The sequence below is a fragment of the Sphingomonas sp. AC449 genome, assembly GCF_979253475.1.
The window spans coordinates 57,672-114,383 of the sequence record NZ_CEEDCZ010000010.1 but is presented as its reverse complement, the minus strand read 5'-3'; the positions used below and the strand labels follow the sequence as shown (position 1 = coordinate 114,383).

Annotated in this window: 53 protein-coding genes (2 of these 53 running past the window's edge); 30 read left to right on the top strand and 23 right to left on the bottom strand. The window is 63.5% G+C overall.

Translation table 11 applies throughout. From position 1 onward, the window contains the following. Positions 1-331, top strand: partial view of an SgcJ/EcaC family oxidoreductase gene (locus AC0CH3_RS15170; protein WP_162235496.1) — the 3' portion only. Its footprint begins 113 nt before the window's first position; 331 of the gene's 444 nt are visible here — the last part of the coding sequence; its start codon lies beyond the left edge, outside the window; it ends in the stop codon at positions 329-331. 240 nt (positions 332-571) lie between these two features. Here AC0CH3_RS15170 and AC0CH3_RS15165 read toward each other — a convergent pair whose 3' ends face one another. Together AC0CH3_RS15165 and AC0CH3_RS15160 are read right to left on the bottom strand one after the other, a co-directional pair. Beyond that, positions 572-1,033, bottom strand: a complete 462-nt coding sequence (locus tag AC0CH3_RS15165; protein ID WP_354304283.1) for a VOC family protein — start codon at positions 1,031-1,033, stop codon at positions 572-574. Between the two features lie 388 nt (positions 1,034-1,421). After that, the gene (locus tag AC0CH3_RS15160; RefSeq protein WP_056024513.1) at positions 1,422-2,309 is read right to left on the bottom strand and encodes a LysR family transcriptional regulator; all 888 of its coding nucleotides are present in this window, start codon (positions 2,307-2,309) and stop codon (positions 1,422-1,424) included. A gap of 95 nt (positions 2,310-2,404) precedes the next feature. Here AC0CH3_RS15160 and AC0CH3_RS15155 point away from each other — a divergent pair, with 95 nt between their 5' ends. The 4 genes from AC0CH3_RS15155 (at position 2,405) to AC0CH3_RS15140 (ending at position 6,391) form a co-directional block, all read left to right on the top strand. Then, positions 2,405-3,508 carry an aldo/keto reductase gene (locus AC0CH3_RS15155; RefSeq protein WP_056024510.1) on the top strand — a complete coding sequence of 368 codons (1,104 nt, stop codon included), beginning with the start codon at positions 2,405-2,407 and terminating at the stop codon, positions 3,506-3,508. 131 nt (positions 3,509-3,639) lie between these two features. Then, complete coding sequence (locus AC0CH3_RS15150) at positions 3,640-3,837, top strand: NAD(P)-binding protein (protein ID WP_082446246.1); 198 nt, start codon at positions 3,640-3,642, stop codon at positions 3,835-3,837. Next, on the top strand, positions 3,788-3,970 hold the full coding sequence (locus tag AC0CH3_RS15145) for a hypothetical protein (RefSeq protein WP_056024507.1): 183 nt from the start codon (positions 3,788-3,790) through the stop codon (positions 3,968-3,970). The genes AC0CH3_RS15150 and AC0CH3_RS15145 overlap by 50 nt, the downstream gene beginning before the upstream one ends. 249 nt (positions 3,971-4,219) lie before the next feature. Next, positions 4,220-6,391 carry a TonB-dependent siderophore receptor gene (locus tag AC0CH3_RS15140; protein WP_465238033.1) on the top strand — a complete coding sequence of 724 codons (2,172 nt, stop codon included), beginning with the start codon at positions 4,220-4,222 and terminating at the stop codon, positions 6,389-6,391. 311 nt (positions 6,392-6,702) lie between these two features. On the opposite strand, the gene AC0CH3_RS15135 is transcribed toward AC0CH3_RS15140, so the two are convergent. Then, on the bottom strand, positions 6,703-7,176 hold the full coding sequence (locus AC0CH3_RS15135) for an Lrp/AsnC family transcriptional regulator (RefSeq protein ID WP_056024501.1): 474 nt from the start codon (positions 7,174-7,176) through the stop codon (positions 6,703-6,705). Positions 7,177-7,281: 105 nt separating this feature from the next. Between AC0CH3_RS15135 and AC0CH3_RS15130 the strand changes: the two genes are divergently transcribed. Beyond that, positions 7,282-8,172, top strand: a complete 891-nt coding sequence (locus tag AC0CH3_RS15130) for an EamA family transporter (protein WP_056024498.1) — start codon at positions 7,282-7,284, stop codon at positions 8,170-8,172. 98 nt (positions 8,173-8,270) lie between these two features. Further along, positions 8,271-8,618: a lysozyme inhibitor LprI family protein gene (locus AC0CH3_RS15125; RefSeq protein ID WP_082446244.1), complete on the top strand. Its 348-nt coding sequence runs from the start codon at positions 8,271-8,273 to the stop codon at positions 8,616-8,618. Positions 8,619-8,711: 93 nt separating this feature from the next. On the opposite strand, the gene AC0CH3_RS15120 is transcribed toward AC0CH3_RS15125, so the two are convergent. From AC0CH3_RS15120 to AC0CH3_RS15095, 6 genes are all read right to left on the bottom strand, one after another. After that, positions 8,712-9,071, bottom strand: a complete 360-nt coding sequence (locus tag AC0CH3_RS15120) for a DUF3325 domain-containing protein (RefSeq protein ID WP_056024496.1) — start codon at positions 9,069-9,071, stop codon at positions 8,712-8,714. Next, on the bottom strand, positions 9,068-10,663 hold the full coding sequence (locus AC0CH3_RS15115; protein WP_465238032.1) for a PepSY-associated TM helix domain-containing protein: 1,596 nt from the start codon (positions 10,661-10,663) through the stop codon (positions 9,068-9,070). Before AC0CH3_RS15115 ends, AC0CH3_RS15120 begins: the two co-directional genes overlap by 4 nt. Further along, positions 10,660-10,974, bottom strand: coding sequence for a hypothetical protein (locus AC0CH3_RS15110; RefSeq protein ID WP_056024489.1), 315 nt, complete (start codon positions 10,972-10,974; stop codon positions 10,660-10,662). The genes AC0CH3_RS15115 and AC0CH3_RS15110 overlap by 4 nt, the downstream gene beginning before the upstream one ends. Next, a complete protein-coding gene (locus tag AC0CH3_RS15105; protein ID WP_354304289.1) occupies positions 10,971-13,127 on the bottom strand; it encodes a TonB-dependent siderophore receptor in 2,157 nt (718 codons plus the stop codon). Before AC0CH3_RS15105 ends, AC0CH3_RS15110 begins: the two co-directional genes overlap by 4 nt. 458 nt (positions 13,128-13,585) lie before the next feature. Continuing rightward, complete coding sequence (locus tag AC0CH3_RS15100; RefSeq protein WP_082446243.1) at positions 13,586-14,122, bottom strand: J domain-containing protein; 537 nt, start codon at positions 14,120-14,122, stop codon at positions 13,586-13,588. Between the two features lie 284 nt (positions 14,123-14,406). After that, positions 14,407-14,982 (bottom strand): TetR/AcrR family transcriptional regulator, encoded by a 576-nt coding sequence (locus AC0CH3_RS15095; RefSeq protein ID WP_056024484.1) that lies wholly within the window; start codon positions 14,980-14,982, stop codon positions 14,407-14,409. A 117-nt stretch (positions 14,983-15,099) separates the two neighbouring features. Between AC0CH3_RS15095 and AC0CH3_RS15090 the strand changes: the two genes are divergently transcribed. Together AC0CH3_RS15090 and AC0CH3_RS15085 are read left to right on the top strand one after the other, a co-directional pair. Continuing rightward, complete coding sequence (locus AC0CH3_RS15090; RefSeq protein ID WP_056024480.1) at positions 15,100-15,798, top strand: glutathione S-transferase family protein; 699 nt, start codon at positions 15,100-15,102, stop codon at positions 15,796-15,798. Positions 15,799-15,849: 51 nt separating this feature from the next. Then, positions 15,850-16,248, top strand: a complete 399-nt coding sequence (locus tag AC0CH3_RS15085) for a VOC family protein (RefSeq protein WP_056024477.1) — start codon at positions 15,850-15,852, stop codon at positions 16,246-16,248. Between the two features lie 550 nt (positions 16,249-16,798). Here AC0CH3_RS15085 and AC0CH3_RS15080 read toward each other — a convergent pair. After that, positions 16,799-17,209 (bottom strand): (R)-mandelonitrile lyase, encoded by a 411-nt coding sequence (locus tag AC0CH3_RS15080; RefSeq protein ID WP_056024474.1) that lies wholly within the window; start codon positions 17,207-17,209, stop codon positions 16,799-16,801. Positions 17,210-17,346: 137 nt separating this feature from the next. Next, complete coding sequence (locus tag AC0CH3_RS15075; protein WP_056024824.1) at positions 17,347-18,093, bottom strand: SDR family oxidoreductase; 747 nt, start codon at positions 18,091-18,093, stop codon at positions 17,347-17,349. Positions 18,094-18,380: 287 nt separating this feature from the next. Here AC0CH3_RS15075 and AC0CH3_RS15070 point away from each other — a divergent pair, with 287 nt between their 5' ends. Continuing rightward, the gene (locus AC0CH3_RS15070; RefSeq protein WP_354304294.1) at positions 18,381-19,463 is read left to right on the top strand and encodes a glycoside hydrolase family 43 protein; all 1,083 of its coding nucleotides are present in this window, start codon (positions 18,381-18,383) and stop codon (positions 19,461-19,463) included. Here AC0CH3_RS15070 and AC0CH3_RS15065 read toward each other — a convergent pair. Beyond that, positions 19,460-19,945, bottom strand: coding sequence for a PaaI family thioesterase (locus AC0CH3_RS15065; protein WP_056024468.1), 486 nt, complete (start codon positions 19,943-19,945; stop codon positions 19,460-19,462). The two genes, AC0CH3_RS15070 and AC0CH3_RS15065, sit on opposite strands and share 4 nt — an antisense overlap. 124 nt (positions 19,946-20,069) lie before the next feature. After that, on the bottom strand, positions 20,070-20,852 hold the full coding sequence (locus tag AC0CH3_RS15060) for a glucose 1-dehydrogenase (RefSeq protein WP_056024464.1): 783 nt from the start codon (positions 20,850-20,852) through the stop codon (positions 20,070-20,072). Positions 20,853-21,031: 179 nt separating this feature from the next. Here AC0CH3_RS15060 and AC0CH3_RS15055 point away from each other — a divergent pair, with 179 nt between their 5' ends. The 8 genes from AC0CH3_RS15055 to paoC (AC0CH3_RS15020) all read left to right on the top strand — a co-directional run bounded on the left by AC0CH3_RS15055 (position 21,032) and on the right by paoC (AC0CH3_RS15020) (position 30,932). Then, on the top strand, positions 21,032-21,727 hold the full coding sequence (locus AC0CH3_RS15055; protein ID WP_354304296.1) for a RibD family protein: 696 nt from the start codon (positions 21,032-21,034) through the stop codon (positions 21,725-21,727). A 210-nt stretch (positions 21,728-21,937) separates the two neighbouring features. Further along, entirely contained in the window at positions 21,938-23,170 is a 1,233-nt protein-coding gene (locus tag AC0CH3_RS15050; RefSeq protein WP_056024459.1) for an MFS transporter, read from the top strand. Beyond that, positions 23,167-24,285 carry an XdhC family protein gene (locus AC0CH3_RS15045; protein ID WP_056024456.1) on the top strand — a complete coding sequence of 373 codons (1,119 nt, stop codon included), beginning with the start codon at positions 23,167-23,169 and terminating at the stop codon, positions 24,283-24,285. Before AC0CH3_RS15050 ends, AC0CH3_RS15045 begins: the two co-directional genes overlap by 4 nt. Then, positions 24,269-24,907: an aldehyde dehydrogenase iron-sulfur subunit PaoA gene (gene paoA / locus AC0CH3_RS15040; RefSeq protein ID WP_056405795.1), complete on the top strand. Its 639-nt coding sequence runs from the start codon at positions 24,269-24,271 to the stop codon at positions 24,905-24,907. The genes AC0CH3_RS15045 and paoA overlap by 17 nt, the downstream gene beginning before the upstream one ends. Further along, positions 24,904-25,854, top strand: a complete 951-nt coding sequence (locus AC0CH3_RS15035; protein WP_056024453.1) for an FAD binding domain-containing protein — start codon at positions 24,904-24,906, stop codon at positions 25,852-25,854. Before paoA ends, AC0CH3_RS15035 begins: the two co-directional genes overlap by 4 nt. A gap of 4 nt (positions 25,855-25,858) precedes the next feature. After that, positions 25,859-28,066, top strand: coding sequence for an aldehyde oxidoreductase molybdenum-binding subunit PaoC (paoC, locus tag AC0CH3_RS15030; protein ID WP_354304301.1), 2,208 nt, complete (start codon positions 25,859-25,861; stop codon positions 28,064-28,066). 50 nt (positions 28,067-28,116) lie between these two features. Beyond that, the gene (locus AC0CH3_RS15025) at positions 28,117-28,725 is read left to right on the top strand and encodes a cysteine hydrolase family protein (protein ID WP_056024818.1); all 609 of its coding nucleotides are present in this window, start codon (positions 28,117-28,119) and stop codon (positions 28,723-28,725) included. Then, positions 28,722-30,932 carry an aldehyde oxidoreductase molybdenum-binding subunit PaoC gene (paoC, locus tag AC0CH3_RS15020; RefSeq protein ID WP_056024446.1) on the top strand — a complete coding sequence of 737 codons (2,211 nt, stop codon included), beginning with the start codon at positions 28,722-28,724 and terminating at the stop codon, positions 30,930-30,932. Before AC0CH3_RS15025 ends, paoC (AC0CH3_RS15020) begins: the two co-directional genes overlap by 4 nt. An 87-nt stretch (positions 30,933-31,019) precedes the next feature. Here the strand turns inward: paoC (AC0CH3_RS15020) and AC0CH3_RS15015 are convergent, their stop codons facing one another. Then, positions 31,020-32,216: an MFS transporter gene (locus AC0CH3_RS15015; RefSeq protein ID WP_200916367.1), complete on the bottom strand. Its 1,197-nt coding sequence runs from the start codon at positions 32,214-32,216 to the stop codon at positions 31,020-31,022. Positions 32,217-32,434: 218 nt separating this feature from the next. Beyond that, a complete protein-coding gene (locus tag AC0CH3_RS15010; RefSeq protein ID WP_261362621.1) occupies positions 32,435-32,569 on the bottom strand; it encodes a hypothetical protein in 135 nt (44 codons plus the stop codon). 158 nt (positions 32,570-32,727) lie between these two features. Between AC0CH3_RS15010 and AC0CH3_RS15005 the strand changes: the two genes are divergently transcribed. Next, positions 32,728-33,099, top strand: a complete 372-nt coding sequence (locus tag AC0CH3_RS15005) for a cyclophilin-like fold protein (protein WP_056024445.1) — start codon at positions 32,728-32,730, stop codon at positions 33,097-33,099. A gap of 84 nt (positions 33,100-33,183) precedes the next feature. Next, positions 33,184-34,092, top strand: a complete 909-nt coding sequence (locus tag AC0CH3_RS15000) for a LysR family transcriptional regulator (RefSeq protein ID WP_465238031.1) — start codon at positions 33,184-33,186, stop codon at positions 34,090-34,092. Positions 34,093-34,355: 263 nt separating this feature from the next. Here the strand turns inward: AC0CH3_RS15000 and AC0CH3_RS14995 are convergent, their stop codons facing one another. The 5 genes from AC0CH3_RS14995 to AC0CH3_RS14975 all read right to left on the bottom strand — a co-directional run bounded on the left by AC0CH3_RS14995 (position 34,356) and on the right by AC0CH3_RS14975 (position 38,452). Continuing rightward, complete coding sequence (locus AC0CH3_RS14995; RefSeq protein ID WP_354304305.1) at positions 34,356-35,306, bottom strand: hypothetical protein; 951 nt, start codon at positions 35,304-35,306, stop codon at positions 34,356-34,358. 232 nt (positions 35,307-35,538) lie between these two features. Then, positions 35,539-35,919, bottom strand: coding sequence for a low molecular weight protein tyrosine phosphatase family protein (locus AC0CH3_RS14990; protein WP_354304307.1), 381 nt, complete (start codon positions 35,917-35,919; stop codon positions 35,539-35,541). An 8-nt stretch (positions 35,920-35,927) separates the two neighbouring features. Then, the gene (locus AC0CH3_RS14985) at positions 35,928-36,698 is read right to left on the bottom strand and encodes a phytanoyl-CoA dioxygenase family protein (protein ID WP_354304309.1); all 771 of its coding nucleotides are present in this window, start codon (positions 36,696-36,698) and stop codon (positions 35,928-35,930) included. Positions 36,699-36,794: 96 nt separating this feature from the next. Beyond that, a complete protein-coding gene (locus tag AC0CH3_RS14980) occupies positions 36,795-37,520 on the bottom strand; it encodes an ABC transporter permease (RefSeq protein ID WP_465238030.1) in 726 nt (241 codons plus the stop codon). Further along, entirely contained in the window at positions 37,517-38,452 is a 936-nt protein-coding gene (locus tag AC0CH3_RS14975) for an ABC transporter ATP-binding protein (protein WP_354304313.1), read from the bottom strand. Before AC0CH3_RS14975 ends, AC0CH3_RS14980 begins: the two co-directional genes overlap by 4 nt. 85 nt (positions 38,453-38,537) lie before the next feature. Here AC0CH3_RS14975 and AC0CH3_RS14970 point away from each other — a divergent pair, with 85 nt between their 5' ends. Then, entirely contained in the window at positions 38,538-39,005 is a 468-nt protein-coding gene (locus AC0CH3_RS14970; RefSeq protein WP_354304315.1) for a DUF2975 domain-containing protein, read from the top strand. After that, positions 39,005-39,247, top strand: coding sequence for a helix-turn-helix domain-containing protein (locus AC0CH3_RS14965; RefSeq protein WP_354304317.1), 243 nt, complete (start codon positions 39,005-39,007; stop codon positions 39,245-39,247). Before AC0CH3_RS14970 ends, AC0CH3_RS14965 begins: the two co-directional genes overlap by 1 nt. 172 nt (positions 39,248-39,419) lie before the next feature. Here the strand turns inward: AC0CH3_RS14965 and AC0CH3_RS14960 are convergent, their stop codons facing one another. Beyond that, positions 39,420-40,307: a LysR family transcriptional regulator gene (locus AC0CH3_RS14960; protein ID WP_056024010.1), complete on the bottom strand. Its 888-nt coding sequence runs from the start codon at positions 40,305-40,307 to the stop codon at positions 39,420-39,422. A gap of 97 nt (positions 40,308-40,404) precedes the next feature. Here AC0CH3_RS14960 and AC0CH3_RS14955 point away from each other — a divergent pair, with 97 nt between their 5' ends. The 7 genes from AC0CH3_RS14955 (at position 40,405) to AC0CH3_RS14925 (ending at position 53,863) form a co-directional block, all read left to right on the top strand. Next, positions 40,405-41,508 (top strand): aldo/keto reductase, encoded by a 1,104-nt coding sequence (locus AC0CH3_RS14955; protein ID WP_354304319.1) that lies wholly within the window; start codon positions 40,405-40,407, stop codon positions 41,506-41,508. A 347-nt stretch (positions 41,509-41,855) separates the two neighbouring features. After that, positions 41,856-44,765 carry a TonB-dependent receptor domain-containing protein gene (locus AC0CH3_RS14950; protein ID WP_082446178.1) on the top strand — a complete coding sequence of 970 codons (2,910 nt, stop codon included), beginning with the start codon at positions 41,856-41,858 and terminating at the stop codon, positions 44,763-44,765. A 354-nt stretch (positions 44,766-45,119) separates the two neighbouring features. Further along, the gene (locus AC0CH3_RS14945) at positions 45,120-46,799 is read left to right on the top strand and encodes a DUF885 family protein (protein WP_056024013.1); all 1,680 of its coding nucleotides are present in this window, start codon (positions 45,120-45,122) and stop codon (positions 46,797-46,799) included. Between the two features lie 463 nt (positions 46,800-47,262). After that, entirely contained in the window at positions 47,263-47,967 is a 705-nt protein-coding gene (locus tag AC0CH3_RS14940; protein ID WP_235518150.1) for an RNA polymerase sigma factor, read from the top strand. Continuing rightward, positions 47,951-48,877 (top strand): FecR family protein, encoded by a 927-nt coding sequence (locus AC0CH3_RS14935; protein ID WP_082446180.1) that lies wholly within the window; start codon positions 47,951-47,953, stop codon positions 48,875-48,877. Before AC0CH3_RS14940 ends, AC0CH3_RS14935 begins: the two co-directional genes overlap by 17 nt. Positions 48,878-48,970: 93 nt before the next feature. Then, positions 48,971-51,763 carry a TonB-dependent siderophore receptor gene (locus tag AC0CH3_RS14930; protein ID WP_056024019.1) on the top strand — a complete coding sequence of 931 codons (2,793 nt, stop codon included), beginning with the start codon at positions 48,971-48,973 and terminating at the stop codon, positions 51,761-51,763. Positions 51,764-51,841: 78 nt separating this feature from the next. Further along, the gene (locus AC0CH3_RS14925; protein WP_056024022.1) at positions 51,842-53,863 is read left to right on the top strand and encodes a hypothetical protein; all 2,022 of its coding nucleotides are present in this window, start codon (positions 51,842-51,844) and stop codon (positions 53,861-53,863) included. Here the strand turns inward: AC0CH3_RS14925 and AC0CH3_RS14920 are convergent. Further along, positions 53,860-54,531, bottom strand: a complete 672-nt coding sequence (locus AC0CH3_RS14920) for a DUF6445 family protein (RefSeq protein ID WP_056024025.1) — start codon at positions 54,529-54,531, stop codon at positions 53,860-53,862. The genes AC0CH3_RS14925 and AC0CH3_RS14920 overlap by 4 nt on opposite strands. Beyond that, positions 54,528-56,036: a tryptophan halogenase family protein gene (locus tag AC0CH3_RS14915; RefSeq protein ID WP_056024028.1), complete on the bottom strand. Its 1,509-nt coding sequence runs from the start codon at positions 56,034-56,036 to the stop codon at positions 54,528-54,530. Before AC0CH3_RS14915 ends, AC0CH3_RS14920 begins: the two co-directional genes overlap by 4 nt. A 322-nt stretch (positions 56,037-56,358) precedes the next feature. On the opposite strand from AC0CH3_RS14915, the gene AC0CH3_RS14910 reads away from it, so the two are divergent. Further along, positions 56,359-56,712, top strand: the beginning of a protein-coding gene (locus tag AC0CH3_RS14910; protein ID WP_056024031.1) for a hypothetical protein. It continues 1,266 nt past the right edge of the window; only the first 354 of its 1,620 coding nucleotides appear in the window; the start codon lies at positions 56,359-56,361; the stop codon falls past the right edge of the window.

Sequence of the window (56,712 nt, the reverse complement as noted above, 5' to 3'; positions counted from 1 at the left end):
GGTGAACATCGTGGGCATGCATTGGCAGGGCAAGGCGCAGGTCGACCGAGCTTACCGTGCTTACTTCGACATCATGTTCAAGGGTGTCCCTCTGACACTCGAAGCAGTTGAATCCGTTGTCGCCCTGCCCGGAGGAGCTTTGGTTGCCGTGCTTCGATGGGCAGTTGGTGCATTCAGAACGCCCTTTGGCGAGCAGATGCCGCCAAGCCGCGATCGCATGTCACTCGTTCTGATCCCACGAGCCGATGAACTCGTGATCGCGCATGGTTCTAACGTTCAGATCAACGAGCAAGCGCGAAACTCTGACCCTATTCGCCAAAGGCAGCGATAGCTGACGCAGGATCGGAAACGCAGAGGTCCTGCTAATAGATGAGCTCGGGAGCTCTGCCCGACCTCCTTCGTCGGTTTCGGCGGCCAAGACCCACTTGCGGTCATTCGCGGCCTCTTTCTGGCTCCCCAATCTCTGCCATCCATTCAGGATTGCGGCAGAGAAGGTGCTGAGCCTTGGCCCTGCCCGCTGCCTCGCCAGCTTTCAAAAGGATGATGAGGCGGCAAAGCTTTTACCGACCCATTAACTGGCTGTCGGCTGCATAAGCTCTATCGTGATATGATCGGGGCCTGAAACGTAGGCCACCAACGTTCCCTTCCGTGGACCACCCGGGACCGGCAGCGGATTGCCTTTCGCCTTCCATCCTGCTGCTTCGACGCGGGCAATGGCGACGTGAATATCCTTTACGGTCAGAGCCAGGTGGGCCGCTCCGATCGATCCCGCGCCGCTGGGCACCGTCCCGTTCTGGAGCCCGTTTGAATATTCCAACAGTTCGACCACGTGACCGTCTTGTGCCTTGACGATCGCCGTTTTCACACTCGGATCATCGACACCTGTCACCTGATGCAGGAAGTCGCCCCCCATCTCCGATTGCCGCTCAAGTGTGAAACCGAGCGCTCCCGTCCAGAACCGAACGGCTTCGTCCAAAGACGACACAGCGAAGCCTGTGTGGTCCACGGCAATTACGTTTGCGGCGTCCGTCATTACTGCCCTCTCACTGGTATGCCGGCCGTGCTTACCACGCGACCGTTCACCATAGTAAACCGCTTTCCCAAAACCCTTCCCCGCATAAACTTTCCCAATATGGGCTGGTGGACACGGAGAAACGGAAAGTCTTCGAGCCTCTTAAAGCAGCGGGTTCCCGGATGTGAAAGACCTTGGGAGCAGACGAGCTTGGTCATGCCGCGATCAGGCAACCAGCGGCCGCGGAGACCCAATTACAGGCGTTCGGACCGGCCGTCCCGTTTCCCAGCTTCAGACACTCGTTCATGCCCTTAGGTCTTTGAAAGTTGACGGCGACGTCGCTCACCAAAGCGCCTCGTGGTCATCCAGACCATCAACTGCTCTCAATCTTGTCAAAGCACATTTGCAATCACATGCGCATTGCCGCCACGAAGGCCTGAAAGGCGGCAGTCGGTTGACGTCGGCTCGGATAATAGAGGTGATTCGGGGGCAAGGTGGGTGCCCAGTCGGCCAGCACTTCGACCAGAGTACCGGCGGCCAGTTGCAGCGCGGCATGTGGCAGCGGCAGGCAAGTCACCCCCAGCCCTGCCACTGCAGCGTCGCGCATCACGTCGATATCGTTGGTGATGAAGTCGCTGCGGACTGACCGTTCCACCTTTCGGCCATCCCGCTCGAATTCCCAGCGGTGTACGACGCCAGAGGACGTGTATCGGTAACACAGACAACGATGAGCGGCGATACCGTCGGGATCGACGGGAGCGGGATGATCGGCGAGGTAGGCCGGCGCGGCGACGAAGACGAGCGGCACCGGCGCGCTGATACGGACCGATATCATGTCGGCCTGCAGGGTCTGGGCATGCCGGACCCCGCAATCAAATCGGTCCGCGACGATGTCGACGAACCCGTCGTCGACCACCAGTTCGACGGCGAGGTCGGGATAGGCGCGCGCAAAGTCGGCCAGCCGCGGCAGAATGGCGTAGATCGCCGCGACCCGGTGCGCGCTGACCCGGATCCGCCCCGCCGGCCGTTCGCGGGCATTGTCGAGATCGGCCAGCGCGCCCGCGACCGAGGCGATCGCCGGCCTCAACCGCACCAGCAGTTCCTCGCCTGCGGGCGTCGGCGCCAGCGACCGGGTGGTACGGTCGAGCAGCCGGACGCCCAGTTTCGTCTCAAGCGACCGCATCGCATGGCTCAAGGCGGAGGCGGACAATCCAAGACGCGTTGCCGCTCGTGCGAAGCTGCCAGCCTCGACGATAGTTTCGAACACCGCGAGACCGGACCAGAGATCACGATCCATTCCTGAACATCCTTCAGCAACCCATGCGCCGCAGACGATCTAATCCTCGGGCGGTCCGGCGTCCATCTGGAGGTGACACAACGCAGGATACCACCATGACCCTCGACACCTATCTCCCGCTTGGCCGCTCCGGCCTTCTCGTCAGCCCGCTGGCGCTCGGCACGATGACCTTCGGTACGCCGCGATGGGGTCTGGACGAGAGCGGCAGCCGTGCGGTGTTCGATCGCTACACTGATCTCGGTGGAAATTTCATCGACACCGCAGACGTTTATGCAGGCGGGCGATCGGAAGAGATGGTCGGCAGTTTCGTCGCCGCACAATCGTCGCGCGATCGGCTGGTGATCGCGACGAAATCGGGGTTTGCGACCGGTCATGGCTATCATGCAGGCGGCAATGGCGCGCGCCACATTCTAGCGTCCGTCGAAGGATCGCTCCGCCGCCTCCGGACGGACTTCATCGACCTGTACTGGGTGCATGTCTGGGACGGCGTCACCCCCGCCGAGGAACTGCTGCGGACGATGACCGCGCTCGTTGCAGCGGGCAAGATCCGCTATTGGGGCATATCCAATACCCCGGCCTGGTACGTCGCCGAACTTGCGACGCTGGCGCGAGTCCAGGGGGATCCGGCGCCGATCGGTCTGCAATATTTCTATTCGCTGGTCGAACGCGGGGTCGAAGCCGAGCATCTGCCGCTCGCGCGATCGGCGGGCATGGGTTTCGTGCCCTGGAGCCCCCTCGCCTATGGCATGCTCACCGGCAAATATGACCGCGCGACCGTCGAGGCGGGTCCGAAGCGCGCGGGCGGCGTCCCCAACCAGGCCGGGCAGGACGACACGGCGCGGCCCGTCGACGACAAGCGTCTCGATGGCGACAATCCGTTCGGCGACACGTTGTTCACCGAGCGCAACTGGCAGATCGTCGACGAACTGAAGCGCATCGCAGCAGAGATTAACGAGACGCCGGCGCGCGTCGCGCTGTCCTGGGTGGTCGGGCAGCCCGGGGTCGCATCAACGCTGCTGGGCGTGAGCCGGGCGGAGCAGGTAACCGACAATGTCGCCGCACTCAGCCTCACCCTGCCACCCGAGCACCGTGCGGCTCTCGATGCGGCGAGCGGTGGCAACCTGCCGTTTCTTTACGGCCTGTTCGCCCCTGCCGTGCGCAATCAAGTCGTCTTCGGCGGCGGAGACGTTCGAAGCTGAAACTTCATCCTCGAGCCGGCAGCCAGAGACTAAAGTCTGCGCCTGGGCCGGCTCCAATCGACGAGCCTGGCGTTTGGGGCCCTTCGGTCAGCTGCAAGTTCAGTCGCTGCACGCCGGCACGGACGGATATCATGCGGATCGGAATCATCGATGCGGGGATGGCAGGCCTGTCCTACGCCCAAGCGCTCCGTCATCAGGACCACAATGCCATTGTGTTCGATAAAAGCCGCGGGCCCGGTGGCCGTATGTCTACCCGTTGCATCGACACGCCGCTGGGTGATGTTGCGTTCGATCAAGGCGCGCAAGGGCTGGACGGCGCGCGCGCCTGACGAGGATTTCGCGGGGGCCGCCGAAGAATGGAACAAGTGGTTCGACGCCGATCCTTCAGCACGGCAAGGCGCCAAGATGCCAGTGCGGATCGCTGGAATGAAAGTGCCGATTGCGATGATCGCTGAAGCCTAACATGACTCGCCGAACTGCTACGCTGCGCTCAGCATTCGCACATTAGACCCAGTTCCGGACATTTAGCACCGATCTGGAGCCTGCTTAAACCAGTCGTCCGTTCATTTCCCCCGCAGGATCGGTCGATCGTCTAGGCACGACTAGGGTTACTCCTGCCCTCGAGTACGCCATGCCGCAATTAATGATAATGACTTTCATTAGTGCTTATTTGATCTCACGAGACCGCAAGACATCTCTGGGGGGATACGAATGACTGCCTTACTCGCCGTTCTCATGGCCACGGCCAATCTTGACGCTTCGCCCGTTACGCTGCCAGATCCCGGGGCCGAGGCCGCGCTTCAGGCCCGCCAAGCCGCGGATGAGATTGTCGTAACTGGCGCACGTACTGAAGGCAGCAGCGACTATACGATCCCCGGGCAAACGACCGCAACGCGGCTCAACCTTACGCTCCGAGAGACGCCGCAGTCGGTCAGCGTTGTCACGCGCGCGCAGATCGAGGATTTCCAGCTTAATGACGTCAATACGTTGCTTGGCACGGTTCCCGGCGTGAACGTGCAAGCTGGCGAGACCGACCGAGTGTATTTCTCCGCACGCGGCTTCGACATCCAGACGTTCCAGGTTGACGGCATCGGCGTTCCGTTCCCGTTCGGCATCCAGACCGGTTCGATCGATACCGCCTTCTACGATCACATCGAGGTCGTCCGCGGTGCCCCCGGCCTGCTCTCGTCGACCGGCAACCCGTCCGCCGTCGTGAACTTCATCCGCAAGCGTCCTACCAAGGATCTGCAGGTGCGCGCGAGCGGGCAATATGGCTCGTTCGACCAGTATCGCGGCGAGGCCGATGTCAGTGTGCCGATCACCAAGGACGGCAGCATCCGGGCGCTTGCAGTCGGGGCGTACCAGGACGGCGACAGCTATCTCGACCGCTATGGTCTTCGTCGCTGGGTCGGCTACGGTATCGTCGAGGCGGACCTTGGTACCAGCACGACGGTCAGCGCGGGCTATGGTCATCAGGACCATAAAAGCCGCGGCGCGATGTGGGGTGCGATCCCGCTCACCTACAGCGACGGGACGCCGTTGAACTTCGCGCGCTCGTCGAACGTCGCGCCCGACTGGTCGAGCTGGAACGTGATTGACCGCCAGATCTTCGGCGACATCACGCACCGGTTCGGCAATGGCTGGGTTGCGCGTGCGAGCGCGATCCGCCGTGCAACCGACGAGAACAACACGCTGTTCTATGTCTACGGCAACCCGCTGCGAAACGACGCCGACGGCATCGGCATAGATCCGGCAACCGGGCTCCAGGTCGGGATCCAGAGCTATCCGGGCAAGTTCCCCGCAACCACGCGCAACCTCACGATGGAGGCGTACATCGCCGGCCCAGTGACGTTCCTGGGGCGTGAGCACGAGATCAACATTGGCGTGAACCGCAGCGCGCAAGACTATGTCCAGCAGTCGAGCTACGACAACAGCACGATCGGGACCTACCTGCCCTATCCCGACCTGTTCGCGGGAAATTTCTCGCTGCCCAATTTTCCCACGACGTTTTCGAGCGACCCTGCGTCGAGCCAGAATACCCACACACGGCGCGAGACTGCCTATGGTCTCATCCGGTTCAATCCCGGCGACGCGGTGAAGGTGATGTTCGGTGGCAACGTGACGCATGCCAAGAGCACGGGCTTTTCCTACGGCGGCAACACCGATTTTGACGCGACGCGGTTCCTGCCGTTCGCCGGCGCTACGGTCGACGTGACGAGCAACCTCAGCCTCTACGGCAGCTACGCGACGATCTTCAATCCGCAGAACCAGCTGCTCGACATCAACAACCGCATCATCGATCCGATCGCGGGCGAGAACCTCGAACTCGGGATCAAGGGCGACTGGTTCGCCGGTCGGCTGAACGCGACGGTCGCGGTATTCAAGACGCGGCAGGACAATACCGCCGAAGCGGCGGGCATCGTGACCGAGAACAACGTCACCCGCACCTATTATGTCGGGATCGATGCGCGGTCGGAAGGCGTGGAGATCGATGTCGGCGGGCAGCTCGCGCCGGGCCTTCAGATGACGGGCGGATATACGGTAATGCGGATCGAGGACCCGGAGGGCAATCCGGTGCGGCGTTATGTCGCGCGCAACACCGGGCGGCTCAATCTCAGCTATACGCTCCCGATGCTGCCCGCCCTCAAGCTGGGCGCCAGCGCGCAGTATCAGAGCCGGATCATCTCGCCGACCGGGCTGGGCCGGCAGGGAAATTATGCGCTACTCGACCTGCTGGCAGCGTACGGCATCACGCCGAACATTTCGGCTGCAGTAAACCTACGCAACGTCACCAACACCAAATACCTGACTGCAACCAATTTCGACGGCGGTTATTATGGCGCACCGCGTTCGGTGCTGGGTACCATCAGCGTGAGATATTGAGGAGCAGGCGTGGGGTGGACGTGCCACGTGGGCCTAGGCTTGAACATCTCACGCATGCAGCGCTACGCAATCAGTGATTCAACCGAGATGAGCACGTGACTGCATCCATCGGCCCAGAGCGCGACTTCAGCGTGTTGCCCTCGTTCATTACTATGCGCCTCGCGGTTGACCCAGAAACGGTCGCTCAGCAGTCTCAGTGCCCCGATCGAAAGCGGCCTCTTGTTCAGCTTGCCGATCAGTCCAGATGGCGAAAAGCTGCACGGCCTTGTGGATGTGACTCCAAGCCCCGGACTGGGTGATCAGCGCGCCGCCTATGCGACGGGAACGGGGCTCGCATCCTTGACCTGGCGGATGACGACCAGCGTCTTGAAGCTGCGCACGCGATCGTCCGCAGCGAACAATTCGCGTACCAGTTCATCGTAGCTCTCCATGTCGCGCGCCAGCATGCGGACGACAAAGTCGTGATCGCCAGTGACGTTCCAGGCCTCGATCACTCCGGGAACGTCCTTCAGCATCCGCACCATCTCGTCGACCGTGCGCGCGTTCTCGCGTTCCATCGTGACCAGCACGAGCATCGACAGCGGCCAACCAAGGGTGCGAGGGTGGACGACCGCCACCTCTCGGTTGATCGCCCCGGTGTCACGCAGGCGCCGTATGCGTCGATAGCAGGCCGGCGCGGACAGCCCGATCTCGTCGGCGAGGACGGGAATAGGTGTCTGCGCGTCGACCTGCAGGCGTTCCAGCAGCTTCCGGTCGAACGCGTCGAGGGCGATAGCCTTGCTCATCGTGAGCCGTGTAGCCGATAAACTTTATCGGTTCAGCGCGAAATCGAACCACGCTGATCGCGCTCGGTGGGTACATTCCTGGCAGTAGCCCCAACGAGAACAGACATGACCCTTGTACTACGCACACCGCATACGTCCTCGACTACCGACTATCCGGCGCTTGGCGCTCTCGTCCTGTCGCTCGTGTCCGTCACCTGTGGCGCGTCGTTCGCCAAGCGCCTGTTCCCGATCGTCGGTGCCGACGGCGCGACCGCGATCCGCCTGATCGTTGGTGCGCTGGTCCTGTCGATCATCCTGCGGCCTTGGCGCCTGCGCCTCGACGCCGGCTGGCGGCCGCTGGTCGGCTACGGCGTCGTGCTCGGGGCGATGAACCTCAGCTTTTACAACGCGCTCACATACATTCCGCTCGGTGTCGCCATCGCGATTGAGTTCACCGGCCCACTCGCGGTCGCCGTTTTCACCTCGCGACGTTGGATCGACTTCGTCTGGATCGGCTTGGCCGTGACCGGCCTGACACTGCTGCTGCCCCTGTGGAGCGGTTCGGCTTCGCTGGACTGGCGCGGGATCATGCTCGCGCTATTCGCCGGTGCGTGCTGGGCTCTGTACATTCTGATCGGCAAGCGCGCGAGCGAGGCGCACGGCCCGGCCGCGGCCGCTGGTGGCATGATCGTCGCAGCTCTGGTCGCGGCACCGGTCGGTATCGCGGAAGCCGGTACCGCTTTGCTTCGTCCGGAGGTGCTCGCCCTGGGGCTTGTCGTCGGCATCCTGTCGAGCGCCATCCCCTATGGCATGGAGATGATCGCGCTCCGGCGGCTGCCGTCGAATACGTTCGGCACGCTGATGAGCGCCGAACCAGCGGTTGGTGCGCTGATGGGCCTGGCGCTGCTCGGCGAGGTGCTGAGCACCGGACAGTGGCTGGCGATCGGGCTGATCGTATGCTCCTCAATCGGCGCGGCGATGACCGCTCGTCGCGGCACCGTTCCGCTCCAAATCTGACCAGCGTTGCTGGCGGGCATCGGCTGACGCGACAGGACGACCGCTAACGTCGCAACCGAAGGCGGTGCCCGACGTTCATCGGACAACGGAGATCACCGATGCTCGTCCTCGTATTTGCCCTCGCCGCCTCCAGCCCGCTCGATCGCTGCCTAAACGCAGGTGAGGCGGCAAAGGGCGTAACATCCGCGATGTCGGCCTGTTTCGTCGCAGACTACAAACGGGCAGATGCTCAACTGAACGCGACGTATACCAGGACGATGAGGCGTCTACCTGCTGCCCGTCGGGTTACCCTCAGAACGTCGCAACCAGCGTGGATCCGGGAGCGTGATGTGGCCTGTCCGCTTGACGATCGCGACGGTGCCGGCACGATTGAGACGTTGAACCATCCTGCCTGTTTGACGAAGCAGACCACCCGCCGGATCGGTTGGCTAATGCACTATCGCTGACATCGTCGACGCTCGCCCGATGGCTAGCTCCGACGACCCACGAGCCGACATTCGTAGGCTCTTGTCGGCTACCCAATATCGGCCAATCATTCATCAGATCGATGCGCCGCACCTGCAGGCCAATCCGTTACACAGGCGGCTGGAAGCGCTCACCGATGGGCTAGGGATTTCCGGATCGCGCATCGCACGAGCTGGAACGAAGTTGAGCGCGAGGAAGGCGATCCCGGCGCCGGCCATGATCGCGCCTGCCCATAGGATCGGCCCGAAGATCCATCCTCGGGCAAGAAGCGCGGGCGCGACGCTTACAACCAGCGAAAGCCAGCCGCCGGTCCGCAACATTTTACACCGCGCTGCCTGCGGACATGCCCCGAACCGACGGCGATGATGCGCCTCGGTCGCCAGGCCAAGCAGGAAGAACGCGGCGGTGGCGAGCAGGAGTGACAGGATGCTCATTCGGCGGGCTCCGGAACCCTGGAGGCGGTGGCGGTTCTAGCCCTGCGAACGCGCTTTGCAACGGGGCGATGGTGCGCGACGCGGCGGGCAAGTAGCAGAAACGCTATTCCAAAGACCGAGATCGCCGCATCGATGCTGGCGATCATCATGTCGCCTATCGCCAGCGACGCGAACAGCCCGCGATCGGTCGCGACGACGTCGTACACCGGCAACGCGACGAGCAGCACGCCGGTCAACGCGAACAGCGCCGGCCACACACGCGCCGGCCTGACGACGAACGCCGTCACCGCGACGATTGCCCAGGCGATGAGCAATACGTTGATCTCCCAGTCCGCACGCTCGCCAAGTGTTACCGGCAGCAGGCGGTTGGCCCAGAAGAAGCACGCGATCCCGAGCGGGAAGCCGCCGATCACCGCGACGTTGAGCCGCTCGACGAGGCGGAACCCGAAATGCGGCCGGGTCGGGTCGGGCAGGCGCTCGCGACGCTTGACCGTCCACAGCACGAGACCGCTCGCGACCATCAGCGTGCCGGCGATCCCGCACAGGAAATACAGCCAGCGGCCGCCGTTGCCTGCGAACCGTCCGGCGTGGAGCCCGACCATCGCGCCCGCGGTCTCGGCGGCGGCGCCGGGTGGCGGCGAACGCCAGACGAGACGCCCGGTCACGCCGTCATAGGTCAGTCGCGGCGTCCGCGACGACAGCATCGAATGGGCGCTCTGGCTGATCGTGATCCGTGCGGCGGCGTCGCCGGGATCGCTGACCTTGATGAAACTGGCGGGCGCACCGAGCCGGCGTTCGGCGTCGGTGGCGATCCGTCGCAGGTCGATCAACGGCGCGGGACGGCCGGTCCGCTCGACCACATTGGCGGTCGGGAACAGCGCGGCGAACACGGTATTCTGATCGGTATAATTGGCGACGACCGCCCATGGCATCAGCAGCGTCATCAACGTGACCAGCCCGGTATAGGTGATCATCAGGTGGAACGGCAGCGCCAGCACCGCGGTCGCGTTATGCCCGTCGAGCCAGGAGCGCTGGCCCTTGGCACGGCGCAACGTGAAGAAATCCTTGAAGATCTTCTTGTGCGTGACGATCCCGCTGACGATCGCGACCAGCATCATCATCGTCGCGAACCCGACCAGCCACCGCGCCCAGATCACCGGCATGTAATGGAGATCGAAGTGGAAGCGGTAAAAGAAATCCCCGCCCCGCGTCTCGCGCGCCTGCGCGACCTGTCCGTCGGCGCCGATCAGCGCCTGCGTGTCGCCGCGCCCTCGCCTGCCCCGCCTGCCATGCTCTTCGCCGGGCTTCGGCTGCGGCACCCAGAAGACCTGCGCACCGGGCGATCGTTCCGTCGCTACCGGGATGATCCAGCTCTTCGCATCGGGCGCTTTGCGAGCAAGGAACGCTTGCGACCCTGCCAGCACGCGCATCGGCTGTTCGACGCGCGCGATCTCGGGCCGCATCCAGCGGTTGAGCCCCTCGCGCCAGAACGCGATCGTGCCTGCGACGAACACGAGGAACAGGATCCAGCCGAGCAGCAGCCCGGACCACGTATGCAGGAACGCCTGCGACTGTCGAAAGCCCTTTCTCATAGCCGCCCCGTCGCGTCGATCGAGACCCATGCGATCGCCGCGGCGATCCCGGCGGCGATGGCCAGCGTCCAGATCGCCCGCCAGCCGCTACGCGCCGCGAACGCCCACATCGCCGCGAGCGCGCACACGGCGAGCGCGATCAGCGAGGCGGTGACGCTCGCCTCGGCACGATCACCGGGCAGCAGCCGCGCGATCGCCATCGCCCAGAGGCTCGCGGTCGCATAGCCGAGTGGCACCGCGGCAACGACGCGCAGCGCGATGTCGCCACGTCGCGCCCAGCGTACACGGGCATGCGCGTCGCTCGCCGTCATTCGAATGTATACCGAAGCGTCGCGAACGCGGTGCGCGGGCTGCCATAGTAATTGCCGCGACCGGTGGCGGCGATGCGCGCGTAATAGCTCTTGTCGAGTACGTTCGCGACGTTGACCGAGACGCCCACCCGGTCGTTGAACTTGTAGCCCGCACGCAGGTCGAGCACCGCATAGCTGGGCTGGCGTACGATGGTGGACCGGGTCCGCAGCGTGCCGTCGGCGTTGAATACCGCTGCGTTGCCGCCGAAGGTCGAGCTGAACCACGTCACGCTACCGCCGAGGCTTGCGCCGGCCAGCGGCCCGTCGACCGGCGCGTAATTGGTGAACGCCTTGATCATATGCTTAGGCACGATCGGCACCAGTGGCAGCCCCTCGAACGCGGTGGTCTGGTCCTCCAGATACTTGGTCTTGGTGTAGATGTAGCCGCCATTGATCCGCCAGCCGGGCAGGATCTCGCCGGTCGCCTCGGCCTCGATACCGCGCGAGCGGACCTTGCCGGTCTGCAGCACGACGGTCTGGATGTCGGGATCGTTGAACAACCGGTTGGTCTGCGTGATCTGATACGCCGCCGCCGACAGCAGCAGGCGATCGTTCATCAGCGAGAGCTTCGTCCCCGCCTCATATTGCGCACCGACCAGCGGCTCGATCTGCTGCCCGTCGGGACGTGCCCGGCCGACCGGTGCCGCCTGCGGCGTGAAGCTGTCAGCATAGCTCGCATAGAGATTGAGCTGCGACGTTACGTCCCAGACAATACCCGCATAGGGCGTGAAGCGGTTGTCGATCCCGTAGCGGGTCGACGGCGGCAAGACACCGCTTGGTGTCAGCAACGTGGTCGTCGTGGTATCCCACCACGTCACGCGGCCGCCACCGATCAGCGTCAGGCCGGCAAGCAGGCTCAGCCGCATCTGCCCGTAGATGCCGTATTGCTCGACGTCGGTCGAAGAACCGCCATAGACCTGCAGCGCGCAATTGGCGGGCGCGGGCGTGATCGCGGTGCTGGAATTGGGACAGGTCGCCCCCGTCCCCTGCACCGGATAATAGGGCGACGCGCCATACGGGTTCAGCGGCGGCTCGAACGGCGAGACCGGATTATACACGTCGATCCGCGCATAATTGGACAGCCGGGTGAAATAGGACGTGCCCGAACTCGCCTGGTAATCGGTGCCGAGGATCAGCGTCTGGTCGCGCCCGAACAGCGGGAAGCTGCCGATGCCGTTGAAGTCGAACGAGCGCGTCTGCTGCTTGCTGTCGCCGCGATAAGCGATGTGGCTGGTCGAGCCGTTGGTCGCGGTGACCGGCTGGTTGCCGATATAGCTGTAGATGTCGACGCGATCGACGTCGGTGAACAGCCCGGTCGCGCGCAACGTCCAGCGGTCGCTGATCTTGTGCGCCAGTTCGGCGAACCCGGTCCAGGTCTCGGCGTTGAACCGGTTCCAGTCGGCGCCGAGATAGGTCGACCGCTTCACGTCCAGCAACTTGCCGTCGCTGCCGTCCGCGCCGCCGATGATGCCGGGCAGTCCCGACTGCACCGCCGGACGGAAGCGGTCGTAATAGCCGCCGACCGTCAGCGTGGTGCGCTCGCCGATCTCGAGCGAACCGACCGCGAACCCGCCGATGCGGTTGCGGTGGGCGGTGACGAAGAACTGGTCCTGGTCCTGCGCCATCGCGCCGACGCGCAACCCCGCCTTCGATCCGATCGGCGTCGAGACGTCGAGTTCGAAGCGTAGATTGTCGTAGCTGCCGGCGCCGGCGCTCGCCTGCATCCTGAACGCGTCGAGCGGCCGCTTGCGCACCATGTTGATGCTGCCCGCCGGATTGCCCGATCCGCTGAACAGACCTGCCGGGCCGCGCAACACTTCCAGCCGATCGTAGAAGAATAGGTCCGGCACGGCGGACGGGAAGTTGAACGCAAAGCTCGGGACGCCGTCCATCAGGTAATTGGTGATCGCGAACCCGCGCGAGAAGAACGACGGGTCCTCGCTGCCGACGCCATTGACGGTGATGCCATTGGTCGCGGTCAGAGCGTCTTCCAGCGTGAACAGGTTCTGCGCCTCGATCTGATCGCGATCGATCACGGTAATGGTGTTCGGCGTGTCCTTGAGCGGCGTCAGGGTCTTTCCGACCGCACGACCATAGCTTTTGCCGATGACCATGATCTCGTCGGACTTCTCCGCATCGTCCGATCCGGTGGACGTTTCTACGGTCCTTGGCTCCTCAGCCGGAGCTGGCAAAGGTGCCCCGACAGACGCTGCGCTCGCCAGCAATATACTCGAAAAACTCATACTGAACCCCCGTTATCGGAAGGCCTCTATGTCATGTGCTGTTGCGAGTCACTAGCAATATAACAGCTTTGTCATGATCGTTGAGACGGGCGCGCGCAGGCGCACGTTTAACCTATTGGGATTCGCAAAAAATATTATGTCGTACGAGGCTTATGGTTCGCCGGCCGCGCCTGTTAATTTTCAGCGCGCGATGGAAAGCAATTCGACCCATAATCAGACGTCCCCGCCCCCTTCCCAGCTCCCCAACTTCGGCCGCTCGTTCATCTCCGCGTTACGACGGCTTTTGGCGCCTGACCCTGCGAACTTGAATGTCCCGACCGGGCGTTAGTTTAAGAAGCAGGCTGTCCAAGTCCGAGTTTTGTGCCCGATGAGCTGCGGACGTCTTTTGCGGAGGGCTCACGCATGGGATTAGCGGCGACGCTACGTCGAGCCGTAGGTGCCAATCCGGATTCCTCATTCCACAGAACCAGGATTGTAGCGATCGGTGCGGCGGTGAGGATCAGCAGGAAAAGGCCCATCAGCCATTCGTTGGGCTGTAGCGGCTGCGAGAAGCTACCGCCGGGCTGCATCGACGGGCTAGGTCGCATCGGGCGCCTGCCGGCTTTCCTGGGGTGAAACGGGCGGTCCTCGGTCGCTCGGTGGGCAGACGGCCTGATCTGCGACCGATCATAGGCGGCACGTGCTTCCTTCTTTCCCAAAACGGAATACGCCTCGTTGATCTCTTTCGCACGAGCAGAGACATCCACACCATGGTTGGCATCGGGGTGATATTGACGGAGCAGCGCTTTCCACGCGGCGTGGATAGTGTCGCGACTTGCCGTCGAGGGAACACCTAGAACTGAATAATAGTCGGGTGGGAGAGCCATTTAACCGTTACTTGCGGCTAAAACGCGAGAAAGGAAAGTCCGCCTAGCGCGTGATCTTAACCGGGCCTTCTCGGTGAGGCAAAGGGCGGCTTTAGGCGCTAACAGTCAGATGGCTACCATTCCCATCCACAACTCCGTGCTTTTGACGACACCACGCCGCCCCGCCCCGCCCCCGGCGCTGACCCAGAAACGGTCATTAAGCCCTCACCCCGCCAGTCCCCATACCGGTCATTGGTTCATGTCTGTCGAGCGTGCAGCTACGCGAATTCGGACACCACAAGGAGCTAGCTGGGAAGCGGCCCGGCCGCGCGGTAGCTTTCGACCAGGGCATCGAATACGGCGATGTCGGATCTGCTGCGGGCAATGATCTGTGCGCCGGCAACTGCCGCGTAGATTGCGCGCGCTCTTGCCTCGACGCTTTCCGGCGATCCAATCGCTGCGGCGGCAAGCTGTTTACTGAGCCACGCCACGTTGACGTCGGCGAAAGCCTGTACCTGTTTGAGAACCGGCTCAGGCAGCTCGTCACGCTCGGCCGCCATGAAGCTGCTGAGGCACATCCGATTGTTACGCTCCAGAGACGCCCGGAAGATGCTCGGGTATCGTCGTAACGCGTCCCTCGCGTCCTTCGCGTCGGTGGATATCGCCTCGAGATCGCGGGCGATATCCACTTGGTAGCGACGGGCCACCGCCTCACCGAGCAACGCCTTGTTGGCGAAATAATAGTTGATGCTGGCCGCCTTGATGCCGACCGTTGCGGCAAGGTCGCGGAAGTTGATGCCGCCGTAGCCGCGCGTCATCGCCGCCTCGCGTGCGGCCAGCAGGATCGCCTCCCGCGTATTCTCCTTCGTCGTTGCCGCCATCGTCACGCCTCCACCTGTCATATGCCAGACAGGGATTGACGAGGCAAGTTTTACGCCGCAGATACATACCTGTCATCTGACAGGCAGGTGATATGATCGATGAAAGCGAGACCTCCCATGGCCGATACGCTGGCGCTCTTCACCTCCCCTTCTGCTTTCCCTAATCCACAGCGGCTGCGCATTTTCATGCACGAGAAGGGCATCGCCGACCGGTTTGCCGAAACTGTGTACGACATGTCGCCTGTGGGTGAACAGCGCGGGTGGCGACACCTGAAGATGAACCCGTGGGGCGAAACGCCGACGCTGGTGCTGGCGGACGGGTCGTTCCTGAGCGAGACGTCGGCTATCGCGCGCTACCTCGACGACAGCTTCGAAGGCCGCAAGGTCATGGGCGAGACGCCGATCGAGCGCGGCCTCGACCAGATGTGGGACAACCGGGTCTGGGTCCACATCCTCTATCCGATCGTCACCGCCTTCCACGTCCTGCACCAGGGCCTCGGGCCCAAGTTGGAACTGACGCACAACGCCGCATGGGGTGAGCATTCGCGCAAAGTGGCGCTTGCGCATGCAGCACTGGTCGACCGGCATTTTGCCGACGGGCGGACGTGGCTGCTCGGCGGAGACAAACCGACCTTCTCGGACATCACGCTAGCCACCGCGATCGCGTTTTCCAAATACCCGGTGAACGCCACCCCGCTGGACGAGCGTTTTGAGCATATCGACGCGTTCTGGCGGCGGTGGCAGACCCGGCCGGCCTTCATGGCTGCCTACGCCGACGGGCAGAGCGGTGTTTCGGAACTGGATGACCGCTCGTAGCGTCCTCATCACCCGTATCTATTGAATAACGCCTTGAGCAGGAGAACAAGCATGCTGTTTCATACTATGGTCGGATCAAACGACATCGAACGATCGAAGCGATTCTACGATACGGTGCTTGGCACACTCGGTGTAGGTGAACCGATGCGGAATATCGCCGATAGCGGCCACACCCGGCTCATCTACAATAATGGCAACGGAACGAACTTCATCGTTAGCCAGCCAATCAACGATGAACCTGCGACCGTCGCGAACGGCAGTACCGTCGCCTTTTCATGCAACTCACCTGAGCAAGTAAAGCAGCTTCACGATGCCGCAGTTGCCAATGGGGGCACCTCGATCGAGGCCCCGCCTGGCCCACGCGAGACTGCGTCGATGGGGACGATCGAGCTCGCCTATTTTCGCGACCCCGATGGCAATAAGCTTTGTGGGATCCATTTCCCCAAGTGATATTGGCGCCGCATGTCAACTTTAAGGTGCCGCCCGTCGTAGCGTGGACGGGCGGCAGGCTCGTCACGAAGGACGGGCGGTAGACGGTACCGCTTTGAAGACCCATAGCCGGTCATTCGCGGTTCGTTTTCGGCTTCCCAACTTCAGACATTTGTTCATCGAAATATTTGTGGTCGGCTTCCGGGCTGCCGACGCGGGAGCGAACTTATAAGACGCGATCGCTCGCCATCGACCGCGTGCCAAGCCTCAGTTTAGGATGGCGCCGCTGTTCGCCCGCGTGAAGGCTTCGTCCGGATCAGGCGTCGCGCCTCTGTCCTGAGGGCGATCGCCGTATCCCGGTCGCTTGGCGAGATCGTTCCCATCGACCCGAAATATCGACCTTGTAGACCGGTTCGCTCCAGTCGTTCGCACGACCTCGTCAAACGCGATCGATACTGCGTCATCGCCATAGCCGAGGATGCCGGTCACCCTCTCCGTGATCGCGTCAGCAAGCCGGCTTCTGATCGTCCGACTTGCCCGGCCATAGCTTGACGATGACGTGCGGTACCACTCAGCCCTTCGCCAACGGCGCGAGATATTGCTCGTCGCTCACCTTTTCCATCCAGGTTACGGGTGTGCCATTCACAGATTCCTGGATGGCGATGTGAGTCATGGCGTCATGCGCGGTCGCGCCATGCCAGTGCTTGTGTTCAGGGGGGCACCAGAGCTGGTCGCCCGCATGGAATTCGAGCTTCGGTCCGCCCTCGACCTGCGTCCAGCCGACACCTTCGGTGACGATGAGCGTCTGCCCGGCCGGGTGGGTATGCCAGGCGGTGCGTGCGCCCGGCTCGAAATGGACCACGGCACCGCCGACGCGCGACGGCTCGGGCCGCTGGAATTGTCCGGTGATCGTGACCTTGCCGGTGAAATACGCGTCGGGGCCGGGGACCGTCTTCAGGTCTGCCTTGCGGGATATATCCATCTTGCTCTTTCCTTGCTGTGCGTGTGCGACGCCGTTGGACGCCAGGAGAATTGCCGAAATTGTCAGAACTCTGATCATCATCGTCCTCGATAAACAGTGCGCAACGCTGCGGTGGCCCTCTGCTGTGAAGCCAAAAATCATAATTGCTGCGCAGTCGGGCGGAAGATGATCTCGTTGACGTCGACATCATCGGGCTGACTGATCGCAAACGCCACCATCCTGGCAAAGCTGTCGGCTGAGATACCGACCTTGCCGACATAATCGCTGTTTGCGGAGCGGACGCCCTCGTCCGAGATCTGCTCGAGCAACTCGGTCTTCACCGCGCCGGGGCACAGGATAGTGGTCCGGATGTTGTAGTCCTTCACTTCCTGACGGAAGCCTTCGCAGATGGCGCGGACCGCGAACTTCGTGCCGGAATAGACCGCCGATGCTGGGAAGACGACGTGGCCGGCAACGGAAGAGGTCGTGATCACCTGGCCCGATTTCTGCGCCTTCATATGCGGCAGCGCGGCCGCGATTCCGTACAGCACGCCCTTGATGTTGACGTCGACCATGCGGTCCCATTCATCCACCTTGAGGCTTTCCAAAGCCGACAGGGGCATAATCCCGGCATTGTTGATGAGGACGTCGATCCCGCCAAAGCGCTGTACGGCGGTGTCGACGAGGTTGGCGACCGCTGCACGGTCGGTAACGTCGGTCTGCACAGCCAGAGCCTGTCCGCCCGCCGCCACGATCTCTGCGACGAGCGTTTCGAGGCGACCTGTACGGCGCGCGCCGAGCACGACCGTCGCGCCGCACGCCGCCAGATGCCGTGCCGCCGCCTCGCCGAGGCCGCTCGAGGCGCCGGTAATCACGACGACCTTATCTTTGATACGGTCAGTCATTTCACTGCCCTCCATTTCAGCAATTGATCGGGGCGGCGATACGCCGACCTCGGTGTGCTTACGTTGCAGACGGAATATGGGACACGCGGCAGGCTAAATTACCCGCTATCTGGTTGATGCTTCGATGAACAGATTTCATCAATCCGAACCATCAGCATCCAACGCGACTCCGCGATCGATTGGTCGACAAATCCGGGAGATTGTCTGGATGACACGCTGGTCATTCGCGTTAAATACGGCGAATACCGTTTCAAAGCACACCCGTCCAAACTGCAACGGACCCAGTAATGCCTTTGATCGATCGACGAATGCTGTTGGCGGGACTCGCCGTTGGCGCTGCCACTTCGAGGACTGCGTGGGCAGCCAATCCCGTTCTGCCGGGCTGGTACGCCGATCCGGAGATCCGCATTTTCGGCGATCGATACTGGATCTATCCGACCTATTCCGCCGACGGGCCCGTCCCCGCCCCGCCCAGCCGGTTCACCCGTTGGCAAACCCATGAACGCGCCTCGCCGACGATATGGAGCCCGTTTCTGCGACAGACGTTTCTCGACGCGTTCTCCTCGCCAGACCTGGTATCCTGGACCCGCCATCCGCGCGTCCTCGACGTCAAGGACGTCGACTGGGCGGCCTATGCGGTGTGGGCCCCTTCGGCGATCGAGCAGGATGGCCGCTATTTCCTGTTCTTCGGCGCGAACGACATCAAGACCGACCGACAGCGCGGCGGAATCGGCGTGGCGGTCAGCGACCGCCCGGAAGGCCCGTTCCGCGACGCGATCGGCAAACCCCTGATCGGCAGCATCGTCAACGGCGCGCAGCCGATCGACCAGATGGTGTTGCGCGACGACGATGGAACCTGCTACCTGTATTATGGCGGCTGGAAACACTGCAACGTTGTGAAGCTGTCGCGAGACCTCACCAGCCTCACCCCGTTCGCGGACGGCGAGACGTACAAGGCGATCACCCCCTCCGCCGACTATGTCGAGGGACCGTTCATGCTGAAGCGGCGCGGAATCTATTACCTGATGTGGTCGGAAGGCGAGTGGACGGGACCGCTGTACAGCGTCGCCTACGCTACGGCTTCCAACCCTCTCGGACCGTTCACACCGCGCGGCAAGATTCTCGAGCAGGACGCGCGCGTCGCTCGCGGCGCGGGGCATCATTCCGCTGTCTGCATCCCTGGAACGGATGATTGGTATATCGTCTATCACCGACGTCCCCTGGGTGAGACGAACGGCAATCATCGTCAGGTCGCGATCGAGCGGATGCATTTCCGTAAAGACGGCAGCATAGCGCCGGTCGTTCTGACCCAGGGCGGCGTGACGGCCCGACGCCTGCCGGTGGCGACTAAAGCGAGGCCAGGCTCTTAGGAGGCGCCATCAGCCGGATTTGCTACCGCTTTTCGTGGTCGAAGTTCGAAGACGAGCAGCGTCGACGTCGCCGTCGCGCAGAGCTGCCCCTTCTCGTTGACCAGGGTCGCCTCCGAAAATGCGGCGCGACCGCCCATCGACACAAGGCGTCCGACCGCCCGGATCTTCCCGCTGGAATCGTTCAGCGGGCGTAGAAACGACACCTTCAACTCCAGCGTCGTATAGCCGAAGCCCGGTTTCAACCCGGTGTGCGCAGCGATGCCGCAGGCACTGTCGAGGATTGCCGAGATATACCCGCCGTGCACCGTTCCCATCGGATTGTAGGACGTGCCGTCCGGCGTGGCTTCGAAGACGGCATGCCCGTATTCGACCTCGACCAGCGAGATGCCGAGCTTTTCCCCGAGCGGAGGCTGCCGCCCGGTCGCCAGCATCGCGCGAACCTGGGCAAGCCCGTCAGGAGTGATCGGAAGGTCAGTCGTCATGGGTCGATCTCACATAGCGGTTCTTGGTAAAGCAGAGGCAACGACTGGATCTCAACGATTTCCAGGCGCTCGGAACGAGGCAGCGGCGCCACGACTGGCCGCTGCGCGCGCTGCCAGTACCTGATCAACCGCCAAGACCGACCGTCTGTCCACCATCCACGACCATCGCATGACCGACCATGAACGCAGCCGAGTCGGAGCAAATGTAGAGCACCGCGGCGGCGATCTCCTCGGGCTTGCCCATGCGGCCGATCGGCTCCTGCGCGATCATCTTCTTCTGGCCTTCCTCGGTACCGCCAGACACCCGGTCGGTGATCATCGGCGTTTCGATGATGCCGGGGCAGATGACGTTCACGCGGACATTGTCGCCGATATATTCGAGCGCAGCCGACTTGCTCATTCCGATCACGCCGTGCTTGACGGCAACGTACCCGGCCTGCCCTGCAATTCCGACGACGCCTGCGCCCGACGAGGTGTTGACGATCGCGCCGCCGCCCCGCTTCTGCATCAGCGGAATCTGGTATTTCATGCAGAGGAACACGCCGCGCAGATCGATCGCGGTCATGCGGTCGAAATCCTCCTCGCTGAGGTCCGCCAGCGGGATCTGCTGCTGCTCGATACCGGCGTTGTTGAACGCGATGTCGATGCCGCCAAAGGCCTCGACCGTCTTGTCGAGCGCGGTACGAACGTCCTCGCTCTTCGAGACGTCGCAGGTGATCCCGACCGCGCTGCCCCCCGCTGCCTCGATCGCCGCGACGACCTCGGCAACGCCGTCTCCGTTCAGATCAACGACGGCGACATGTGCACCAGCCTCGGCGAAGGCGATGGCAGTGGTGCGCCCGATTCCATTGGCGGCGCCGGTGACGAAGGCGATCTTGCCTGCGTAATTCTGGTTCTGGTCGGCCATCTCGATTTCCTTCGCGCTGAAGCGGCTCGATCGCCGCGGATATGGTTCAGAACGAAGTCGGTCGATGCCGCTTCCATGAAATCCCCTCACCGATCCGGTGCAGTAGCCTCATTGGGCCGACAGGCCGCTGCGGTCGTTCCTCGTGACTAGATTTAAAGACAAGCCCGGGATTCCCGTACATGAAGCCGCATATCATCTGTCACATGGCCAGCAGCATCGACGGCAGGATCCTGCCTGAACGCTGGACGCCAAGCGGCGCGCATTCGCATGATATTTACGAGGACCTGCATGACAGGCTCGGAGGCGGGTCATGGCTCGTCGGCCGTGTCACCGGCCAAGAGTTCGCCAAGCGCGACGCGTATCCGGACCAGCCGGAGGCGAGCTTTCTCCGTACCGCCTGGCTCCCGAACCACGCGGCGGAAGCGTATGGCATCGTGTTGGACGCTCATGGCAAGATCGCGTGGGGGCGTAGCGATGTAAGCGGCGATCCTATCGTGGTCGTGCTAACCAAGGCGGTATCGGACGCGCATCTCGCGGGACTGCGCGAGGACGGCGTCGGCTATGTCTTTGCCGGCGAGACCGACCTCGACCCGCACGAGGTCGTAGAAATTCTGAATACCGAACTGGGGATCGACCGCCTGCTCCTCGAAGGCGGCGGTCACCTCAACGGCGGCTTTCTCCGTGCCGGCCTCATCGACGAGATCAGCCTGATGCTCGTGCCTGCGATCGACGGGGCATCGGGCGCTCCGGCCGCTTTCGAAGGCTCCGGCACGGCGGCTTCGGAACGGTTGCCGATCGATACTCTGGCGTTGATGAGTCATGACGTCATGGACGGCGGGACCGTCTGGCTTCGGTACCGGGTCACTCCAGCCTGACGGTTCGCGGTTTTACGGGCGTGTGCATGAGCAGCGCTCACCAAGGCATCAACGTCTGGCTGAATTGTCGGTCGGATCGTCCTTCCCTAAATTAGCATTCTTCGCAGCCAACCGTTCGTCCCCGAACCGGCACGGCACGAGCGCCCGGATCCGTCGCGATCCCCCTCCACGACGGGTCCGGGCGCATTTGGCACAATCAGGAGAGCCATCATGGCAAGTCCCATCGCCGCGGTTGCGGACACGGATGCCGCGCGCATCGACGATCGGCCCGCCCGCTGGGGCGCGGTATATGCAATGGCACTGTGCAGCTTCGTGCTGATCGCGTCCGAGTTCATGCCGGTCAGCCTGCTGAGCCCGATCGCACACACGCTGAATCTGACCGAGGGCAAGGCCGGACAGGCGATTTCCATATCCGGGCTGTTCGCGGTCATCACTAGCCTGTCGCTGTCCTCCGTACTGGGGAAAACGGACCGTCGGATCGTGCTGCTCGTCCTGACCAGCATGCTGGTGGTCTCCGGTGCCATCGTCGCGTTTGCGCCGACCTATCTGGTCTTCATGGCCGGCCGCGCGCTGCTCGGTATCGCCATCGGCGGGTTCTGGTCGATGTCGGCTGCGATCGCCATGCGACTGGTGCCGAGCCACGCGGTCCCCAAAGCGCTCGCGGTCATCAGTGGCGGCAATGCACTGGCCACCGTGCTCGCGGCGCCGCTGGGCAGTTTCGTCGGCAGCCTGATCGGGTGGCGCGGCGCATTCTTCTGCGTGGTACCGGTCGCCGTCGCGGCCGTGATCTGGCAGGCGCTGACGCTGCCACCGCTTCCGGTTGCAGAACGACAGAGCGCCCGCGGCATGTTCGCCCTGCTGCGCCGGCCGCCCGTGGTATTCGGCCTGCTGACCGTCGCGATGCTGTTCGTCGGGCAGTTCGCGCTGTTCACCTATCTCCGCCCGTTCCTCGAGCAGGTGACGCATGTCTCGCCGGCCATGCTGTCGATCATGCTGCTCATTCTCGGCGTATCCGGATTCATCGGCACCGTCCTGATCGGGCGGGTGCTGAACGGGGGCCTGTTCCTCACCCTTGCCGTGCTGCCAGCGTTGATGGCGGCAACGGCGGCGGCACTGACGGTGCTTGGTACGTCCGTCGTGGCGGTCGGAATATTGCTTGCGGTTTGGGGTTTCGCAGGCACGTCCGCGCCGGTGGCGTGGTGGACATGGCTGGCGCGCACGGTGCCCGACGAGGCCGAGGCTGGCGGCGGGCTGATGGTGGCGATCGTGCAGCTCGCGATTACGCTGGGCGCGACGATGGGCGGCATTGTCTTCGATGCAGCGGGTCCGCGCGCCGAGTTTCTCGCCAGCGCCGGCCTTCTTGCGATTGCAGCACTCGCCGCGGTCGCGATCGGCCGAGCCGATCGTCGCCCCGCCGCCCCTGCCCAAGCCGTAGCGGCATGAAGCAGGCGCTGGCGATCCTGCGCTTCCTGCGCGACTGTGACGAACGGGGAGAGCGGGCCGCGCTGGTGACGCTGACCGACGTCACCGGCAGCGCGGCCCGCGCGCCGGGCGAGCATATGGCGGTGGCCGAAAGCGGACGGTCGCTGGGCTCGTTTTCCGGTGGGTGCGTGGAAGCCGCCGTGATCGCAGAGGCGCAGGAGGCCCTTGCCGAAGGGCGCGCACGTCACGTGCGCTATGGCGACGGTTCGCGCTACATCGACATTCGGCTGCCCTGCGGCGGGGGCATCGACCTGCTGTTCACGCCGACACCGGATCGTCGGCAGATCGATCGCGCCATCGCCATTCTGGAACGGCGCGAGCCGGTCGTGCTCCACCTCTCGCTCGACGGGACTATCATTGCCGCTTGGTCTCGCGACGGTGATCGCACGCGGTGGCTCGATACGATTTTCAGCGTACGTCACGATCCGGTCCTTCGGCTGGTCGTCATGGGACATGGCGCAGAGCCCGCCGCGATGCTCGACATCGCCCACGCCTATGGCGCCGACGCCACGCTGTTGAGCCCCCAGGCCTCGCTCGTCGAGGACACACGGCGGCAGGGACGATCCGCGGATCTTCTCCGGTTCGTCGGCCGCGTGGACGGATTGGCGATCGATCCCTGGACCGCGGTCGTGACGCTGTTCCACGATCACGACTGGGAGACGCCACTCCTGCTCCAGGTCCTGGAGCAACGCCCGTTCTTCATCGGCGCGATGGGCAGCATGAAAACGCATATCGAGCGTCAGCGGCGCCTTCTGGAAGCATGGGCGGAGCGCGATGATATCGCGCGGGTTGTCGGCCCCGTCGGTCTGATCAAGGCGACACGCGATCCCCAGACGCTAGCGCTCTCGATCATGGCGCAATTGGTCCAGGCCTATGAAGCGACAACGGCGCTCGAAAAGCCTCGCCCGGAGAGTTGGGCCATGAGCCATCCTCATGGTTTCATTGAACATCATGCACGCTCCAAACGGCACGGCGACGCGTTACAGTCCGAGACAATCGTTGATGTAGATCAGACAGTTACCGCGGACGCGCGGTACGGCAGCAAGAGAGATGAAGCCCATGCCCAGCATATCTGAAGTAGAGCTTTCGCGCCGTGGGCTCCTCGCGGGCAGCGCGGCGACAGCCGTGATCGCCGCATCGCCGGCCGGCGCCGTCGCGACGACGCCGCCCCAGGCTAGCGCCACGCCGACCATGCCGGTGCGGTTCAAGGTCAATGGTGAGAAGCGCGAGCTCAGCCTCGATCCGCGGACGACCCTGCTCGACGCGCTGCGCGAACACCTGCACCTGACGGGCACCAAGAAGGGCTGCGATCATGGCCAGTGCGGCGCCTGCACCGTGATGGTCGATGGGGTCCGCATCAATTCCTGCCTGAGCCTCGCGGTGATGCACGAAGGCGACGAGATCACGACGATCGAGGGCCTCGGCACGCCGGACAAGCTGCACCCGATGCAGGCGGCCTTCATCAAGCATGACGGCTATCAATGCGGCTATTGCACGCCGGGTCAGATCTGCTCGGCCGTCGCGGTCCTCGACGAGATCAAGCGTGGCGTGCCCAGCCATGCGCAGGGCGACCTGATGACCAAGCCGACCGCGACGAACGTCGAGATGCGCGAGCGCATGAGCGGCAACATCTGCCGCTGCGGTGCCTATTCCAACATCGCCGAGGCCATGGCCGAAGTCGCGGGAGCAAAAGCATGAGAGCTTTCACCTATGAGCGCGCGAAGGATGCGAGCGCCGCGGCGCGCGCGGTCGCCGGCAACCCGGCGGCCAAGTTCATCGCCGGCGGGACCAACCTGCTCGACCTGATGAAGATCGAGGTCGAGACGCCGACGCATCTCGTCGACGTGCAGGATCTCGGTTTCGACAAGATCGAGGCGACGCGTGAAGGCGGGCTGCGCATCGGCGCACTGGTGACCAACACTAACCTCGCCGCCGACGAGCGGGTTATGCGCGATTACGGCGTGCTGACGCGCGCGATCGTCGCGGGGGCATCGGGCCAGTTGCGTAACAAGGCGTCGACCGCCGGCAATCTGCTCCAGCGCACGCGCTGCCCGTATTTCTACGACACCAACATGGCGTGCAACAAGCGCAAGCCGGGTTCGGGCTGCGCCGCGATCGGCGGATACTCGCGCCAGTTGGGCGTCATCGGCGTCAGCGACAGCTGCATCGCGACGTTCCCGGGTGACATGGCCGTGGCGATGCGCGTGCTGGATGCGGTGGTCGAGACGGTCGATGCGACCGGCCAGCGCCGGTCGATCGCGATCGCCGACTTCCACCGGCTATGGGGTGACACGCCCCAGCAGGATACCGTGCTGAAGCAGGGCGAACTGATCACCGCGGTGACGTTGCCCAAGCCGCTAGGTGGCAAGCATTTCTACGAGAAGGTGCGCGATCGTGCGTCCTACGCCTACGCGCTGGTGTCAGTGGCGGCGGTGATCCAGCCAGACGGTACCGGGCGCGTCGCGTTCGGCGGCGTGGCCCCCCGCCCCTGGCGTGTCGAGGCAGCGGACGCGCTGCTGCCACGCGGTGCCGCCGCGGTGACCGCGCGTGCGTTCCAGGGCGCGACGCCGACCAAGGACAACGCGTTCAAGCTCCCGCTTGCCACCCGCGCACTGGCCTCGGTCATCGCCGAAGCGAAGGCATAATCGCATGAAGTTCGATACACCCGCCGTCGCCAACCCGATCGACCGGATGAAGGTTGTCGGGCGCGCGCATACCCGCATCGACGGCCCGCTCAAGACGACCGGGCTGGCGCCCTATGCCTATGAGCATCATCGCGAGATCGAGAACGCCGCTTATGGCTATGCCGTAGGCACAGCCGTCGCCAAGGGCCGCATCAACGCGATCGACACGGTCGCGGCGAAGGCTGCACCGGGCGTAATCGCGATCGTCACCGCCGCGGATGTGGGCAAGCTTGGCAAGGGTAAGTTCAACACCGTCAAGCTACTCGCCGGGCCGGACGTCGATCATTATCACCAGGCAGTGGCGGTCGTCGTCGCCGAGACGTTCGAGCAGGCCCGCGCCGCGGCCGGCTTGGTCCGCGTCGATTATGCGCGCGGCAAGGGCAGGTTCGATCTGGATGCGGCGTTGAAGACGGCGCCGCTGACCGACGCGGACAAGCCCGGCAAGGGCGAAGACCGGGTCGGCACGTTCGAAACCGCCTTCGCATCCGCGCCGGTCAAGCTCGATGCGCACTATACCACGCCGGATCACAGCCATGCGATGATGGAGCCGTTCGCCTCGATCGCCGCCTGGAACGGCGACGCGCTGACGGTGTGGACGTCGAACCAGATGATCGACTGGGGTCGCACCGATCTCGCCACCACGCTGAACATGCCGAAGGAGAAGGTCACCTTCCTTTCGCCCTATGTCGGCGGCGGTTTTGGCGGGAAGCTGTTCCTGCGCAGCGATGCGGTCCTCGCGGCGCTCGGCGCGAAGGCGGCAGGGCGTCCGGTCAAGCTGGCGATGAGCCGGCCGTTCATGGCCAACAACACGACGCATCGGCCGGCGACGCGCCAGCGCATCCGCATCGGCGCAGCGAAGGACGGCACGATCACCGCGATCGCGCATGAGAGCGGCTCGGGCGACCAGCCGAACGGCAGTCCGGAAGCGGCAGTCCTGCAGACGAACCTGCTCTATGCTGGCGCGAACCGCCTGACGTCGATGCGCCTCGCGGTGCTCGACCTGCCCGAGGGCAACGCGATGCGCGCGCCGGGCGAAGCGCCGGGCCTGATGGCGCTTGAGATCGCGATGGACGAGATGGCGGAAAAGCTCCGCATGGATCCGATCGCCTTCCGCGTGAAGAACGACACGCAGGTCGATCCGAAGGATCCCAAGCGACGCTTCTCGCAGCGTGAGCTGGTCCGCTGCCTGACCGGGGGTGCACAGCAGTTCGGCTGGTCGCGTCGCAACGCGCAGCCCGGCCAGGTTCGCGACGGGCGCTGGCTGGTCGGGATGGGCGTGGCATCCGCGTTCCGTAATCACATGAACATGACGTCGGGTGCTCGCGTCCGGCTCGGCAATGACGGCATCGTCACCGTCGAGACCGACATGACCGACATCGGCACCGGCAGCTACACGATCATCGCGCAGACCGCGGCGGAGATGATGGGCGTCCCCCTCGACGCGGTCGTCGTCAAGCTCGGCAGCTCGGCATTCCCGGTCTCCGCCGGGTCGGGCGGCCAGTTCGGCGCCGCCAACGCGACGGCGGGGGTGTATGCGGCGTGCGTCAAGCTGCGCGAGGCCGTCGCCCAGCGTCTCGGCTATAATTCGGCCGATGCGGTGTTCGACGGCGGCAAGATCACGAGCGGCAATCGCTCGGCCGACCTTCGCCAAGCCGCCTCCTCAGGCGAGTTGGTTGCCGAGGACAAGATCGAATATGGCGATCTCGACAAGAGCTGGCAGCTGTCAACCTTCGGCGCACACTTCGTCGAGGTCGGCGTCGATAGCTATACGGGCGCGACCCGCCTGCGTCGCATGCTGGCGGTCTGCGCATCCGGGCGGATCATCAATCCGACCTCGGCGCGTAGCCAGGTGATCGGCGCGATGACGATGGGTGTCGGCTCAGCGTTGATGGAGGAACTGGCGGTCGACAAGCGCTTCGGCTTCTTCGTCAACCACGACCTGGCCAGCTACGAGGTGCCGGTCCACGCCGACATCCCGCACCAGGACGTGATCTTCCTCGACGAGGCCGACGACAAGGCCAATCCGATGAAGGCTAAGGGCATCGGCGAGCTCGGCCTGTGCGGCGTCGGCGCGGCGGTAGCGAACGCCATGTACAACGCGACGGGCGTCCGCCTTCGCGATTATCCACTGACCCTCGACAAGCATTTCGATCGGCTGCCGGCGGTGGCGTGAGCCACGCCGCACTGGTCGAATGTGCTCTAGGGCGAATGGGAGACAAGATGATGATACCCGAAAAGACCGCCCTGTTGCTGATCGAGTACCAGAACGACTTCGTCAGCGAAGGCGGCGCCCAGCATGATGCGGTGAAGGCGGTGATGGCCGACACCGACATGCTGGCGCACAGCCGGGCCGTCGTCGAACGAGCGCGCGCGCAGGGCGTGACCGTGATGCACGCGCCAATCACCTTCGCGGAGGGTTATCCGGAGATCCCGTCCGATCCTTACGGTATCCTCGCCGGCATCAAGCAGGCTAACGCGTTCCGGAAAGACAGCTGGGGCGCGGCGATTGCCGATGCGATGGCACCGGTCGACGGCGACATCGTGATCGAGGGCAAGCGGGGCCTCGATTGCTTCGCGAGCACCAATATCGACTTCATCCTGCGTCAGCGTGGCATCACCGATCTGGCGATCGCCGGGTTCCTGACAAATTGCTGCGTCGAATCGACCATGCGCTCGGCGTACGAACGCGGCTTCCGCGTCGTCACGCTGACCGACTGCACGGCGACGCTGAGCCCCGAAGAGCAGCACGCTGCGGTCACGAAGAACTTCCCGATGTTCTCCAAGCCGATGACGCACGACCAGTTCCTGGCCGATCTGGAGACGAGTGCATGAAGTTCGACACGCCTGCGGGCACGACTCCAATCGACCGCCTGACCGTGGTCGGACGCGCACACACGCGCGTCGAAGGTCCCCTGAAGACGACCGGCACGGCACGCTACGCCGCCGAGCATCACGATTTCGCGCCAGATGCGGCCCATGGCTACATCCTGGGTGCAGCGATCGGCAAGGGACGCATCGACCGCATCGATACCGCGGCGGCACATGCCGCGCCCGGCGTCCGTGCGATCGTCACCTATGAAAATTCGGGCCCGATCGGCAAGGGCGAGTTCTACACCCAGCGCATTCTGGCCGGCCCGATGGTCGATCATTATCATCAGGCGGTCGCGGTCGTCGTCGCCGACACCTTCGAACAGGCGCGCGCGGCGGCGTCGCTGATCCGCGTCACGTATGCGCGCGGGAAGGGGCGCTTCGATCTGGCCGCGCAAAAATCATCGGCCCCGATCGCGCCGGAGGAACCGTTCGGTGGTTCGACGAACGCGTCGGTCGGCAACTTCGCAAGCGCGTTTGCCAGCGCGCCGGTCAAGGTCGACGAATCTTATACGGTCCCCGATCAGGCGCATGCGATGATGGAACCCCATGCGAGTATTGCGCGGTGGGATGGTGACAAGCTCACCTGCTGGACGTCGATTCAGGCGATGAACTGGGGCTGTCGCGACCTGGGCCTCATCATCGGCACGCCAAAAGAAAATATCCGCCTGCATTCCCCCTTCATCGGCGGCGGCTTTGGCGGCAAGGGCACGACGCAGAGCGATCTGGCACTCGCGGCGATCGCCGCGCGGGTATCGGGCCGTCCGGTCAAGGTCGTGCTGCAACGCCCGCTGATGTTCAACAATACCATTCACCGCCCCAAGACGATCCAGCGCGTTCGACTGGGCGCCGGCAAGGACGGCCGTCTCGTTGCCATCGGTCACGATAGCTGGTCGGGCAACCTGGCGGGTGGCCGCACCGAGCCCACCAACCTGCCGACGCAGTTGATGTATGCCGGCGAGAACCGCCAGTTGCGGCGCTATCTCAGCCCTCTCGATCTCGCCGAGGGCAACGCCATGCGCGCGCCGGGCGAGGCCCCGGGGATGATGGCGCTGGAAGTCGCGATGGACGAGCTTGCGGAAAAGCTCGAAATGGATCCGGTCGCTCTGCGGATCGCTAACGACACGCAGGTCGACCCTTCGAAGCCCGAGCGCAAATTCTCCACCCGGCCGTTCGTGCAGTGCCTGAAAGAGGGCGCGGACCGGTTCGGCTGGAATGCGCGGGTCGCCAAACCCGGCAGCCGTCGCGAAGGCAAGTGGCTGATCGGCATGGGCGTCGCCAGCGCGATCCGTGGAGCACCGATCATGAAGGCCGGCGCCCGCGTGCGACTGGGCAAGGACGGACACGTCACGGTCGAGACCGACATGACCGACATCGGCCAGGGCAGCTACACGATTGTCGCGCAGACCGCCGCCGAGATGATGGGCGTTCCGCTCGAACGGGTGACCGCCAAGCTCGGCGATTCCACCTTCCCCGAAACACCCGGCTCGGGCGGCCAGGCGGGTGCCGCGTCGGCTACGGCTGGCGTATATGCCGCGTGCGCGAAGCTGCGCGAATTGGTGGCGCAGCGGATGGGCTTCAACACGACCGACGTGACGTTCGCGGACGGGCGCGTCAGTTCGGCGGGCCGTTCGGTCCCGCTGGCCGATGCCGCCAGGGACGGCGAGATCGTCGCCGAGGATGTCATGGAATTTGGCGACCTGAACAAGGAGTATGCGCAGCAGACCGTCGGCGCGCATTTTGCCGAGGTTGGAGTGGATGCCTATACTGGCGCGGTCCGCGTCCGACGGATGCTGGCGGTCTGCGCCGCCGGGCGTATCCTCAACCCGATCACGGCGCGCAGCCAGGTGATCGGGGGGATGACGATGGGGATCGGCGCCGCACTGATGGAGGAAATGGCCGTCGACACCCGCTTCGGCTTCTTCGTCAATCACGACCTTGCCGGCTACGAGGTGCCCGTCCACGCCGACGTCCCGCATCTCGACGCGCATTTCATCGACGAGGTCGATGCGACGATGTCGCCGTTGAAGGCAAAGGGGGTCGGCGAGCTGGGTTTGGTCGGCGTCGCGCCGGCGATCGCCAACGCGGTGTACAACGCGACCGGCGTTCGGGTGCGCGAATATCCGGTGACGCTCGACAAGCACTTCGCAGGCCTGCCGGAAATCGCGTGACGCGACAGATCTGCAGCTGCGTTGCGAGGGGCGCGGCTGCGGTCGTCCACGCCGGTACGCTATAGCGTGCACGCAGCCGCCATCGCGTCAATGTTCGGTTCGAGCACCCAGCGTGAAGCCGTTGGCTGAAGCGGCGTAGGCAATGGCGAAGGCGACGCCCAGCAAGGCCAGCATCGCGGGGAAAAACGCAACGACACCTGCGCTGCGATAGATCAGCGCGCCGACCGCGCCGCCGCACGCGATGCTCACGTTCCAGACCGTCGTCAGCATGGCGCCGACGATATCGACGCCCTCGCCCGCCGCGTCGGAGGCCGCCGTCTGGATCGAGGTCGCAGCCCCGCCGAACGTCAGGCCCCACAGGACGACGCCGACAAGGATGACGCTGTTGCTGTGCGGCAGAAAGCCGAGCACCGCAGTCGCAGCGGCGAACACCGCGAGGCTGGCGAGGACGTGGAGGCGCAGGTGGCGGTCCACAGCGGCACCCGCGATCCAGATCCCTGCGAGCGCGGCGCATCCGAACACCAGCAGGAGCAAGCTCACCCGGCTACCGTCGCCGGCCCATTCCGCGTACGGCGCGACATAGGTGTAGAGGATGTAATGCGCCGTCACCCAAGCGAACGCGGTGGCAAGGATCGGCGCCACGCCCGGCATCCGCAGCACGGCCAGGTTCGACAGCTTGCGCTCGGGCGGCTGGCCGGCGCTGTCCGGCATCTTCCACGCGACCGCCCCGGCCAGGCATAGCGCGAGCGCGGCTAGCACCAGGAACGCGATCCGCCAGCCGATCGCCCCGCCCGCGAACGTGCCCAGCGGCACGCCGACCGACAGCGCCAGCGGGGTGCCGATCATCGCCAGTGCGAGCGCGCGGCCCTTCAACCGATCCACTACCAACCGGCGCGCATAGCCTCCGAGGATGCCCCAGCCGAGCCCGGCGGAAACGCCCGCCGCAAACCGCGCGACGAGCGTTACCGCATAGCTGTGGGAGAGCGCGGTCACGACATCGAACACCAGCAGGCCGAAGATTGCCGCGAGCAGGAGTGGGTTGCGCGCATAGCTCTGCGTGAGACTGACGAGCGGAATGGCCGCCATCACCGATCCGACGGCATAGACCGTCACCATCTGGCCGGCGAGCGCGCGCGAAATGTTCAGATCATCGGCGACCTGGGGCAACAGACCTGCGGGGAGCGTCTCGGTCACGATCGCGGTGAACCCGGTCAGCGCGAGCAGGATGAGCGCGCCAACGGGGAGCGTATCGCGCTCGGCGCGCGCCTGTGGTTCGATATCCAAGACTTCACCTTTGTGCGATCGCCGGACGAGCGACGTGCCCGATCGATGGGAGAAGACTGTCCTACGATCCGCCCGCGCAATCGCGGCATGGCGGCTGCTCAACGCCCGGATGAGCAGGCGTCATGACGGCCGTTACGTGGCGCGGACACCGTCGCACGCTGAGCGCCGCTCATCATGGCATCAACGCAAGACCGTGTTGTTCGGGTCGGGGGCGGCGGTTAGATCAAGATAGACACACGTGCCGGCCGAGGATCGCCGCGCTTGAAGCCGCCCTTGCCGATACGCTGGCGACCAAACCGCGACGCCACGGCTTGCTGCTTCAGCTTGGCGATGATCCGGCGGTCGCGTGCCATGCGGGCGTAAGGGGAAGGTGACGATGCGCGCTATCGAGGCAGGACGCCCCCTTCTCTGTCTGTTGGCTCTGCTGACGGCATGCGGCCAACCAGCAGCGACCGCGAAGGCAAGCAACGCCTTGATATCCTATGCAAACAGCGCGCGAGAGACACGAACAATGACGACTATCGAAATCGATGCCGGGACGCGTCAGTGGACTGCGCAGATTGCGGACTCCCCCTCGGCACGCGATTTCCTCGCGCAGCTGCCGCTCGACCTGACGCTGACCGATTATGCAGCGACGGAAAAGGTCGCCACTTTGCCCCGACCGCTGACCCGCGACGGCGCCCCGGCCGCGGTCACGCCGCGCGCCGGAGAGATCGGCTATTACGCGCCGTGGGGGAACATCGCGCTTTACCACAAGGACGGCCCGCACTCTCCCGGCCTCGTGATCCTCGGTCGGATCGACGGCCCTTACGCCGATCTCGCGAGCCCCGGTGCCGTGAAGGTTACAATTCGACAGCGCGTCGCTCCTCCGACCGAACGCTGATCCTTCGAGGGAGGACGCCCCTGCCGATCCCGCAGTCGCCCGTCGATCGCTTGCGAGGCTAAACCATAGAGCCCAGGATACACTATGCCGACCAGCCGATCCGATCTCGCCGACCTGACTTACTTCCTGGCAATCTCCCGACATCGAAGTTTCAGGCTCGCCGGGCTCGAACTCGGGGTCAGCGCATCGGCGCTCAGCCATGCCTTGAAGGGGCTCGAGGCACGGCTCGGCGTCCGCCTCCTCCACCGCACGAACCGGAGCGTCACCCTGACTGCCGCTGGCGAGGAGTTGCGAGACAAGGTGGCTGAGCCGTTCGGCACGATCGATCAGGCTGTCGAGAGCCTCAACCGCTATCGCGACGCGCCAACCGGGCGGGTTCGTCTGAACGTCGCCGCCGAAGCGGCGCCCTTATTGCTCTCGCCGGTCATGCCGATCTTCATCGAGCGGTATCCCGATATCGAGATCGACATCGCCGCGCGGGACCAGATGACCGACGTCATCGAAGATGGCTTCGACGCCGGGATCCGTTACGCCGGAACGGTGCCCGAGGACATGGTGGCGCAACGTCTTTCGGGCGAGCTTCGCTGGATAGTCGTCGCATCCCCCGCCTATCTCGAGAAGTTCGGCGTTCCGCAGCACCCGTCGGATTTGGAACACCACCATTGTCTCGGCGTCCGCCTCGGAAATGCGCATATCTACCGCTGGGAATTCGAAGGCCCCGAGGGCGAATTCTCGGTCCCCGTCGCGAGCAAGGTCCTCGTCAACGGGGGGCGCGCGATGCTGGCCATGGCGCTCGCGGGGACCGGACTTATGTACGGCATGGAGGCAACCTTCGCCCCCTATATCGCGCGCGGAGAACTACGCCCGGTGCTAGAGGACTGGTCAACGATGGGCCCGGCATACCACATCTATTATTCCAGCCGTCGCCAAGTGCCGACTGGCCTGAAACTTTTGATCGAACTCATTCGCGAGTTGCGTCCGCTAGGCCTTTAGACACGCGAATTGGAAATGCGCATGCAACGTCGGCGCTCATCGCGAACTGCTCGTACCATCGGTTGTCGTAGACATGCGCCATACGCTCCTTGGCATCGAAGACCCAGAACCGGACGTTCACGCCCCTCCCCTCGCTCCCCAACTTCGGACGCTGGTTCATCTTTGCGAGTAACCGATTTTTCAAGCCCGGCTATCCGCTCGCGAATGTCGTGATTGGTGGAAAACGGACATGACGGGAGCAGCGGCGAATGTCCGCTAGGCCGTCAGCGGGCCGGTTCTTCTGCGCCGACAGTGGCAGAACTGACCCGGAAGCCGAAGCCATTCTCACGGGTCCAGACCATCGTCACCGGTGCTTGAGTGCTGCGGTTGCCAGAAAACCGGACGATCACCCCCTCCATCCTCACTCGGTCGGCAGTTTCGCCGATGATGTGTCGGGGAAAGACTGACGCGTCCTCCAGGTGGCTCGACCAAATCTTTGCAGCCGCGGCCGCCCCCTCGGCGATCGTACCAGCCCAATCGATTCGAGCGTGATCGAAGAACAGCTGGCGGATTGCGTATTCTGTGCGATCGCCACGAGCACTCGCGAACCAATCGCTTCCATACGCATTGCGCGCGAGCGCGGCAGCGGCGCGGTCGCCTTCCAGAAGCGTGCACCCGGCAAGCCGGCTAATATCGTTGCGGTACTGTCGGGCATCGAGCAGCGCACAGGCCGGCAACGCCGCCACTGCCTCGCGGGCCAGTTCGAACGCGAGCGGCACTGCCAGCCCGGTATCGCAAGTGGACTGGACGGCCTTGCGAATGGCAGCAGGACGGCCTGAGCGGGCAGGGTCGACCGCTTCGACGGACACCGACCAAGGATGAAGGCAGATTGACGGGCGGTCCGCCTTGGGCGCTGGCGCAAGCGTACGGTCAAATAGTGCGGCTGCGGAGCGCACTCGTTCCCAGGTGTCGAGGGGCACGGCCGTCGCCAGCGTGCCGCCGGCGGCAGTCTGAACCTCTACACGAGGTTCCTCACCGGGACGGCGCATGAAAGCAACGACGCCTGCCGGATTGCCATAGCCGTCGATGAAAAACGAGCGAACAACTTCCCCGCCGCTACTGGCAACGCTCTCTACCGTAGCCAGAGAGTAAGGCCCCGGTTTCGGCCCTGCCGTATTTGCCTGGGGTGCAAGGGCAGAAGCAATGGCGATAATAATAGCAGGTGCTGGCATCATCAGCGGTTCTCCGGGCTGTTGCTGCCTTTTGCCTGCTTCGGAAGGCTGCGTCACGGGAGAGCTGAGAGCGCCAATCTGTTGAGGAAGATGACATATGCGTGTTTGCCCAAAGCGGGCCTGTGAGTCCGACGGCGGATGTCCGCTATTGGGCGGAACTGCCCGGCAGCGCGAGGCTGATAGGACCCAATAGACGACATTCAGATCAGCGTACTCACTTCCCAAAAACCGCCGTTCATTCATGTTCCGATTGTGACCGCTTCTCAGTTGTCCTGGCGCGTGCTGGTAGGTGCCTGCTCACCTTCGTCTCGAGCAGCTGGACCAGCTCCGGCTGCATAAATGCAAAATTGTCCGGCACATCAAGGCAAATCACACGCGTGCCTGTCAGAGCCGCCCGGAAACGACGCTGCAGCTTGCTCCGTTGCGCCTTCTCCATAACGAAGATCAGGTCGGCCCAGCTGACGAGTTCAGCCGTGAGCGGGTTCTCGGCATCATGGTTGGTCCCGGCGGAGTCTACCTCGAGATCTTCCCGACGCGAGAACACGTGCTCGGCGGTAGGGCTTCGCAGCTTGTTCTGGCTACAAACGAACAGGACTGTTCGGACGCGCGCGCTCAATCTGCCACCTATATACCATGCCAGGCGAGTGGGTATGGCGCAGCATCAGCCGAATAATCGACCTGGAGCACGCGACGGCGTCGCGGGGGATCAGCAGCCAGCGAGGCGTGTACGATAGGGGTAGCGTAGAGCCAAACGTCGCCGCGTTCGGCTAGACACAGCCGCTCGCCGGAGGTCGTTACCAAGCGCTGCACTTCGGCTTCACTCAAGCGACCGAGCCGGTGCGAGCCAGGCACGATGCGCAACGGAGCGTTGTTCGCATCCACTTGATCCAGGTGCACGCGCAAGGTCACCATGCGCTCGAGGATATCAAACGGCGGTTCGACTTGAATCAGGCCGGACTTCAATGTCCACGGTCCAAACCCATCTGCACCAACCCGCTCCCTTACCACGATCGTGCGGTCCTGATGCCAGCCGAGCGCCCAGTTACGCTCGGACGTCTTGTCGAACAGGATCGCACGAACCGGACGAGCGTCGGGTCCGAGCGCGGTGGCTGCTATCCCACCGATCGGTCCAGCGACGCCTAGAAACGGCTTAAGCTCGCGTCCCTCCCCGATCCGAACTCCCGGCACATTCGTTCGAAGCGCAGCCAAGGCGGCCTCAAGGCGAGTAAGCGCGGCTTCATCCAGCGCCTGGGCGAAGAGTTCGGCCCCGTCCTGGTCGAGGTCGAGATCGGCAGTCTGATCAAATCTCGCAAGCATGTTGATGAAGGTAGCCGAGACCTCTGTCGTGGTCGACCTCTCGACGACTACGACAGCGGTAGACCCACGTCCGGACATTCGCGACCAGTTTCCGGCTCCCCAACTTCAGCCGTTCATTCATCTCGAGGATAACACGGTAGTTTCCGGCTAAGCGGTTCACGCCATACAAATGGATCACCTGAAATCACGCCGCGTGAGATCGATGACCATCACGGCCAGCAAAATGACGCCCGCGATCCCACCGACGAGCGCGAATGGCACCGGGGCTTTACTCGTCACGATTTTCATCGGCAAAACCCACGGAAACCAAGCCGCCTGTTGTGTGTGCGTCATAGCTACTGCGAGGGCTACAAGCGTACCCCCGATGCCGACGCTCAGCGACACGACGAAACTTGCGAAACGTAATGCGGACCATAGCTGGAGAACTATCATCAGCGTAGTACCCGACCACAGGAGAAACATGGTTCGGGCCAGGCTCTGCCAAGGGATTGCCCCCACTGGAACGTGCCCACCAAGCGTCCCTCCAAGCCAAGCACCGATCCCGGTGTCCAGAAGGGCCAGCAGCGTGATGCACCCGGAGGTCACAAGCACGACGATCGCTTTCGCCAGGAACACCTGCCAACGTCTGATCGGCAGGGCGAGGAGATGATCCCAACTACGTCCGCGATGTTCGATCTGGCCGACCAAGGTGGTGAAAGCGGCGACGATCATCGGCAGCAGGAACAGCGCCCAGATCGGGAGCAGGAACTCGTTGAAGATCGACGTCCAGCTCGACGTGCGGTCGCTGGTCATAAGCGACAGGCACGCCAGACCGCCGGGCAACGCCGGCGTAGCCAATGCGAGGAGTGCGGCCAGTGAACCGTTCAGCTTGCGGATTTCGACATCGAGGATCGTGATCATGCTGCCATCCCGTCATGCGCTTCGGCACGATCGACCGCATCCCGGTAGACGTCCTCCAGCGTGCGAACCTGCGGCCTGATCGACGAGACGGCGAAATCGGCTTCGACCAGCAGGCGGTTAGCCATCGACGCCTGATCGGATTGGACGATGCCTTCACAACGAACGATGATCGACCGGTCGTCACCTGCCGTCGCGTCCATCCCGCGCTTCCTCAGCAACACAGATCCCGCTTCCGCCTCGCCGGAAACCGTGAAGATTATGCTGGTGCCACCCCGCAGCAGTGTGTCGATATCGTCCTGTACCAGCAGGCGCCCCTTGCGCATAACACCGACGTGATCGGCCACGTGCTCGACTTCAGTCAGGAGATGACTGGAGACGAACACGGTCCCACCGATATGTCCGGGTAGCGCACGGATCAGGGCGCGCATGGCCAAGATGCCATCCGGATCGAGGCCGTTGGTGGGTTCGTCGAGCAGCAGTAGTTTTGGCGAACCGAGCATGGCTCGAGCCAAGGCAAGGCGTTGTTTCATCCCGAGCGAATAGTCTCGCACCCGCCGACTTGCCGCGGTGCAAAGATCGACGAGTTCCAGTACACGATCGACCTCTCCGTCTGGCAAACGAAGCAAGCGGCAGGTGAGGCCAAGGTTGGCCCATCCGGTCAGATGATCGTACAGCGAGGGGCTTTCAACGAATGCGCCGACCTGCGCCAGGGCGACGCGGCGTACCATGGCCAGATCGTGGCCAAGCAGCCGTATCGATCCGGCGTCAGGGCGTAACAGCCCGAGCAGCAGGCGCATCGTGGTGGTCTTGCCCGCGCCGTTGGGCCCGAGGAAGCCATACACGCATCCCATCGGCACTTGCAGCGCCACTGCATCGACCACCGGACGTCCGGCAAAACGCTTGGTCAGTCGGTCCGTTTCGATCGCCAGCAATAGCTTGCCCCTATCATTAGATTTAATTCTCGATTAAATTCTCATCGTGGAGCGATTTAAGTCAAGGTTAAATATGGCACGGCCGATGAACGACGATCTGCAGCACAGTCGATGGCTGGCACGGCTGGCGACGATGACCTTCTGTGTGATCACGCTGGTGATCGTCACAGAAGCGGCAATGGTCGCCGTTGCGCCTCGTTCTGCTGCCGCACTAGCGTTCCTGCTCGCATTCCGTGCGCCGGTGCCGTTCTACCTATATGCGCTCTGGACAATGCGGCTGGCTTTTGGCCGGATCGCCGGTGGCGAGGTGTTCTCGACTGTGCTGCCGAGTTCTCTCACTCGACTGGGCCTAGCTCTCGCCCTCGGTGCGACCGCGACGGTCTTCGTCAGCCCGTTGGCACTGAGGCTCATGGGTGGCTATCGTCACGGTGCCTATGCCGCCTTCGATCCATCGGCGATCACAATCGGGCTCGCGGGTCTTTTCCTCGTGATCCTGTCGCGCCTGTTCTCCCGCGCGGTCATGCTGCAGAACGAATTGGACGAGATTCTCTGATGCCGATCCGGGTGACGCTCGATACCGTTCTGACCAATCGGAAGATGACGGGGAAGCAGCTGGCCCAAGCGGTGGGCCTCAGCGAGACGCAGCTTTCGCTGTTCCGGTCCGGCAAGGTGCGCGGCATCCGGTTCGCAACACTGGCCCGGCTATGCGCCGCTCTTGATTGCCGACCAGGCGACCTCGTCGACTATGATTACAATCCGAAAGACCTGCAAAACGACGATGCTGCAGATACCTGACATCCTACGTGTTTTGTCCCGGCTACCGCCTCGACCCAAAAACCGACATTCGAGCCCGTCTTGCGGCTTCCGAACTTAAGACGTTCATTCATAGTCGATGCGGATGTTATATGGCGGTCTTACCGACAGAATACACGATCGGCGCTCCTGGCAGCCTCGCCCGATGCCGGGACTAGGCGCGCATCGCGTCGACAAAGGCTCGGAACGCGACGGTCGGCTGACGCCGGCTTGGATAATAGAGGTGGTTTGGCGGCAGGATCGGCGCCCAACCGGCAAGCACCTCGACGAGTGTGCCATCGACCAGTTGCCGCTCCGCGTGCGGTATCGGCAGACAGGCGATACCGAGCCCGGCCACCGCGGCGTCGCGCATCACGTCGACGTCGTTTGTGACGAAGTCGCCGCGGATGGTGCGCTCGAACGCACGCCCGTCGCGTTCGAATTCCCAGCGGTGAACAATGCCCGACGAGGTGTGCCGGTAACACAGACAACGGTGCGCCTCGAGATCGTCCGGCGCGGCGGGCGGGACGCGATCGGCGAGGTAGATCGGCGAGGCGACGTAGACGAGAGGAACCGGGCCGCTGATGGGGACCGAGATCATGTCTGCCTGCAGCGTCATCGCATGCCGCACACCGCAGTCGAACCGATCGGCGACGATATCGACGAGGCCGTCCTCGACGACAAGCTCGACAGCGACCGCGGGATAGGTGCGCGCGAAATCGGCAAGGCGAGGCAAAATCGCGTAAAGCGCGGCAGGACGATGCGCACTGACACGGATGCGCCCGACCGGCTTCCCGCGATCGCCGTCCAGGTCGCCCAACGCGGTTTCCACCGACTCGATCGCCGGTTTCAGACGGAGTAGCAGGGCTTCGCCCGCCGGGGTCGGCGCGAGCGAGCGCGTGGTCCGGTCGAGCAAGCGGACGCCGATCTTCGTTTCGAGCGATCGCATCGCATGGCTCAGCGCGGATGCCGACAGACCGAGACGCGTTGCCGCGCGCGCAAAGCTGCCCGCCTCAACGATCGCTGCGAACACCGCGAGTCCGGACCAAAGATCGCGATCCATTGCTGAATATCCTTCAGCGACCCATGCGCCGCAGCCCGTCTAATCCTCCGGCGTCTTTGCGTCCATGTTGGACAGGACACAGTGCAGGACGCTTTTGATGACCCTCGAAACCTATCGCTCGCTTGGCCGCTCCGGTCTCCTCGTCAGCCCTCTGGCGCTCGGGACCATGACCTTCGGCACGCCCCGCTGGGGGCTGGACGAAGCCGGCAGCCGCGCCGTGTTCGATCGCTACACCGAACTCGGGGGCAATTTCATCGATACGGCCGACGTCTATGCCGGTGGACGATCAGAGGAGATGGTCGGCGCCTTTGTTGCCGATCGCTCGCTCCGCGACCGGACCGTGATCGCGACCAAATCCGGCTTTGCGACCGGGCGCGGCTTCCATGCCGGTGGCAACGGCGCCCGACACATCCTGGCGGCAGTCGACGGTTCTCTGCGCCGCCTTCGGACGGATTTCATCGATCTCTACTGGGTGCATGTGTGGGACGGGGTTACTCCGGCCGAGGAAATGCTGCGGACGATGACCGCCCTCATCGCGGCGGGCAAGATCCGCTATTGGGGCATGTCCAACACGCCGGCCTGGTATGTCGCCGAGCTCGCGACGCTGGCACGGATGCAGGGACATGCTGGGCCGATCGGGCTCCAGTATTTCTATTCGTTGGTAGAGCGTGGCGTGGAGAACGAGCATATCCCGCTCGCGCGATCGGCAGGGTTGAGCCTCGTGCCGTGGAGTCCCCTCGCCTACGGGCTGCTGACCGGCAAATATGATCGCGCCACGGTTGAGGCAGCGCCGCGGCGGCAGGGTGGCGTCCCCAATCGCGGCGATACTACGGCAACGATGCGGCCCCAGGATGACAAGCGGCTCGACGGCGACAACCCGTTTGGGGACACGCTGTTCACCGACCGGAACTGGCGAATTCTCGACGTGCTCAAGCGCGTCGCCGGAGAGCTTGGTGAGACGCCCGCGCGTGTTGCCCTGGCGTGGGTAGTCGGCCGGCCTGGCGTCGTATCCACCTTGATGGGCGTCAGCCGATCCAAACAGGTTACTGACAACGTTATGGCGCTCGATCTGCATCTGCCGCCGGAGCAGCGCGCCGCGCTCGACGATGCGAGCAGCGGCAACCAGCCATTCCTTTACGGCCTGTTCGAGCCGACAGTGCGAAATCAAGTCGTGTTCGGGGGTGCCGATGTTCGCAGCTAATGAAGGAGGACCCACATTCGGACGTTCAAAGCCTGTTTTTGGATCGCCAGCCTCTGCCGTTCATTCATGTTTACGGTGTCGCCTGTCCGGGCAAAGGAGCGAGGCTTGAAGAGGGCAGGTGACCGGCAAGGTTCCACCGTCGATCCCATACTGCGCTTCTTGGATTGAGAACGCACGATTTGACGCCAGCCATCACCCAAACCGCTTCGCCCCTAAATTCACATGATGTTGCAGATATGCAACGGCCGTTGGAACTTCGCAACAGAGGCACGGCCACAAAAAGACAGTCTATTGCGCCGCAGCACATTTTCCGAGACACCCCCGTTACATAATAAGGGGGCCTAACAATGATGAACCTGACCTTGCTGCGCGCGGGCGTATGCCTGCCTGCCATGCTTCTTGCGGCCGCTGGCGCACACGCGCAGGCGGTCGACGTGGGACCCGCGGCTGCCGTAAGCGCTTCGAACAACGAAGCGGCGGACACGCCCGACGACATCATCGTCACCGGGTCACGCATCCGTCAGAGCCCACTCGAACAGCGCTCCCCTGTCGTCACGCTCGACTCTGCTGCACTTGCACAGACCGGCCTCACCTCGGTGGCGGATATTCTCCAGCGGCTCCCCAGCGCTGCGGGTGGGTTGAACACGAAGGCGAACAATTCAGGAAACATCGGCAACCCGCAGGATGGCGGCGGAGTCGGCGCTGGCTCGGCCGAGATCGACCTGCGATACCTGCTTGCCAAGCGGACGCTCGTGCTGGTCGACGGACTTCGCTACGTCAACGGTGCGTCTGCGAGCGGCATTCCCGGCACGGTCGATCTGAACACCATTCCCAACAGTTCGATCGAGCGGATCGAGGTGCTGCAATCGGGCCAGTCGCCGCTGTACGGCTCGGATGCCATTGCCGGCGTCGTCAACATCATAACCAAGGCCAACCAGCAGGGACTGCGCATGTCCGGCCAGTTCGGTACGTTTCGCGCAGGGGATGGCCATTCCTATAACGGCGACATCAGCTACGGCGTGAAGGGCCCGAACACATCGCTCGTCTTTGGCGCGAGCTACGTTAAGGAAGGCAGCGTCCGTACGAGCGACCGGGCCGGTTCGCAATTCCCCAACCCGGGGCAGACGACCTGCCTCGATCCTCGCGGCGGTTGCTCGGGCGCAGCTCTGGGCGGTCGCATCGTCTTCAACCCTGGCAACGCCATCCGTCCGCAGGGCGGCACGCTCACGGTCCGCCAGAACGGACTGACCAGTCGCGGTGTTTACGATCCAACGCTCGTGGGCGGGGATTTCCGCGCTTTCACCGCCGCGGACCGGTTCAACTTCTCGCCGTTCAACTATTTCCTGACCCCGTCCGAACGCTATGGTGCGTTCGTGAGTTTCAAGGGCGAACTTGGCTCCAATATCAATCTGCGGGTCAAGACGGTGTACAATCACCGCAACTCGCAGAACCAGGCCGCCTTCCTGCCCTTGAACGTTGGCCCCGACGCGGGAACCGGCACGCTCACCGACCGGATCTCGATCGACGCGACCAATCCGTTCAACCCGTTTGGCGTTACGTTGTCAGCCGGTGGCGCCGGCCAACCCCCGGCGAACTATGCCTTGGTCGGACGCCGCCTCGTCGAAGCGGGACAGCGCACCTACAATCAGAGCGTCGACACGATGTCGGTCACCGCGACGCTGGACGGCAAGTTCCAGGTCGGCGGGAAGACGTTCTACTGGGACGTGAACGCGGTCCAGGGCTTCAATGACGCCAAGCAGGTGTTCACGGGCAACATCAATACCCAGCGCCTCGCGCAGGCACTTGGCCCGCTTTCGCAATGCACGGGCGAGTGCGTGCCGTTCAATATCTTCGGTGGTGCCGGTTCGATCACGCCGCAGATGCTGGCCTTTGTCGGCTTCACCGAACGCGCCAAGAGCAACCAGGAATTGCGCGATTACACCGCCAACCTCACGGGTGAACTGTTCGACCTCCCCGCCGGTCCGATCGGCGTCGCGGTCGGCTACGAACATCGCTACCAGAAGGGATCGTTCACTCCCGACGCGTTGATCCAGGCCGGCTTCGGCGCTGACATTCCCGCTCAAGCGGCCAGCGGCGCGTTCAACTCTGACGAGCTCTACGGCGAAATCCGCGTGCCGCTGCTGAAGGACGTGCCGTTCTTCAGTTCGCTGGAAGCCTCGGGCGCGGTTCGCCATGTGAACTATTCGATCAGTGGGAGTAACACCACCTATACCGGTACAGGGCTTTGGAAGCCGATCCCGGATCTGCTGCTGCGCGCCTCCTATGCCACGGGATTCCGTGCGCCCAGCATAGGCGAGTTGTTCGGCGCGCAGTCGCGTTCCGATATCGGCATCCCCGATCCGTGCAGCAACATCGCCGGCTCCCGTTATCAGGCTTCCGCCACGGTGCGGACCAACTGCGCGGCCAACGGCGTTCCCACGAACGGCAGCTATCAGGAGCCGACGGGCCAGCTTGGCGTGACGACCGGCGGCAACAGGGCGCTCGCGCCGGAAACCTCGAAGACGTGGCTGTTCGGCGGCGTGCTCAGCCCGGCGTTCATGCGCGAAAGCGGCCTTGCCAGCCAGTTCGCGGTGGAAGCCAATTATTACGACATCAAGGTATCGGGGGCGATCGCCTCGACCAACCCGCAGGTGACGTTGGCGCGGTGTTCCGAAGCGGGCGACGCGCTGAGCTGCGCGAACGTGGTGCGCAGCAGCAGCGGGCGTATTTCGAGCATCGTCGGCTTGTTGCAGAACATCGGGCAGATCCGGACGCGCGGCATCGACCTGACGCTTAACTACCGTTCGCCGCAGACCGGTGCGGGCATCTTCGGCCTGTCGCTGAACGGCAACCACCTCATGAAGTACAGCGAGACGACGCCAACCTCGACGGGGTTCAGTGCGATCAGCTATCGCGGCACTACCCGCGGTTCACCAGACCAGTCCTATCCCAAGTTCAAGGGAACGGGTGTCGTCAGCTGGAGCATCGCCGACGTCGAGGCGTCGTTCACCGGCCGTTACATCAACCATGTCCGGGAGAATACGGGCGCCCGGCTGGACAACACCTTCTACGGTGACGTGCAGCTGACCTTCTCGCCCGCCTTCCTGGACAGAAAGTTTGATTTCACGGCAGGCGTGCGCAACGTGTTCAACCAGGATCCGCCGGCGTGCACCACCTGTACCGGTCCGAACTACGATCCCACCACCTATGATGTCCCGGGGCAGTTCGGCTATCTGCGCCTCTCTTACCGGATGTGATACGGCCGTCGGATAGCTCAGGTGACCTTGGATAGCCTGACCGCACTTCGAGGAAGGACGTCGTGCCTTCCTCGAAGTCCGAACGACCTGCATTCGTCCGGCATTTGTCCAAGGATAACATTTGGCGCGAACTGTGCCTTTCCTTGGACATCGGGCACTGACATGACCGCTACAACGCTTGTTGAAAAATGCCGTTTTTTGGATCATGCAACATCTGCAAAACAGCAGCGGCTGTACTTGCAGATCTGCTTCAAACCGGACTCTTTGCCGCGCATCTAGACAGTGATCGGCAATGATGGCGCGGCCGTCAAACGGACTGCCGGGCTTCACAATGCGAGAGGAGGGCGACCCAAAATGCGGCTATGGACCTGGATCATCGGCCTGGGGTGTCTTGCCGGGCTGGCGACGGCACCCGCCGCGGCAACGCCCGATCGCACGCCACCGCCTGCGGCACTGGTCCGCCTGTTCGACGCGTGGCGCGCAGCCGCCGCACCGCCGCGACGGGATGGCGTCGCCGACTTCAGTTCGGCCGCGCTGGCCGGGCAGGCTGCGGAACTTCGCCGGTTGAAGCATCGCCTCGCGGCCCTCGATCGCGCGGGCTGGCGCCCGGCAGCCGTCGCCGATGCCGCCCTGATCGAAGCCGAGATGAACGGTCTGGATTTCGATCTGCGCGTGCGCCAGCCTTGGGCGCGCGATCCGAGCTATTACGCCACGGTTTTCGGTGAGGAAAGCGACGTCCCGGCGCATGAAGGACCATCCGCCGATGCGATCGACCTGTTCCGCTACGGCTACCCACTGGCCCCAGGCGACGCCCGCGATCTTACCAAGCGGCTCGCGGGTGTGCCCGTGTTGCTGGCACGTGCTCGGGTCACATTAGCGGACGGCAATGCCGCAGACCTGTGGCGCTACGCCGGTCGCGCGCTGGACGAACAGGCCGATGTGCTGGCTGCGCTGGCCGCCGGCACGCTGACGATGCGGACAATCGACGGGCCGAAGCGGGGCACGCTGGCCGGTGCCGGCGCGCCAGTACGCACCGCCGCCCTCGCCGCCGAGGCAGCAACCCGTGAATTTGCGCGCTGGGTCGCCGTGCAGGCACCGACGAAGACCGGCTCGTCGGGAATCGGGAAGGTTAACTACGACTGGTATATGAAGCACGTTCAGCTCGTGCCGTATGACTGGGACGAGCAGGTCGTGCTGCTACAGCGCGAACTCGATCGCGCTTGGGCCGGACTGGCGATGGAACAGGTGCGCAACCGTTCCCTCCCCCCGGTGACCGCGATGACCGACCCCGCCGCCTATCGCAGCTTCGCGGCCGAGCGGATGAAATACTTCACCGATTTCGTCATTGGCGTTGGCTTCGTGCCCGATCGACCCTTTTACCGAGGGGCGCTGGCCGCACAGACGGTCGATTATATACCGCCTGCAAGGCGTAACTTCTTCCATCACGTCACCGCGCTCGATCCGCGTCCGCTCTATGCGCACGACATCCATTGGGTCGAACTGGCGCGGATCAGGCAGGAACCGCACCCGGACCCGATCAGACGGACGGCGCCTCTCTTCAACATCTTTGCCGCGCGTTCGGAAGGGTTCGCCACCGCGTTCGAGGAACTGACGATGCAGGCCGGCCTGTACGACGATAGCCCGCGCGGTCGCGAGCTTGTCTGGATCATGCTCGCCAACCGCGCCGCGCGCGGGCTCGCTTCGCTGCACGTTCAAGCAAACACAATCGATCTCGCGGCTGCTGGCCGCTTTCATGCAGCATGGACGCCACGCGGCTGGTCCGATCCCGACAATGTGCTCGTCGGCTTCGAACAGCTCCTCTACCTGCGCCAGCCAGGCTACGGCACCAGCTACGTCACGGGCAAGCTGTTGCTCGATGCCCGCATCGCTGCATTTTCGCAGGAGGCGGACCGTGCCCATCGTACGCCACCATCTGCCGCCGCGATGCTGTCCGACATCGCGGACCAGGGCATTCTGCCTTGGCCGCTGCTAGCGCAGCCGTCGGGCGACTCCACGCAAGCTGAAGGGAAGTAAGGTGACCGAGAACGAGGGTGTCCCATCCATCAATTGAGCGGAGTTTACGGCTCTATTTGATTCGCCCACAGCTTGAGGGACACCCATTGATCGGTAACTCAACCCCGATTTGGGAAGTGTAGCTCTCCAGAATGGACCCACAAGTGGACACTCACGAGCCATTTCCTCTTTCCACATTTCTGCCGTTCGTTCATCTTCAGCCTGCACGAAATGTCGCCGATTTTCGAACTCAGAGCGGCTTTGTACGCGAGAGCCATCCCGTCCAATGGTCATGCCTGAGTGAGACGCATTCGATCTATCAGCGGTGTGGATGAGCGTCGAAAGCGAGCCCCTGCAGCTAGGGAAACAACCGACTGCAATCTTTTGAAAAATGTCGGTCAGGAAAGGGTTCTGATCGGCGCCGATCTTGTCCCCTACCATGTAGGTTTTCGAGGTAGTTCCATTAAATTAGCGATACTTTGCCATGGCAGAGCTTTCGACGCCTATCCACAACCGGCGCCATCGAATGATGGGAGCACAGATCTGGTCTTCGCTCGGTAAAATCGTGACGGAAATATCGGGGCCATGCATCTATGTTGTGGTCAGGAGTGAAATGAGGCACGTAACTACCGAACTCGTAAACTGGGTTGCCCAGCGGATTCTGCCGCATGAGCCCGAGTTGCGACGGTGGCTCCGGGCCGGATTTCCTGGCGTTGATGTCGATGATGTCGTCCAGGAAGCCTATTGCCGGTTGGCCGCGTTGGCAGATTTCAAGCGTGTAGAGGATCCGCGTCGTTATCTGTTTCAGACAGCACGCAACGTGGTTCTGACCGAGCTACGCAGGGCTCGCGTCGTGCGTATTGAGGCCGTTGGAACCATTGCCGATCTCGAGCTTGCGCTAGCTGCCGACCATCTGTCACCTGAACGTATCGTCGCAGGGCGGGGACTATTAGCGAAAGTCGAACATCTTCTAGCCGCGCTTCCAGAGCGAAGCCGAACCATCTTTCGCATGCGAAAGGTCGAAGGACTGTCGCAACGGCATATCGCAGAAGAATTGGGCGTGACTGAGATGATCGTTGAGAACGATCTGGCACGGGGATTAAAAGTTATCCTTAGTGGCCTTTCAACAGATGACAGGGCAGACTTGCCATCGCGAAACGAAAGGAACCGCAATGCGCGACCATCCTGACGCTATCGACGTTGCTGCAGCGCGGTGGGTCGCGCGGCTGGATCGCGCACCAGACGATGCGAACTTGGCAGGCGAGATCGACCGTTGGTGTGCAGAACATCCGCGCCACGTTGGTGCCTTGCTGCGTGCCCGTGCTGTTTGGAGTGGGTTGGACGCGGCCGATGCCCGCATAGTAGAGAGACCGTTATTCTCTCGTCGGCGAGTACTGACGGTCAGCGGGGGCTTAGCGGTTGCTGCCGCGGCCTTAGGCGTGGTCTGGCTAGAAACGCACCGCAGTATGGGCATAGAAACAGCTGTCGGTGAACGCCGTCTAGCCAGGCTTGAAGACGGATCAACCATCGTTCTCAACACCGCTAGCCGGACTCGTGTGCGAATGACGCCGGAGCAGCGGTCGGTAGCGCTTGACGATGGCGAGGCCTGGTTCGCGGTAGCAACGGATCATGCTCGACCGTTTGTGGTCTCTGCGGGCGACGTGCGGGTTCGTGCGGTTGGAACGGCCTTCGCGGTTCGCCGTTATCTGGGCCGCGCTGAGGTGACGGTAACGGAAGGGCGTGTTCGAGTCTGGTCGGTTGCTGCCCCAGAACGCTTCGTCATGTTAAGCGCTGGCAAGCAAGCAAGCGTAGCAGATGTGTCCGGTACCGCCGAAACCGTCGTCGCAAATGCGAAGCCCGCCGAGTCATTAGCCTGGCGACAGGGTGAAATCATACTCGATGGTATGACTTTTGGCGACGCTGCAGCCGAGTTCAACCGGTACAATAGGCGACAATTATCCGTCGATACACAACTAGCCGAGCGCAGGATCGTGGGTTGGTTTCGCACCGATGATCTGGACGGGTTCGCACGCGCGGCTGCGATAATGACGGGTGCGAAGATCGAGAGAGACGGCACTGATTTACGGATCGTAAAATAAATCTCGCAAATCCTGACGGAAACAGGAGCGCGACGCATCTTCCCTGCAGACGCGCTAAAGACGCGGTCGGCAGATCGTAAGGGGAGGATTATAATGCGTTCGCAGTTCTATATGGGCCTTATGTTGACCAGCGTCGCGGTTGCCGCATCGCCAGCAGTTGCTTTCGGACAGACCCGAAACTTTGATGTCGCCGCCCAGTCGGCATCGACCGGTATCGTCGCATTCGCACGCCAGGCGGGCATCCAGATCATTGCGCCTGAAGACGCTACGCGCGGTCGACGGATCGTCGCAATCAAAGGCAATCTTGCAGTCGCCGACGGCCTCCGCCAGATCGCTAACGCCTCCGGTCTCAAGATCGTGTCATTCAATGGCCGCACGGCTGTGCTCGCGACTGGGGTTATGGCGGCACCCCGCTCGACAACTCAAGTATCAACCGCAGTTGCGCAGGATACAACCGCTCCAACTGCGGTGGGCGCATCTGATGAGAACGCGGACATAGTCGTCACGGGGCAAACATCCCGTAATCGAGCTCTAATAACATCGTCAGCTGATATTACGCTAGCGTCGCGCGCCGATATCGACCGCAAGGCTCCGCGGTCGACCGCGGATATGCTTGAACTTATCCCCGGCATTTTCGTCGAGTCGACCGCGGGCGCCGTATCGAACAATTATTCGGTGCGCGGCCTGCAAGGTGGCGGCCAGCGCTTCATCCAGCTGGAAGAGGACGGCATACCGATCCTGTACAGCGGCGGCGGTGCCGACTTCTTCTTCGACCAGGACCTGACGATCGATCGCCTCGAAGCGGTAAAGGGTGGCTCGTCAGGCGTATTGACCGTCAATGGTGCCGGCGCGACGATCAACTTCATTTCCAAGACGCCGAACTTCACGCGTACCGAAGCGATGGCGCGCGGCAGCTACTACAATTACGGCCAGAAGCGCGGCGAACTGTACCTGTCGTCGCCCATCACCGACAAGCTGGCGTTCAACGTCGGCGGCTATTTCCAGTCGAGCCCTGGCGTGCGCGACAACCCGTTCGACTATCGCGGCTGGCGCATCAAGGGCGCGCTGGAATATCGCCCCGAGGCCGGTGGCTATATCCGCATCTCCGCCAAGGGCGGCGATATCGAGAATGCCTTTTACGCGGATCAGCCGTACCGCTTCATTGATGGCGAGCCGAGCGGTATCCCGAGCCTCAGCACCCAGTTCGGCAATGTCGGCGGTGATGCGTTCAAGAGCATCCAAGTCCCGGTCTCGACTTTCGCGAATCCTAGCGGCTTCCGCGAATTCCGCTATCAGGATGGCATCAAGGCGAAGACTGCTCAGTTCCGCATCGACATGGAAACGCCGGTCAGCGACAGCGTCAACCTGTTCCTCCACAGTCGCTACCTGAAATACTCTTACGACTTCAACGGCCTGTTCCCCGGCTCGGGCACCGGGAACGCCGGTCTGACCAGCGCCGTCAACTATCTGACGCCCGGCGCCGGTTCGCCGATCAACGACCTGCTGACCGCGGGGCGAACGGCGTTTCCGACCGCGACGCGCTTCGGCATCCGCAACCTGCGGACCGGCACGGTGCTGGGCAGCAACCAGACCACGGACCTGAATGCGCTGAACGGCAACGGCTTCCTCCAGCGCACAACGCTCAACCACGATTACATCGACGGCAAGGATTTCGGTCTCAACGGCGGCGGCACGTGGGAATATGAGAGCGGCGGCTTCAAGAACTCGCTGACCGTCGGCGCGATGTATTACGACGTGACACGCGAGCAGGACCAGTCGGCGACGGCAAGCGTCGTCAACGACGTGCGGTCGAACAGCGACATCTACGACATCGTCGCGCTGAACGCGGCTAATGGCGTCGTCGGTACGCTGTCCGATAACGGCCTGGTTTCGTATGGCGACTGGGGCGCTGGCATCCGCACGCGCAAGGACTCCACCGTCTCGTTTTATGCCAATGACGAACTGTCGATCGGCGACCTACATCTCGACGGCGGCATCCGCTGGGAGCGCGACTCTGCGACGTTCCTGGACGGTCAGGCAGCGGCGGTGAACCAGCCGGTGCAGCCAAACGTGCCCGGGCTCATCCGCACGGTCGGATCGACCTTCGACGGGACCTTTGCACGGACGCAGCGGACGCAGTCGAAGGCAGCGTACACCGCCGGCGCGAACTATCAGTTCACGCCGAACCTCGCGATCTACGCGCGCTATGCGAACGGTTTCCAGACCAACAATACCGATCCTATCACGACGATCGAGCTGTACGAGGCTGGTGTCCGCTATCAATACCAGCGCTTCATCAGCGGCTCGGCGACCGTTTTCCAGACCAACTTCAAAAACCAGAACTATAACTTCGCCAACCCGACCAACCCATCGCAACAGCAGAACATCAACGCCGACCTGCGCACGCGCGGCGTCGAAGTGGATGTGAACGTCCGTCCGATCACGTGGTTCTCGGTGGATTTCCAGGGCGTGTTCCAGCAACCCAAGCTGCTCAACCTCGAGATCGACGGCGTTAGCCAAGGTGCGCAGTACGAAGGCAACCGCCCCGAACGCACGCCCGCCAAGCTGTTCACGATCACGCCAGCGATCAAGCTGCCGAATGGCTTTGGCGAAGTGTACGGTCGCTACAAATATGTCGGGCGCATTTTCGCCGATGCCGGCAACGGGGTCGCGCTCCCCAGCTACGGCGTGACCAGCGCGGGGATCACGATCAACGTCAACGACCGGATCCAGGCGAACTTCAACGCCGACAACATCTTCAACGTCGTTGGCCTGACCGAGGGCAATCCGCGGCAGGGCCAGACACAGGCGGTAACCGATGGCTATTTCTATGCCCGCGGCATTGTCGGCACGACCTATGGCGGATCGGTCACGCTAAAATTCTGATCGACCGACGATGTGAGGGTTCAAACGGGGCGGCGAGCAGGCAACTGTTCTGCCGCCCCTTTTCGCGGAGTGACAATTATGACGACGATAGCGCGCATGGCGATGGCGGGTGGCCTCGCACTCCTCACCTGCGCCGCGGCGCCGATCACGGCTCGACCGGAGCTTGCGTATCAGTTGACCGAAGGAAAGAACCTCAACGCCTTCGTCCGCGACAAGGCGGTGGCGGCGCATGTCCTGCTGCGCAACGGTGACGATCCGCGCATCCTGGTAGCGTTTCCCGCGGGCAACAGCGGTGTCGGCCTGTGGTTCGCGAACACCGCACGTCCCGTGACCTGGCGGCTGGACCAAGCACCGCTACCGCTGAACCGCGGAAGCCTGCACGGCATCGTCGCGGTAGCGACCGCCGATGCGGCGCGGTTGGTTCCAAAGCAGGCGGTGTTGTCCAACATCCGCTTCCTGCGCGACTATCAGGCGGTCAGTACGTTTCCTGCGGAGCTCGCCGCGACGTCGGTAATCGCCGGGGACACAATCACGTGGCGCCGCAAGCGGCTCGACGGCGCGGCAGGCTATGAACTGACGCTGCGGGTTGTCGAGGGGCGGATCGACCAGGGCGCGATCATTGCTGGCGCGAACGGGCAAATCCGGTTGGAGATCACGGCGCTGACCGGCGACGGACCGCTGACCCCGATCCCGGCGGCGGAGTTGCTCAATGCGACAGCGGCCGCCGATCCCGCTGCGCGCAACGCGCTTGCGTTTCTCAGCTACCGGGAGAAGTTCCTGGCGGGTTCCTGGCGCTTCGATACCTATTTCGGGCGCGACACGCTGATGTCGTTGCGGCTGCTAATGCCGGCGCTCAAACCCATCGCGATTGAGTCGGGCCTCAATGCGGTCATCGCGCGATTGTCACCCGGCGGCGAAGTCGCGCATGAAGAAGGGATCGGTGAATTTGCGATCCTCGCCAATCGCAAGGCGGGCCGCAGCGGTGACGCCGCCGAACTCGACTATGGCATGGTCGACGACGATTACATGCTCGGGCCGGTCGCCGCCGACTATCTGCTCGGGGCGGGCAAGCAGCGCGCGTCCGCCTATCTGGCCGCACCCCTCGCGAGCGAGAGCCAGCCGGGGCGCGGCGAGACGGTCGGTGCGGCGCTGGTCCGCAATCTCCGCTTCGTGCTGGCGCAGGCGAATGCGTTCGCCGCAGCCCCATCGGCCCGCAACCTCGTCACGATCAAGCCCGGACGGATGACCGGCGAGTGGCGGGACAGCGAGGAAGGCCTCGGCCGCGGCATTTACGCGTATGACGTGAACGCCGCTCTAGTCCCCGCGGCGATCGAAGCGGCAGACCGCCTCGCGCAGGCCGGACTACTCGACAGATATCTGTCGGCGGGCGATCGCGCGGCGTTTGGGCGGGCCGGCACGATGGCCGAAGTCTGGCGGACAAAGGCACCCGCGCTGTTCCGCGTCGAAATTCCTGCTGCAACGGCCGCGGCGGACGTGCGGCGCTATGCGGCGACCCTTGGCGTGCCCGCAGCACCGGCGCTGGCAGCACTGGGCAAGGCCCCCGTCGTATTTCATGCGCTATCTTTGGGCGCCGATGGCGAGCCGGTTAAGATCGTCAATTCGGACGAGGGCTTTGCGCTGTTGTTCGGGCGACCGTCGTCAATCGATCTCGATACCTTTGTGGGCGGGATCATGCAGCCCTTCCCGGCGGGTCTGATGACCGACATCGGCTTGCTGGTAGCTAATCCGGCGTTCGCCGATGGGGCGGCACAGGCGCGCTTTACGCCCGCGGCATATCACGGCGCAGTCGTCTGGTCGTGGCAGCAGGCGTTGCTGGCGGCGGGGCTTGAACGCCAGTTGCAGCGGACTGACCTGCCCGCGGCGACCCGGACGCGGCTCAGGACGGCACAGGCGGCGTTGTGGCGCGCAATCGCGGCAGGCAGGACGATCCGCGGATCGGAACTCTGGTCTTGGGCGTACAAGGACGGCGGCTACCGCATCGTCGCATTCGGCGCGGGCAAGGCCGATGTCGACGAATCGAACGCGGCGCAATTATGGAGCACGGTCTATCTGGCCGTGCAGCCGCCCGGAACTCGCTAACCGGCGAAGAAGCCAGTGATCGTCAGGCGTCCGGTTTGCGGGTCGGACGCCAGCGACACGCCGTCCGCGATCTCACCCGAATGCAGCAGGCTGCTGCGATACAGCAGCGCACGATTGTACACGCCGTCGATGCGCGCGATCCGTTCGAACAGCTGCGTGTCACCGGCGATATAGGACTCGGGTGCGCCGTGCCTCACCAGATCCCGGTTAAGCGCGGCGAAATAAGTATCGCGGCGACTGGCGTCGATCGTCTCGAACCCGGTCGAACGATGCCGGTAGAACGCGGTACCGCCGGTTTCGTCGGGCACGAGATAATGGATCAGCGCCAGCCGTCCAGGCTCCACCGCATCAACGTGCGGCAGGCGTTGCTCGATCGACAGCGCGGACGGCGCCATCGTCACGATCGAGAAGCGCGCCTCCAGCAGCGACAGCCCGGCCGACATCCCAAAAACCTGCTTCGCGATCGTCGCGATGAGCGCCCCTTGATCGCGCATATAGCTATTGGGAAGCGACGCGGCGATGCCGGGGTAATGTCGTCCTGCCGGGCCATAATCCTGCGTCGCGGCAAAAACTCGCAGCGCGTGGGGATCGGGGACGAAGTGGTCGATGACGATCACCGGCTCCCCTTCCTTACCGATACGCCGCGCCCGCACGTCGGGCGTCGTCATCTCCCGGCAACCTGCGGGGCAACGAGCGCTGCGATGGCCGCGTCATGCAAGGGCAGCGTGGGCGTCGCGCGCGCGATGACCGTCTCGATCTGGTTGAGCTGGCGGCGGTTTGTCGCCGCATCGAGGGTATCGGCCAACGGCGCATGGCCCAAGGCGCCCACCCCCTGCCCCTCCAGCACCGCGAGCCAGCTTGCCTCGCGGAACAGTTCGTCGGCACTCAACATCAGACGTCCGGCGCGCGTATATTGCGCCATCTTGTCGACCAGCGTGGGAGGCGGCGTCATATGGCGAGTGTGTTGCCAGAGCGGCGCGTCATGGCCCTGCGTGGCGTGATAGTGCAGGATCAGAAAGTCGCGGATGCCGTCCATGTCACGTGCGAACAGCGTGTTGAACTGACGCGCCAGTACGGGGTCGCAATCGGCATCCGGGAACAGCGTGATGAGCTTGGCGATACCGCTCTGGATCAGGTGGATACTGGTCGACTCGAGCGGCTCGAGGAACCCAGATGACAGCCCGATCGCGACGACATTGCCGCGCCATGCCTCGCGCCGGAATCCTGCGGTGAAGCGAAGCATGCGTGGATCCGCCAGCGCTTCGCCGTCGAGGTTGGAGAGCAGGGTCGCCACCGCCTCGTCGTCCGACACGAAGCTGCTCGCATAGACATAGCCGTTGCCGGTGCGGTGCTGGAGCGGGATCCGCCACTGCCACCCGGCGGGGCGCAGCGTCGACCGCGTGAACGGCGTCGTTGCGGCGATGCGCGCGCACGGCACGGCGACTGCGCGATCGCAGGGCAGCCAATGCGACCAGTCCTCGAACCGAGCGCCCATCGTCTCGCCGATAAGCAGCGCACGGAAGCCTGAGCAGTCGATGAAAAGATCGCCCTCCAATCGTTCACCCCGGTCGCTCGTCAAAGCGGTCACGAAGCCCGTGTCGGGATCACGCTTGATGTCGCGTAACAGGCCCTCGTGTCGGACGACACCGCGTTTTTCGGCAAGTTGGCGCAGGTGGCGGGCGTATAGGCTGGCGTCAAAATGATAGGCATAGCCGAGCGTCGACAGGATCGACCGCGGATCGTCCACGGGCTTCGCGAAGCGGCCGACGGCGGCAAGCTGCGCGGCGAGTGAATAGGTTGAGAGCGACCGATCGAGCCCATCCCCCTTGGCCCGCAACCAGTGCTGATGGAACGGTACTGGTCCAAGATCGACGCCGTAGCGACCAAACGGGTGGAAATACCGCGTGCCGGGTCGCGCCCAATCGACGAATTCGATGCCGAGCTTGAAACTCGCTTTCGTCGCCGCGACGAACGCCTCCTCGTCTAGTCCGATCAACTGGTTGAACCAGTGGATCGTCGGGATAGTCGCTTCGCCGACACCGATGGTGCCGATTGCGTCAGATTCGAGGATGCTGATCTTGACCAGGTCGCCGAACGTGGCGCTCATGGCCGCGGCGGTCATCCACCCCGCGGTTCCTCCGCCAAGGATTACAAGACGTTGCACGCGCTTCATGCCACGCAGTCCTGCGCAATTTCTCTTGGATAGCAAGCTGCTTCCTTACTCATGCCGGCGCGACGGTTAGCGTCGATAGGTACAGTCCCGGTTGGCCAGCGGCGTTCTGGCGGCGCGTGATCGATCACTCGCGTAGACTGGCAGCGCGCACGCAGCGGGTCAGTCCTTCGGGTCCGTGAAGGGACCCACTTCCAGACACTCGCGGCCGCCAGCGCCCTCCCCACCTTCGGACGTTCGTTCAGCCTGAGCACGGAACGTTGTTGCCTTCTCGTTTGGTGAGTCGAAGGTGTATTATCCCCGTCCAGAGAAAGGCTGCCGTCTCATGGTACGATATTCATCGCTATTTGGCGTCGCGCTGCTCGCGCTCGCGCCCACCCGAGCGGGCGCGGATATGACGGCGACTTACCAGCGGCCTGGTGCGGTAAGCACAGCAGGCGTGCTCACCATAGAGGTCGCGTCAAACGGCGACGTTCGAGCCGGGAACGACGATCGCGGCTACTATCTTTGGAAAAACGGCAAAGGATACGAGGTCAGACCCGGGCCGGGCGGCCCGACGGTGATCCGGACGGCGGACACCGCTGCGGCTCGCGCGGGCATACGTCCCGCGTCGGAGATCATGCAACCCTGGCTGCCGGTCGACACAGTGTCGATCAACGGCCGGAAGGGCACCCGCTAC

Excerpts from the sequence above, each read along its gene's own strand:
- AC0CH3_RS14960 (WP_056024010.1), bottom strand. The coding sequence starts at position 40,307 with ATGGATCGCGATCTTTGGTCCGGACTCGCGGTGTTCGCAGCGATCGTT.
- AC0CH3_RS15045 (WP_056024456.1), top strand. The coding sequence starts at position 23,167 with ATGAAGCAGGCGCTGGCGATCCTGCGCTTCCTGCGCGACTGTGACGAA.
- AC0CH3_RS15125 (WP_082446244.1), top strand. The coding sequence starts at position 8,271 with ATGCTCGTCCTCGTATTTGCCCTCGCCGCCTCCAGCCCGCTCGATCGC.
- AC0CH3_RS15050 (WP_056024459.1), top strand. The coding sequence starts at position 21,938 with ATGGCAAGTCCCATCGCCGCGGTTGCGGACACGGATGCCGCGCGCATC.
- AC0CH3_RS15060 (WP_056024464.1), bottom strand. The coding sequence starts at position 20,852 with ATGGCCGACCAGAACCAGAATTACGCAGGCAAGATCGCCTTCGTCACC.
- AC0CH3_RS15155 (WP_056024510.1), top strand. The coding sequence starts at position 2,405 with ATGACCCTCGACACCTATCTCCCGCTTGGCCGCTCCGGCCTTCTCGTC.
- AC0CH3_RS14925 (WP_056024022.1), top strand. The coding sequence starts at position 51,842 with ATGACGACGATAGCGCGCATGGCGATGGCGGGTGGCCTCGCACTCCTC.
- AC0CH3_RS15055 (WP_354304296.1), top strand. The coding sequence starts at position 21,032 with ATGAAGCCGCATATCATCTGTCACATGGCCAGCAGCATCGACGGCAGG.
- AC0CH3_RS15145 (WP_056024507.1), top strand. The coding sequence starts at position 3,788 with ATGTTGCGTTCGATCAAGGCGCGCAAGGGCTGGACGGCGCGCGCGCCT.
- AC0CH3_RS14920 (WP_056024025.1), bottom strand. The coding sequence starts at position 54,531 with ATGACGACGCCCGACGTGCGGGCGCGGCGTATCGGTAAGGAAGGGGAG.
- AC0CH3_RS14955 (WP_354304319.1), top strand. The coding sequence starts at position 40,405 with ATGACCCTCGAAACCTATCGCTCGCTTGGCCGCTCCGGTCTCCTCGTC.
- AC0CH3_RS15160 (WP_056024513.1), bottom strand. The coding sequence starts at position 2,309 with ATGGATCGTGATCTCTGGTCCGGTCTCGCGGTGTTCGAAACTATCGTC.
- AC0CH3_RS14995 (WP_354304305.1), bottom strand. The coding sequence starts at position 35,306 with ATGATGCCAGCACCTGCTATTATTATCGCCATTGCTTCTGCCCTTGCA.
- AC0CH3_RS15000 (WP_465238031.1), top strand. The coding sequence starts at position 33,184 with ATGCCGACCAGCCGATCCGATCTCGCCGACCTGACTTACTTCCTGGCA.
- AC0CH3_RS14935 (WP_082446180.1), top strand. The coding sequence starts at position 47,951 with ATGCGCGACCATCCTGACGCTATCGACGTTGCTGCAGCGCGGTGGGTC.
- AC0CH3_RS15085 (WP_056024477.1), top strand. The coding sequence starts at position 15,850 with ATGCTGTTTCATACTATGGTCGGATCAAACGACATCGAACGATCGAAG.
- AC0CH3_RS15025 (WP_056024818.1), top strand. The coding sequence starts at position 28,117 with ATGATACCCGAAAAGACCGCCCTGTTGCTGATCGAGTACCAGAACGAC.
- AC0CH3_RS15005 (WP_056024445.1), top strand. The coding sequence starts at position 32,728 with ATGACGACTATCGAAATCGATGCCGGGACGCGTCAGTGGACTGCGCAG.
- AC0CH3_RS14915 (WP_056024028.1), bottom strand. The coding sequence starts at position 56,036 with ATGAAGCGCGTGCAACGTCTTGTAATCCTTGGCGGAGGAACCGCGGGG.
- AC0CH3_RS15115 (WP_465238032.1), bottom strand. The coding sequence starts at position 10,663 with ATGAGAAAGGGCTTTCGACAGTCGCAGGCGTTCCTGCATACGTGGTCC.
- AC0CH3_RS15110 (WP_056024489.1), bottom strand. The coding sequence starts at position 10,974 with ATGACGGCGAGCGACGCGCATGCCCGTGTACGCTGGGCGCGACGTGGC.
- AC0CH3_RS14950 (WP_082446178.1), top strand. The coding sequence starts at position 41,856 with ATGATGAACCTGACCTTGCTGCGCGCGGGCGTATGCCTGCCTGCCATG.
- paoA (WP_056405795.1), top strand. The coding sequence starts at position 24,269 with ATGCCCAGCATATCTGAAGTAGAGCTTTCGCGCCGTGGGCTCCTCGCG.
- AC0CH3_RS14980 (WP_465238030.1), bottom strand. The coding sequence starts at position 37,520 with ATGATCACGATCCTCGATGTCGAAATCCGCAAGCTGAACGGTTCACTG.
- AC0CH3_RS15075 (WP_056024824.1), bottom strand. The coding sequence starts at position 18,093 with ATGACTGACCGTATCAAAGATAAGGTCGTCGTGATTACCGGCGCCTCG.
- AC0CH3_RS15105 (WP_354304289.1), bottom strand. The coding sequence starts at position 13,127 with ATGGTCATCGGCAAAAGCTATGGTCGTGCGGTCGGAAAGACCCTGACG.
- AC0CH3_RS15080 (WP_056024474.1), bottom strand. The coding sequence starts at position 17,209 with ATGGATATATCCCGCAAGGCAGACCTGAAGACGGTCCCCGGCCCCGAC.
- AC0CH3_RS15090 (WP_056024480.1), top strand. The coding sequence starts at position 15,100 with ATGGCCGATACGCTGGCGCTCTTCACCTCCCCTTCTGCTTTCCCTAAT.
- AC0CH3_RS15150 (WP_082446246.1), top strand. The coding sequence starts at position 3,640 with ATGCGGATCGGAATCATCGATGCGGGGATGGCAGGCCTGTCCTACGCC.
- AC0CH3_RS14970 (WP_354304315.1), top strand. The coding sequence starts at position 38,538 with ATGAACGACGATCTGCAGCACAGTCGATGGCTGGCACGGCTGGCGACG.
- AC0CH3_RS15035 (WP_056024453.1), top strand. The coding sequence starts at position 24,904 with ATGAGAGCTTTCACCTATGAGCGCGCGAAGGATGCGAGCGCCGCGGCG.
- AC0CH3_RS15165 (WP_354304283.1), bottom strand. The coding sequence starts at position 1,033 with ATGACGGACGCCGCAAACGTAATTGCCGTGGACCACACAGGCTTCGCT.
- AC0CH3_RS15120 (WP_056024496.1), bottom strand. The coding sequence starts at position 9,071 with ATGAGCATCCTGTCACTCCTGCTCGCCACCGCCGCGTTCTTCCTGCTT.
- AC0CH3_RS15100 (WP_082446243.1), bottom strand. The coding sequence starts at position 14,122 with ATGGCTCTCCCACCCGACTATTATTCAGTTCTAGGTGTTCCCTCGACG.
- paoC (WP_056024446.1), top strand. The coding sequence starts at position 28,722 with ATGAAGTTCGACACGCCTGCGGGCACGACTCCAATCGACCGCCTGACC.
- AC0CH3_RS15010 (WP_261362621.1), bottom strand. The coding sequence starts at position 32,569 with ATGGCACGCGACCGCCGGATCATCGCCAAGCTGAAGCAGCAAGCCGTG.
- AC0CH3_RS14930 (WP_056024019.1), top strand. The coding sequence starts at position 48,971 with ATGCGTTCGCAGTTCTATATGGGCCTTATGTTGACCAGCGTCGCGGTT.
- AC0CH3_RS14940 (WP_235518150.1), top strand. The coding sequence starts at position 47,263 with ATGGCAGAGCTTTCGACGCCTATCCACAACCGGCGCCATCGAATGATG.
- paoC (WP_354304301.1), top strand. The coding sequence starts at position 25,859 with ATGAAGTTCGATACACCCGCCGTCGCCAACCCGATCGACCGGATGAAG.
- AC0CH3_RS15140 (WP_465238033.1), top strand. The coding sequence starts at position 4,220 with ATGACTGCCTTACTCGCCGTTCTCATGGCCACGGCCAATCTTGACGCT.
- AC0CH3_RS14965 (WP_354304317.1), top strand. The coding sequence starts at position 39,005 with ATGCCGATCCGGGTGACGCTCGATACCGTTCTGACCAATCGGAAGATG.
- AC0CH3_RS15130 (WP_056024498.1), top strand. The coding sequence starts at position 7,282 with ATGACCCTTGTACTACGCACACCGCATACGTCCTCGACTACCGACTAT.
- AC0CH3_RS15095 (WP_056024484.1), bottom strand. The coding sequence starts at position 14,982 with ATGGCGGCAACGACGAAGGAGAATACGCGGGAGGCGATCCTGCTGGCC.
- AC0CH3_RS14945 (WP_056024013.1), top strand. The coding sequence starts at position 45,120 with ATGCGGCTATGGACCTGGATCATCGGCCTGGGGTGTCTTGCCGGGCTG.
- AC0CH3_RS15065 (WP_056024468.1), bottom strand. The coding sequence starts at position 19,945 with ATGACGACTGACCTTCCGATCACTCCTGACGGGCTTGCCCAGGTTCGC.
- AC0CH3_RS15070 (WP_354304294.1), top strand. The coding sequence starts at position 18,381 with ATGCCTTTGATCGATCGACGAATGCTGTTGGCGGGACTCGCCGTTGGC.
- AC0CH3_RS14985 (WP_354304309.1), bottom strand. The coding sequence starts at position 36,698 with ATGTCCGGACGTGGGTCTACCGCTGTCGTAGTCGTCGAGAGGTCGACC.
- AC0CH3_RS15135 (WP_056024501.1), bottom strand. The coding sequence starts at position 7,176 with ATGAGCAAGGCTATCGCCCTCGACGCGTTCGACCGGAAGCTGCTGGAA.